Source organism: Saprospiraceae bacterium (genome assembly GCA_016719615.1).
In the GTDB taxonomy this organism is placed as follows: Bacteria; Bacteroidota; Bacteroidia; order Chitinophagales; family Saprospiraceae; genus Vicinibacter.
Genome location: JADJYQ010000001.1, coordinates 2,125,657 through 2,183,327, shown reverse-complemented (window position 1 = coordinate 2,183,327; position 57,671 = coordinate 2,125,657). Strand labels below are relative to the sequence as shown.

General features: G+C 37.2%; 35 protein-coding genes and 2 pseudogenes (2 of these 37 only partly in view). 23 read left to right on the top strand and 14 right to left on the bottom strand.

Annotation, left to right across the window (positions count from 1 at the left end; genetic code table 11):
* Nucleotides 1-177 carry part of the coding region annotated (locus IPM92_08960) for a restriction endonuclease subunit R (GenBank protein ID MBK9108484.1) on the top strand (this coding region is incomplete at its 5' end). 894 nt of the annotated region lie to the left of the window's left edge, so 177 of the 1,071 annotated nt are shown.
* Nucleotides 178-320: 143 nt separating this feature from the next.
* Here the strand turns inward: IPM92_08960 and IPM92_08955 are convergent.
* From IPM92_08955 to IPM92_08910, 10 genes are all read right to left on the bottom strand, one after another.
* Nucleotides 321-2,762, bottom strand: coding sequence for a hypothetical protein (locus tag IPM92_08955; GenBank protein ID MBK9108483.1), 2,442 nt, complete (start codon nt 2,760-2,762; stop codon nt 321-323).
* 22 nt (nt 2,763-2,784) lie between these two features.
* The gene (locus IPM92_08950; protein ID MBK9108482.1) at nt 2,785-3,240 is read right to left on the bottom strand and encodes a hypothetical protein; all 456 of its coding nucleotides are present in this window, start codon (nt 3,238-3,240) and stop codon (nt 2,785-2,787) included.
* A 261-nt stretch (nt 3,241-3,501) separates the two neighbouring features.
* Entirely contained in the window at nt 3,502-10,677 is a 7,176-nt protein-coding gene (locus IPM92_08945; protein ID MBK9108481.1) for a hypothetical protein, read from the bottom strand.
* An 11-nt stretch (nt 10,678-10,688) separates the two neighbouring features.
* Nucleotides 10,689-17,180 (bottom strand): hypothetical protein, encoded by a 6,492-nt coding sequence (locus IPM92_08940; protein MBK9108480.1) that lies wholly within the window; start codon nt 17,178-17,180, stop codon nt 10,689-10,691.
* Nucleotides 17,177-18,322: a hypothetical protein gene (locus tag IPM92_08935; GenBank protein MBK9108479.1), complete on the bottom strand. Its 1,146-nt coding sequence runs from the start codon at nt 18,320-18,322 to the stop codon at nt 17,177-17,179. Before IPM92_08935 ends, IPM92_08940 begins: the two co-directional genes overlap by 4 nt.
* Nucleotides 18,323-18,470: 148 nt before the next feature.
* Nucleotides 18,471-20,114 (bottom strand): collagen-like protein, encoded by a 1,644-nt coding sequence (locus IPM92_08930; protein MBK9108478.1) that lies wholly within the window; start codon nt 20,112-20,114, stop codon nt 18,471-18,473.
* A gap of 3 nt (nt 20,115-20,117) precedes the next feature.
* Nucleotides 20,118-20,606, bottom strand: a complete 489-nt coding sequence (locus IPM92_08925) for a T9SS type A sorting domain-containing protein (GenBank protein ID MBK9108477.1) — start codon at nt 20,604-20,606, stop codon at nt 20,118-20,120.
* A gap of 195 nt (nt 20,607-20,801) precedes the next feature.
* Entirely contained in the window at nt 20,802-23,735 is a 2,934-nt protein-coding gene (locus tag IPM92_08920; GenBank protein MBK9108476.1) for a hypothetical protein, read from the bottom strand.
* A 259-nt stretch (nt 23,736-23,994) separates the two neighbouring features.
* Nucleotides 23,995-24,624, bottom strand: coding sequence for a response regulator transcription factor (locus tag IPM92_08915; protein MBK9108475.1), 630 nt, complete (start codon nt 24,622-24,624; stop codon nt 23,995-23,997).
* 228 nt (nt 24,625-24,852) lie between these two features.
* Nucleotides 24,853-25,038 carry a hypothetical protein gene (locus tag IPM92_08910; protein ID MBK9108474.1) on the bottom strand — a complete coding sequence of 62 codons (186 nt, stop codon included), beginning with the start codon at nt 25,036-25,038 and terminating at the stop codon, nt 24,853-24,855.
* A 429-nt stretch (nt 25,039-25,467) separates the two neighbouring features.
* On the opposite strand from IPM92_08910, the gene IPM92_08905 reads away from it, so the two are divergent.
* Together IPM92_08905 and IPM92_08900 are read left to right on the top strand one after the other, a co-directional pair.
* A complete protein-coding gene (locus IPM92_08905; GenBank protein ID MBK9108473.1) occupies nt 25,468-28,746 on the top strand; it encodes a gliding motility-associated C-terminal domain-containing protein in 3,279 nt (1,092 codons plus the stop codon).
* A gap of 183 nt (nt 28,747-28,929) precedes the next feature.
* Nucleotides 28,930-29,931 (top strand): annotated as a pseudogene (locus IPM92_08900) (virulence protein RhuM/Fic/DOC family protein).
* 161 nt (nt 29,932-30,092) lie between these two features.
* On the opposite strand, the gene IPM92_08895 reads toward IPM92_08900, so the two are convergent.
* On the bottom strand, nt 30,093-31,304 hold the full coding sequence (locus IPM92_08895; GenBank protein ID MBK9108472.1) for a serine hydrolase: 1,212 nt from the start codon (nt 31,302-31,304) through the stop codon (nt 30,093-30,095).
* Between the two features lie 349 nt (nt 31,305-31,653).
* Between IPM92_08895 and IPM92_08890 the strand changes: the two genes are divergently transcribed.
* On the top strand, nt 31,654-33,885 hold the full coding sequence (locus IPM92_08890) for a hypothetical protein (protein MBK9108471.1): 2,232 nt from the start codon (nt 31,654-31,656) through the stop codon (nt 33,883-33,885).
* Nucleotides 33,886-33,985: 100 nt separating this feature from the next.
* On the opposite strand, the gene IPM92_08885 is transcribed toward IPM92_08890, so the two are convergent.
* On the bottom strand, nt 33,986-35,572 hold the full coding sequence (locus IPM92_08885; GenBank protein MBK9108470.1) for a T9SS type A sorting domain-containing protein: 1,587 nt from the start codon (nt 35,570-35,572) through the stop codon (nt 33,986-33,988).
* Between the two features lie 186 nt (nt 35,573-35,758).
* Here IPM92_08885 and IPM92_08880 point away from each other — a divergent pair, with 186 nt between their 5' ends.
* The 15 genes from IPM92_08880 to IPM92_08810 all read left to right on the top strand — a co-directional run bounded on the left by IPM92_08880 (nt 35,759) and on the right by IPM92_08810 (nt 50,590).
* A complete protein-coding gene (locus IPM92_08880; protein MBK9108469.1) occupies nt 35,759-36,838 on the top strand; it encodes a T9SS type A sorting domain-containing protein in 1,080 nt (359 codons plus the stop codon).
* A gap of 170 nt (nt 36,839-37,008) precedes the next feature.
* The gene (locus tag IPM92_08875; GenBank protein MBK9108468.1) at nt 37,009-37,629 is read left to right on the top strand and encodes a phosphatase PAP2 family protein; all 621 of its coding nucleotides are present in this window, start codon (nt 37,009-37,011) and stop codon (nt 37,627-37,629) included.
* A gap of 159 nt (nt 37,630-37,788) precedes the next feature.
* A complete protein-coding gene (locus IPM92_08870; GenBank protein ID MBK9108467.1) occupies nt 37,789-38,457 on the top strand; it encodes a hypothetical protein in 669 nt (222 codons plus the stop codon).
* 205 nt (nt 38,458-38,662) lie between these two features.
* The gene (locus tag IPM92_08865; protein MBK9108466.1) at nt 38,663-39,850 is read left to right on the top strand and encodes an aminotransferase class I/II-fold pyridoxal phosphate-dependent enzyme; all 1,188 of its coding nucleotides are present in this window, start codon (nt 38,663-38,665) and stop codon (nt 39,848-39,850) included.
* A 15-nt stretch (nt 39,851-39,865) separates the two neighbouring features.
* Complete coding sequence (locus IPM92_08860) at nt 39,866-40,993, top strand: hypothetical protein (GenBank protein ID MBK9108465.1); 1,128 nt, start codon at nt 39,866-39,868, stop codon at nt 40,991-40,993.
* A gap of 100 nt (nt 40,994-41,093) precedes the next feature.
* Nucleotides 41,094-41,729: a sterol desaturase family protein gene (locus tag IPM92_08855; protein ID MBK9108464.1), complete on the top strand. Its 636-nt coding sequence runs from the start codon at nt 41,094-41,096 to the stop codon at nt 41,727-41,729.
* A gap of 217 nt (nt 41,730-41,946) precedes the next feature.
* A complete protein-coding gene (locus tag IPM92_08850) occupies nt 41,947-44,010 on the top strand; it encodes a T9SS type A sorting domain-containing protein (GenBank protein ID MBK9108463.1) in 2,064 nt (687 codons plus the stop codon).
* A 285-nt stretch (nt 44,011-44,295) separates the two neighbouring features.
* Complete coding sequence (locus IPM92_08845; GenBank protein MBK9108462.1) at nt 44,296-45,348, top strand: NAD-dependent epimerase/dehydratase family protein; 1,053 nt, start codon at nt 44,296-44,298, stop codon at nt 45,346-45,348.
* Nucleotides 45,349-45,657, top strand: a complete 309-nt coding sequence (locus IPM92_08840; GenBank protein MBK9108461.1) for a hypothetical protein — start codon at nt 45,349-45,351, stop codon at nt 45,655-45,657.
* Complete coding sequence (locus tag IPM92_08835; GenBank protein ID MBK9108460.1) at nt 45,621-46,073, top strand: hypothetical protein; 453 nt, start codon at nt 45,621-45,623, stop codon at nt 46,071-46,073. The genes IPM92_08840 and IPM92_08835 overlap by 37 nt, the downstream gene beginning before the upstream one ends.
* Nucleotides 46,061-46,534 carry a hypothetical protein gene (locus IPM92_08830; protein MBK9108459.1) on the top strand — a complete coding sequence of 158 codons (474 nt, stop codon included), beginning with the start codon at nt 46,061-46,063 and terminating at the stop codon, nt 46,532-46,534. The genes IPM92_08835 and IPM92_08830 overlap by 13 nt, the downstream gene beginning before the upstream one ends.
* A gap of 413 nt (nt 46,535-46,947) precedes the next feature.
* Nucleotides 46,948-48,153, top strand: coding sequence for a TCR/Tet family MFS transporter (locus IPM92_08825; protein MBK9108458.1), 1,206 nt, complete (start codon nt 46,948-46,950; stop codon nt 48,151-48,153).
* Nucleotides 48,150-48,440 carry a hypothetical protein gene (locus tag IPM92_08820; protein ID MBK9108457.1) on the top strand — a complete coding sequence of 97 codons (291 nt, stop codon included), beginning with the start codon at nt 48,150-48,152 and terminating at the stop codon, nt 48,438-48,440. The genes IPM92_08825 and IPM92_08820 overlap by 4 nt, the downstream gene beginning before the upstream one ends.
* A gap of 120 nt (nt 48,441-48,560) precedes the next feature.
* Complete coding sequence (locus tag IPM92_08815) at nt 48,561-49,970, top strand: hypothetical protein (GenBank protein MBK9108456.1); 1,410 nt, start codon at nt 48,561-48,563, stop codon at nt 49,968-49,970.
* Nucleotides 49,946-50,590 carry a T9SS type A sorting domain-containing protein gene (locus IPM92_08810; GenBank protein ID MBK9108455.1) on the top strand — a complete coding sequence of 215 codons (645 nt, stop codon included), beginning with the start codon at nt 49,946-49,948 and terminating at the stop codon, nt 50,588-50,590. The genes IPM92_08815 and IPM92_08810 overlap by 25 nt, the downstream gene beginning before the upstream one ends.
* Nucleotides 50,591-50,848: 258 nt before the next feature.
* On the opposite strand, the gene IPM92_08805 is transcribed toward IPM92_08810, so the two are convergent.
* Entirely contained in the window at nt 50,849-52,921 is a 2,073-nt protein-coding gene (locus IPM92_08805) for an RNA polymerase sigma factor (protein MBK9108454.1), read from the bottom strand.
* 285 nt (nt 52,922-53,206) lie between these two features.
* Here IPM92_08805 and IPM92_08800 point away from each other — a divergent pair, with 285 nt between their 5' ends.
* Genes IPM92_08800 through IPM92_08790 form a run of 3 tightly spaced genes read left to right on the top strand, consistent with a single transcriptional unit; the run spans nt 53,207 to nt 55,503 of the window.
* Entirely contained in the window at nt 53,207-53,401 is a 195-nt protein-coding gene (locus IPM92_08800) for a ferrous iron transport protein A (protein MBK9108453.1), read from the top strand.
* A 31-nt stretch (nt 53,402-53,432) separates the two neighbouring features.
* Entirely contained in the window at nt 53,433-54,122 is a 690-nt protein-coding gene (locus IPM92_08795) for a 50S ribosome-binding GTPase (GenBank protein MBK9108452.1), read from the top strand.
* Between the two features lie 7 nt (nt 54,123-54,129).
* Nucleotides 54,130-55,503, top strand: a complete 1,374-nt coding sequence (locus IPM92_08790; GenBank protein ID MBK9108451.1) for a ferrous iron transporter B — start codon at nt 54,130-54,132, stop codon at nt 55,501-55,503.
* On the opposite strand, the gene IPM92_08785 is transcribed toward IPM92_08790, so the two are convergent.
* Nucleotides 55,500-55,991 (bottom strand): hypothetical protein, encoded by a 492-nt coding sequence (locus tag IPM92_08785; protein MBK9108450.1) that lies wholly within the window; start codon nt 55,989-55,991, stop codon nt 55,500-55,502. The two genes, IPM92_08790 and IPM92_08785, sit on opposite strands and share 4 nt — an antisense overlap.
* Before the next feature lie 410 nt (nt 55,992-56,401).
* Here IPM92_08785 and mnmE point away from each other — a divergent pair.
* Nucleotides 56,402-57,671, top strand: a pseudogene (mnmE, locus tag IPM92_08780) (tRNA uridine-5-carboxymethylaminomethyl(34) synthesis GTPase MnmE) (it continues 57 nt past the right edge of the window).

The window sequence follows — 57,671 nt, the reverse complement described above, 5'->3', positions numbered from 1 at the left end:
TTGAGCAAATACATTGAAACAGGCGTAGACGAACTCGACCAAGAGAAACTTCCAATCTTGCTGACAAACAAGTATCAATCATTGGAAGACGCAAAAGAAATTTTGGGAGACGTGGCAAACATCAGTCGACTGTTTATAGAATTTCAAGAACATCTTTATAAACAAAAAGTAGCGTAATGACAGGACAACAGAGACATTTAGCCAACGGACAGCTATCCAGTACATTTAAAATCCATAAAAGCCAACGTTGAAGTTAAGTTTTTAAAAGAACCTAACAAGCCGATTAATTGTTCAAAAATGAAGTGAGACAAATTGACAAATTACCAAGAATATTTAACTCCAGCCTGCAACCAATTTTCCTGATAAGTACCTATGTAATTTGGGTAAGATGAGAATCTGTTGTTGTTATATCTTATGTAAAAATCCATATTTCTGATTAAATTTCCTTGAAGGTTTGCTGAAATTGAAAATCGATTGATGGAATCTTGTTTTGTATAAGCGATTCCTGTGCCAATTCTTATCCTTTTAAATAGCGATTTGGAAATATTGATGTTGCAACCTGAAATATTATTACTTAAACCAGCAACTGAATTATTGGACCATTGGCCATTCACTTGAATTTGAAACCCTTTCGGGAGGTTGATTGATTGCTGTACGAATAAATAAAGAGTATTGATTTGTTGTTGAACACTGTCGGTGCTTGTAATATAATACATGGCTTGAATAGTTGAATGAGCAGACCATTTGCCTTTTATATTCCAGGGTTTGCTTAAGCCAATCTGTGAAAGCGTGGAATGAAAATAATAAAATGGATTCTTGATCCTGGATTGTGCAATTCGTACATTTATATCCGGTAGATTCTTAGAATTCCATCGCCATTCGAGGCCGATTTCATTCCTATCGGAACGATATGACTTGGATTCAGAAAAATTATCTTTTTCTTCCGTAAAGTAAACTGAAAGACTTGTCCTATCATCGAGCATTTCCTGCTTGATGCTGTATTTGTTTCTTTGAAGATCATTGGGAAGTCCGAACACCCCCGGATGCATAAAACCCGGACCTGCAAATCTTCTTTCATACTCAAGATGGGTATTGTCTCTAAACAAATTGAATCCAATATTCGCATGATAAGCTAAATCGAAACTACTGGAGCGATTAGGCTGAAATGAAAAAATATTATTCAACTCCTCTGAAATTGTGGTGCTAAGGCTGGTTGCCGGATATCGTGCAGTGTCGTAGTTATTCTGATTTGCATACAACCCGGCCAGTTCCCCACTCATCTGAAACCATTTGTTCTTACCGACATTTAGATTAAAATCGATGGACGATACCCAGGATTTTTCAGGATATAATTCCTGATCCGGAGCCGTTATAATAGAACTGTCTTTGTCCCAATAGTGAATTACATTCAAAGACAAATAGGAGCCATATATTTTTCCGAATCCCAATCGCGTTCCTAATACCTTTTGGGTAAATTGGGCTTGTAGACTATCCGTCAATAAAGAAACTGATGAGTGAATTTTTCCTCCACACACTGCAACAAAAAACAATCCTGGATTCCATTCCAGATTCCCTCCGGATACTTGTGTGCCATTTAATGTCAAAGGGGTATATGCAGGGTAGGATGTTCCAATGCTTAATTCTTTAATGTTGAACAAAAACTTATTCATTCCGGTATATGCGCCATATTTTTTTAAATAAGGCAATAATTCCTTTGGATCAGAGAAATCAGGAGGATCATATACCAGACTTTTCAGTTCTTCTAATCTTCCGGAAACCACCCATGTTTGATATAGTTTATTTAATTGGTCATACCTGTTTTTTATATCATCGTATCTTCTCTTTTTCTCAAGTAACTGCTTGTAAGTCTTTTGAAGGCTGCTTACTTTTTCTTCCAGTCCAGGAGCGATTTTCTGTTTGCCCAATGCTGTCAGTTGTTCCTTAGTCTGGATCATTTCTTCATTTATCTTAGCGATTGCAGAAGAACTTAACTCTTCATCCAGGCGTTCATATTCTGTTAGTTTTTGCAGATCTGATTCATTCATTTTTACTTTTTTCAATTGGGTCTCTGCAAGTTTTCTTAAGATTAGTTCTTTGATATTTCGCTCAAACCGGCTTCGGTCAAATCGCAATGAAAACATATCAACATCCTGCTTTATTTCAGTCTTTTCTGTAGAGTATCGAAACATTCCTGAAATGGGAAATGAATACACACTCAGACCTTGCTCTGCTTCAAGTCGCATATACTGTGAAGGTAATTGAGAATAGTAGGGAAGGGGTTCAGCATAATTATAATCTAAACTTGCTGAGCCATAGGCATGAATGTTTTTGTATTTGGATGGATCATTTTTTCGAATTAGAAGTGCATTAAATTTAATCGTGCGGCAAGGACTTGCAATTTCTTTGTTAGTGGATTTGCTCATCACTTTTGTACAGACAGAATAAGTCCCCTTTGGAAAATTACCGGTAGCAACTACAGTTTGTTGTGAACTGGCATCTTTCCAATCCGTTTTAATTGTTTTTACCTTATCATTGCTTAGGACGATAACACCTTGCTCTAAGAATATTGTCTCTGATCTAAATTCGACTAAAATATTATCTTTTTCATTTTTGATGATACCTAAAAGATAAACATGTTGTGCCTTGGAATTTTGAATGGTGAGGTTCCAAACTTCTGTGGGTTCTAAAGAAGATATATCTTGTATCTGTGAAATTACCGGAATCACATTTAGAAGTAATAATAGGAGTAGAATATTTTTCATTAAATGTAATTACAAAAATTACTTAAAACTTTCCTTCGGTAAGTTGCACTTTTTCTCCATCAGATGACTCTAGTGTTCCAGTAAAAGTTCCATGAGCTTTCTTTACACCTGCCACGGTCTCAGTTCCTGTTACTATAACAGACATATTACCTGCAGTTTTATTGAAGAAAGTTTTTCTATCAGAGCGACCGTAAGTCATCACCGGCTGAAGATCTTTCGATACAGGATAAGTTCCATTCCCTGCAAAGTAATCGAAGGTAAATCCAATGGTCTCACCTTGATTCGCATTCAATGCGCTTACGGCAAATTGTTCGGTTGATTCATCGACTTCGTTTAAAACAACCAGGCTTGCTTGCCATAATACTCCATCGATTTTTACAGAGAATGAGGAATTGTTGTTGTTATCGGGAGTTGCATCATCATTTCCACAGGAAAGGATAAACAAAGGGAGGAGAATGAATAAAAATTTGTTTTTCATATAATAAGTTATAAATTTCGTAAATTTTAAGTTGGAATATTTTACATTAATAGCAAAAATTAATTATTGAGTAATAAGTAGTATCAAGTTTAAAATAAATTTGTTGAAATGGATAATATTTTATTTATTTTGTAAGAGATCTTGGTTTTGCTCAGCTCTATTCATTTGTATTGAATGTATTTATAGACATTTTTATAAGTCAAGTATTTTGTAATTTTATAATATACTTAATTATGAATAATATTTTGTTATTCATCAATTCTACCTTCTAGATGGTCTTCTTCCAACTCCAGATCTTCTTGCTCTTTCGCTTTGAGGAACTCGCCTTGCTGCAGCAGCTTGATCTGTTCTTCTCCTTGCTTCTCCTGGAGTAACTCCCGGTATACTAGGTTGAGTTTGCGCAGGAGGTCGAGATGGGGCTTGTGAAGGTGGGGGAGATGGGGTACTTGGAGTTTGAGAGGCTTCAGCAGATCGTCTGGCATCAACACGAGCACGACCTCTCGCTCTTGCTTGTTCTCTTAAAATTGTTGGTCTAGCTTGAGTTGTAATATGAGTTGCTCCATCAGAAGCAATATCGTCAATGCCAGACGGGGGAGCAAATACAGTTATCATGTCTGTTGCAGCATCAATTTGTCTTTGATTTGCATTTGGAAACATTCTCCTTAAATTTGCTCTCACGATTTCTGGAATTAATCCGGATCTTACCATTCTCACTAATTCCTGTTCTTCATCATGGGTCATCGTAATAGATGAACCGGTAGAAAAAATCGACACTACTCCTAATGCAATTGCATTTAAGCCAGAAACTTCTCGGATATTATCTCTGGTATTTGTTGTATAATCTCCCGTTATCATTGAATGAGTCTCAACACTTGAAGTGATTAGCACTCCGTCAATAGCTGAAGTAACAGCATTGCCTACTGCTCCAGCAGCCCAAACGAAAAAGCCTATTGCGCCATCATTATGATCCTCTGCTCTAGAAATTCCTCTTGGATCATCCCTGTCACTTTCTTGCGCTGACTGAGATTGATCATTTCCTACAGGTGAAGGAGGTGAACTTTGGGCGCCTTTAGGATCAACTAAGCCTATTGGATTATCATCAAATGCAACATAATTACTCCAACTTGGATACTTCTCCTCCATTGGATCAACGCTCAACCATCTCCCAACCCTAGGATCATATTGTCTGAATTCAGTAGTATAGGAATTAGCTTCCCCTTTAAAATTATTATCTTGTTCCATCCCTTGGAATCCATATCGATAATTTGTTGTAGAACTATCTCTACCTGGCATAATCATTCCAAACGGATAATAGTCAGTTGCTTTGCGAATGTCTGTTTTAAATTCAACTCCATCAGAATATTTACGATCTGATACCAATACATTGATATCACCAATTTGATTTTTTAGTTCATATAATTTATGCCCGCGATACTGATTCCATTTTTTTGAATTAAAGCTAGCTAACAATGTGTCAAGTTGAATTACTCCAATGCGAGATCCTGCATATATAGGAAAATTATTGAGCTGGATTTGATTTTCTTTAATCGCATATTCAGCCAGAATATTCCCTGCGATATCCCTAATCGTATATTCCATATTTCTTTGTCCCGAAGCTGAAACATGGTTTTTCATAATGCGTCTTCCCCAAGTGTCATAGTATAGTTGACTGCTTCCTTCTGCATTAGTTACTTCTTTCAATTTGTCATTAGATAACCAACTCAAGTTCATGCCTCCCTCTGAAATATCATGCAACAACCTTCCTTTGACATCGTATCGATAGTTTTCGGAGGGCTGAGTTTGAAGATCCTTATTTTCTCCACTCAATAATTGTCCGCGGGGATCTGTAATATATTGTAATTGATTGTTGGTGTCGTCATTATAATTATAAGTAAGATGATCAAACTCATTACCTTTACCATCAAATCGATTCAAAGTTTTTATATTCCCATTTTTATCATAGGAGATGTTCATCGAATATCGATTTCCTATTCCCATATTCGATGCGGTCAAACGGTTTAGCTGATCATAATGATAAGAATGAATATGGGTCAATTGATCTAATCCAATGTTTTTCATAGCGATTCCAGTAATATTTCCGGTATAATTGTTTTGTACTCCAGTCGGTAGTATACTTTCTATAAGATCTCCTGTGCCACGGAAATCATTATTATAGTAATGAAGTTGATAAGCCAAAACGTCTTTTAAATAGTTTCCATCTTCTGATACTTCCAGGTCTGGATGATTCAATTTTTTCAGCCATCCGTTGATGGTATACGTCAGATCCAATTCCTGTATGTTTTCCATGCCAAGTTTTGCGTTTAACGCAGGACCATGTAAGTAGTATTCATAGCTGGCATCTACATCTTTATACAATTCTGGTTCATAAGGGCTAAATCCTGTTTTTACCTTGGTCAGGCGGTTATCTGCATCATAATAATACCATCGATAGAATTGGTCCAACTTGCCCGGTTGATAAGCTGTTTCGTGTACTTTACCTGTTAATACATCGTATCGATATTTTATTTTTTTGTATCTATGTAGTCTTGCAATTTCTTCTGACATTCCGGTCAAAGTTCTCATGCCGGAAAAGTCCTGAACTATTTCTTTCGTGTTACCGCTAATGTCATAATTAAAATAAACGGCATGCATTAAATCCGTACCCGAGTTGTAATATTTAACTGATGATACTCTGTTTCGTAAGTTATTTTGCCCAGAGGTAAATTGGTTTAAAACTTCTCTTGAGGTTTCAGCAAGATCGTATTTCGTTACGGTATATTCTTTTTTGAATGTTGATCTTGCCTCAAGCACGGAGTAATATCTCAGATATTTCATTATTCCATTATCTATGCTTTCATGGATGCGATCAAAAGATTGAATCGCACCTGATTCTTTAATACGCGACCTTGCATCATAACTTATATAGCTAGCTTCGTTAGATGATCTTTGCACCGCATCTTGTGATAAAATAATTCTACCCACCTCATCATAACACCATTTAGTAGTTCCTCCATCTGGCGTAGTTTTGCTAAGTTTGGCATTCAATGAATTATATTGATAACTTGTACTTAAGTTATTATGATGAACTGGAAAAATTCCCGAATCTGATCCAATTCTAACTCTTGATACGTCAGTCATCACATGAACAGCTTTTGGTGGAACTGTTCTTGTTAAATTGCCAGCCTGATCATAATAAAACAAAGTAAACTGATACATTTTTTGATTTTGCAGAATTACACATCGCTCATTTCCGCTGAGAATGCAGGATTTATTATACAAAGCCCTCAGACTATCATAAATCAATTTTGCACGAAATAATTTTGCAGCATAAATGGAAGCGTTGTAATCTGCTCTGGATTCTTCTTTGCATTTATCTTTGAAAGGAACTTCTGGAAATAACAAATCGATGCAGCAGGAATTCTCAGAATTCTGTGGTGGGTATAATCTCAATTTTTTAGGAAGTTTTTTTAACAATTCAGTTATCTCATTGAGATTGTACTTTAATTGATTCCACAAGGATTCTGTTTCAATACTTAATTCGATCTCTATCTTATGTGTATCCTTGACAAAAGCATTTAAATAAAATTTCCTTTCTCCGGGGCGACTACTTTGTCTCATGCAAGTAAAATATATGATGTCACTCCAGGAGGCAAGGTCTGTTTTTCGAAACAACATTCTTGTTTGAACGGCATTGAGCTGATCTAGTATTTCGGCTTCCAATTCATTTCCTCTAATAGTTGATTTCCAGTAATAATGTGGTGAAAGCATGTTTCTAAATGTCTTTACAATGCTATCCGGAATAACAGAAGGTGGTATTCCATTCAAATCAATACGGGGAAGACTCAAATTATTTCCAGGCTTTCCGAGATCAACAACCAAAGCATTCAACATGCTCTGAAGATCATAGGCAGAAGACGAAATATTACAATTTGCAATTACTTTCCAACGGGCATAAGCAGCTGCTTCCTGAACATTGAGAAAACGAATTCCCAAAGTATCAAACATTGGCAAACGCGAAGTAGTAATACAACTGGCGTGTAAAAACTTCGCTTTCATTCTTCGAAGTAAATTAATGATGGTCAATCCAGGTTCGGCTATACTTCCGGCTTCTGATGGACAATGATGACATATAGCTCCATGGTCTCTTCCCATACAAAGTGCAGGATATAAAATATGTGGTGAAGATGCATAAGCAGACTTTACATCGACAAAACGAATACTATCTATGTATTTTTGTTTTTCACTCTGATAAATGCCTTTATAAGCATTCCAGGCAAAGGTTTTTGCTTCATCATTTAAGCTTAATAATCTGGTTTTGTTATCATTAATGCAAGTTCTCAATTCTAATGGATCATTGTTAATACCGTCCCTATATATTCTGGAATTGCAAAACATGGAGTGTACTACAATTTCAAAAATATTCATATAGTCACCTGAACCAATTGCCGTGTGACGAGATAATTTATTTAAAAAATCAGTTTTAATGAGATCGGATGCTGTATTGAAAAAAGGATCCCGGTTGATATATTCTAAATCAATCAAGACGTCGGTTTTCATAAAGCCTTTTCTAACCGCTTCGTCAAAATTATGTTCAGCATTCATCTTGCGGTCATATTCAAGGCTTGTAATATGTTCATTATTCCATTTTAAAAAGGGATATTCCGGATGAAACCTTACAAAAATTTCAGACCAGGATTCCTTCCATATGGATTTCAGAAATTCTATGTTTGTAATATTTTGAGGAATCGTGTATCTCCTTCCGCCTTCTATTTTATAGGTTTCAGCCGACCGACCTTCTGCAAAATCAAAGCTTTCTCTGAGACCGGTAATATCAATCCATGAGACGGTTCCATCCATATTCCTATAGTAAAAATTTGGGATCATGGTGTAGTTTATTCCCAATGATCTTAGATTGAAAATTGATATTTTAAAGGAATCGATATTTCGGGGATCTGTCCAGGCAAATTGCCCATTAGGTGGCAAATAATCATTCATCAATTGATTGAAATTATTTGCATCAAAGAGCAACTCTGTTTCGGGACAATTTTTACTGCACAAGGGATTATTTCCTACACTTCGCAGGTAATATCCGCTTGCAATTTCAAAAACGCAGGGTATGCAACTAGGAGCTGTGATACAAGGAAATGGAGCAGGAATATTTGGAACATAACATGCAGTGTCCTTTTTTACAAAATCAAGAATATATTTTTCACTTTCTTCTTGATCTAATTCTAATGACTTGGTTAAATAATACTCACCTATTTTCAAATTCGTTATGGGAATATTTAGGTTTATACCTTCTCCCATGTTGCATCTCGAGGTATCTGTATCTTTTCTTGGTCCTATTGGTATCGATTTATTTAAAAAAACATCACCACATGAACTGACTAATTTCAGGACTAAGTTTTTAGGACAATCGTAACAAAGGTTTTGTCTGCAAATAATAGTACGTAGAGATGCTGGGTCCAAGTTATATTGTATCGTTAGGGTAGAATTATCGCGATCTACAAAAATACTCTGGCTGGCCATAGAGACTCCTTCATGGATGTCAATAACATTGCTTTGTTCCATAACATCAAATCGGGTTTCTTGATTGATATCAATGTCTGAATCGGGAATTGCTGTAAGATTGGTAGGGCAGTCACCTGTCAGCGCAGTTGCAATATTTTGGCCTTTAGCGTTTTGATAACTGACAAATAGCTGGCCATTGGTATCTTTCAAAATGACTTTGGTGTACTTCCGTGCTTCTCCAACTTCTGATCCAAACATTCGAAATAATTCTTCCTGTGATGGAGTGGTGTAATAATATTTGTTCTCTTTGCCTGAGCCTATTTGAAAGTCTCTTCCCATCAGTGTACTGCTTTTTACTCTGCCGGTATTATCGGGAGTGTATTCTACTTGGGAGAATGGGTATCCGTCTGCGATTGGAATGTCTTCTTTATGAAATCCTTCAAAATCATTCGACGGACTATAATATTTTCCTGCTCCTGAAGTTGTGCCCATGGGTTTAGCCCGGAATTCCGGATTGCAACTATTCAGAACATCTTTATCAAAATCTTCTGCTGAATATTGCTCACCTGATTCATTGACATTCAATTTCGGAATAAAATTCAAATCGGGTTCATGTTCATAATAATTTGATAAATCTGTAAAATCAGGTCCACTTCTCCCGGAAGGTAAATCGCGTCCGGCCGGATACAAATCAAAACCACTGGGCAAGAATCTTCTGTCGATTTCTGCTCCTGTATGGGCTCCTGATGTTGCTCCTGTATTTCTGCTGTTCCCAAAAGGAAAGGACCAGGTGGAAATTGTTCCAGAGCCTTTTGACTTAAGCGGTACCGGCAAAGTCTGTACAACTGGTCTTCCTTGAAAATCGTAATATTGTTCTGCTGCAATCAAATGATTACCATCGGTGCTGAGTTTTGTAATGGCTTGTCGCTCTCTTCCGCTACCATCAGAATATTTTAACAGATCTTTTCTTAATCCGTTTTCGGCATAATTTGCGATGTATTGCCAGGGCTTTGAATCTTTTTCAAAAATTTTATCGCCGTCAATCATTAATACATTACTTGCTCTCGACCAGGGCCCATAATATATATTTCCATTTTCATGAATTCCTCTTGCTCGATATCTGCAAACAAATTTTGATTTGGAAGCAATGGCCGGTATCTTATAATTTACTTGCTGAAGATTTATTCTCGTTGCATTTTTCTTAAAGTCTATTTCTTTAGTGGAATATCCATCTACAAATTTCCATTCAAGGTCATAACTTTCAGCCCAAAGAATTGGATTCCAGGACATTTCTATATATCTGCCTAAAAACTGAGCTGAAATTGGATGACTGAGTAAAATGGTACCTGACGCAGGAATCTTCGATTGTTCGATTCCCAGAATTTGTGATTCCAATAATACAACTGAAACCGAGTCGGGATCACTTAAGGGAATACTGGAAATGAAAGTATCTATTGTTATTTCAGCCCATATAACACTATCTAATACAAAATAATCCTTTGCCTTATAATTGCTTCCACTAATGCTATTATAGTTTACATCTAATTTGGATCGAACGCTATCTAAGCTTGAGGAGCCTAGTTTTTTAAAAAGAATTTTAAAACAAACTTCAGTTTGATGATCTTTTATTTCAAAGACAGATAACGAAGGGTTGGTCATGAATCCAATAACTAATGCAGATTCTTTCAATCGTTTTAATGGCGTTCCTGATAATGCTGCACCTGTTTTTGCAATAAAATCCGAATTATAAATCGTATCTTTTATAGCGCTGTGAGAATTCCTGATATCATTTAGGAGCCCGTATTCAAATCTGGAAACTCCATTTGTGCCGATTTGACTTATTTCCTGTGCAAAAGTTATTTTATAATTACAAAAGATTATTAGTAGGATCAGGAAATACCGCATGAACAAAATATTTCTTTTCATTTCCTGTGATTTTATCGGTTATTTAATCCTTTAGGAAGCTCAGATCTGGATTCCTGGATGGTATAAATGCCCACTTCTGTTTCTCTTTTAGATCTTTCCAATTTTCCTTCTGCATCATACTCGTAAAAGGATGCATAATTTAAGTCATCTAATTTGGCCTGAAGTCGAAAATAATCGGATGTATAAATATAATTTTCCATCACCGACGCATCAGGTTCAATTTTTATATCATCGAAATAAACTGCTGCTGTTGATGTCGCACTTAAGGAAATGTGGATATCAATAGCAGATGGTGAGAGTGTAAAATTCCCTTTGATTTGCTGCCATCCATCTATGATAGGTCCATCAGGTCTAAAATTTACTCCATTTATTATCATGGTTGCTGCATCTCTGTACGTAGACAAGATTGAAGAATTGGCATTAACCAATGTAGAAATGAAAAAATGAGTACCTGCAGTAGGAGCAAATGGAAGAATCAAATCTGCAGGATGGCTTATAAATTCGGTTCCTGAAGTTCTTGCATTTCGATCTGGCCTTCTTGAATTTGATTTGCATGAGTAATTATAATTTCTTTCAATACCGGGTAAAATTTTACAGGAATAATTACCTGTATGAGAAAATTCATCTGTTATGTAATCCCGAATGATGAGATCACCCCTGGCATGCCCGATATCTAATGTAAAGTGTGAAATAATCTCACAATTGGGCCCATACCGATCTGTATTAAATGTATAATCTTCAAATCCATCGAAGGCAATGTCGGTATATGATGCATTCAGTGCCTGTGCACACACCAATGATTTTCCAAAATGATACTGGCTTGAGGAAGGAATATTCAAGGCATTCCAAACTTCCTGTGTTGCTCCTCGGGAATTAAACACGATCACTGAATCCACCCTTTGCCAATTGCTTAGATTTCCGGATTTAGATAATCCATTTCTTGAGAATTCCCAATAGGGCAAATAATTTTCTAAAAAGCCTGATTGATCAATTCTTCCTGTATTTCTTTTTGTTAAATAGGAATAGGAAGTAATCGGTCTGAAGTTCCCAAATATTCCGCGCAGAAAAGGATTTTGTATTCCAGTTGTACCGCCGCAATCAACATTTACGCGGCCTGGTTTAGAATGGCATTCAATAAGCTCCCAACAATCCGTTGTTAAAACAATGTATTGATATCCGGAATTTGTTTTCATTCTTGCTTCTAAATAGCCGCTTGAGGCGCAATCTAATTTGGAAACTTCAGGGATTATAAATACCAGATTCTGAATTGAATCCTTGAACGGACTTTCGTCTTTCGTGGCAATTACGATTGAACAATTATGAAGGCTGTCGAAAATAGTGATCCGATGAGCACTGTGTATTGTCGAAGAATGACTTCTTCTCAGATCATCCGGATACCTCAAACCTTTTGATGCATTTATAGGTACACCATAGAGGTTTAATTTTTTAGCATCGCATTCGCAATCTCCAGTTTCCTGAGTCACTGCAAATGCCAATTCGGACTGCCAGTAATCACTATATTCTATTGCACTCGTTAATAGTATCTCATTAGGTAATAAATTCAGCCTGCCAGACGATAAAGGGTTTTCAGTACAAATAAAGGAACCAACAGAAGCTGAAATTTGATTTCTATTAGCGGATCTCAATAAATAAAAATCATAGAAACCAGGATCGCCAAATGAGCTTCCGTTTTCCCGAATAAATCTTACTGAATTTCCATCCACGCTATAGACCCATAATCGAATTCCTAATGAAGGATGATCTTTTTTTAATGTTATAAACTCATCTCCCTGGGATAATAAATTTTCGATATTAGGAAGAAAAATGATGGCTGAACTTACATGAATATTTTTTAGAACCAGTGAACTATTTTTTGATGAATGACCCATCTTAGGATAAGCCCAATGCGCCGGCAGGTCAACCGTATAATATTTTTTATTAAATTCATTATCACTGGAAGTGACAATAACTCTTCCGGTGGCCTGGTCATAAGCAAGATTTTGTGATTCCGTAACTGAACCCAATTTCATCTTACGAACGCGTTCAAGAATTCCAACCCGTGTTATTAGCTTTGTTATCGTATGCCCTCTAAATTCTGTATAGAATTGATTCACTACCGGCACAGGTACAATTAATGGAAAGGGAATTGGACCGGCCGGAGAGACATCAATATTTAATTGTACGCCACCGCCTTCATTGAATGTAATATAATTATCTGCATGAACGATGCACTCATAATCCACTCCGGCTAGTTTTTCTTCGACAATTCCTGTGGAACCATTGACGGTGGTTATTAAATTATTTAAACTTCCATTTTCATGGGTCTTATAAATATTTTCAGTAAATGAAATCAGGTTGCCATATTCATCATATTCCGATATCTTTTTTAACTGGCCATCCATATTATTCAACTCGACATAAAATCCCTGAGTGACTACTTCTGCAATTTCGGAGCGATTATACACCTGAAGCGGAATCATGAATTCTTTACCTACAGCAAACTTATCTGTTGCCTTGGCAATTACCGGGAAATCCTTCGAAGTAAAAAATTCATGTACCGTAAATCCTGTCCCATGTTGATTTACTCCGGGATGAGTTAGTGCCCTTTGTGTTACTTTGGAATAAATGACTTGTGCAGCGGGATAAAATATTTCGCCCAGTGGTTCTAACTGATAATTAGAGATATCAATTGCATTTTTTTTCACACGGCGATATTTCACCGGTAACACCAAGGCGTTTTCATCTTTACCAATTAAGGGTTCGTAACTTGAAACGCCCGTGGAATGATTGTTATCAGAATATGAATATTCCACACCATAAATGGCAGCTTTTTGTCCGTGAGCCGGAAACATTTGCATCTGATCCCAACGGTCATTGATTTCAATTTTTTTAACTCTAGCACCTCCGCCTAATTTTCTTCCGTTATGTAGGTTCAATCTTATAAAGGACTGATTTGCATCAATGGATTCTGCCCGACTTGAATTAGCCAAATAATTAAAAAGGCCTTGTGCAAAAACCTCATTAAACGTGTGCTCTAAATCAGTAAAAGCTTGACTCCCTGTTCGTTCAATTTCTACATGTGTAGGCTTGATCAACTTAGGTTCCTCCGCGCAAATAAATTCGTATGCCCCAAGTGTGAAAGGATGTAGACAAACACCAAGCCGGTCTCTGCTGGTAATACATTCATCAGCATAAGGATATTCTTCATTATTGTTAAAAACATCCTGACCTTGAGCTGCGATTATTTTTAATTTTATCCATGCCGCGCTTCTTCCTTCATATTGCCGAATTCCAAATTTGCTTAACGAGTCACTTCTCTGAAATTGAAGCGGCATAAAGCCTTGTATATATTGATATCTATCTGGATGTTCGCCTTCCGCATTGACAACTTTTATTTTTACATTATAATATAATTCTTCAATTCCTTCTAACAATGAAAATAATTGCTCATTTGAAGTAACGGTCGGAGGTAAATTAAAAAATAAATAAGGTGTAATATTATGATCCCTGCGCAATTGACCATTTATGGTTCCATTAATGGTGTTTGATACACCAATGATTTGATACATGCACATTGCTTTTTTATCCTGGACAAATGAATAGTCATCAGACTCATATTCAATATTCATTTTTCCGCCTAAAGGTGTTTTTATTTCACTTAGTAGCCAAGCTTTAGCATTGTGATCCTGTAGTTCTTTGTCTTGTGTGACATAAGGAAACCGGTCATTTGACATTGCTGAAGAAGATTCCTGATTGGGTTTGTAGTTTCCCCATCTGTCATTATCTGCGCCATGATAGCTGGGGTTAACAGCATAAGTGAATACGTATGGGCTTTCTTTGTGTTTCATGGATTCCTGGAATGAAAAGGAGATTTTTTTTAGGCATAGTTTGCCATTTTGAGTAACATCCAATTCCTGTTTTTCGGTACTTGGGTTTCCATTGCATAATGAGTAATCATATTCGAAATAAACTGTTTTAATTGGATTGACTAATTCTGTATTAGCATAACTTGCAAACAATCTTATACTGTCTAATTTATTCAGTTGTGAACCAGGCTTGTTGCCGCCATAAATATTTTCAACTCCAACAGCATCTCTCCTGGGACTACTATAAAATTGAGCAGTATAATTCCTGGTTTTAATTTGATGCAAATAATATATTTCTTTTCCTCCAAATAAAACCGAAGCGCTATTATCTTCTTCTGTATATAAGTTACCTTCTTGAAACTGTGCGCTATCTTTTTGATGTGGATTTTTCCATAAATAATTGTTATGCGTTTTAATATAATTAAACTCTGTATAAGTTCCTAAATCATCGGGGCTAGGTCCGTTTCTGGTGATGTCGGAATAATCCGGAGAAAAAATTCCTGTAATAAGCCATGCATAGGCGTGAGAGGGAGTTGTCGTTTTACTATAAAAATGTTTTTCTCCACTGCTATTATTGATTGACATTTCGTTATCTGAGATAATTACATTCCCATTTTCATCTTCGCTTGATTCTGCACTAATGTTAAAACTAATTTCTTCGATGAAATTATTATACGCGGGAAGTCCAAATTGATAACGCAAGCCTTCTTCGTTGATCACATTGATTTCTTCAATGAGATCATCTGATTGTTCGATAGAAGGAGAGATTGGTGAATCAAGTGAATAACCAGAATTATAATCCGGATGCGCATATTGATCTGCTAATATCACTTCACCGCTTTGTCTGATTTCAGATCGAGTGCGGTAAGTCATTAGTTTATTTCTGTTTTTTCTACCTTTAAATACTGTTTGATCCGTATTTTCTAGGCTTACACCGTTGCTTAATAAATTTGTAGCATCAGCGGTTGACAAATCATCTCCTCTATGGAGAGTAGCTCTAACGGGTTCGAATCCGCCCATTGTATTAAAAATATCAAGATCTTGCATGGCAGTTAATTCGCCGGTGCTCTTGAAATATACTGGTTCATACTGTGGATGATCAACAATTGTATCTACAAATTGAAAGGCATTTACAAGTTCGTTTCCATGTGACCATTTTTGAGTGACATCGCCACCATTTTCAAATATAATATTTCCGCCCCCATGGAAATAAGCGCCTATGCCAACTTCTGCTCCAAACTCTGAAGTAAAGCTTGTGTTTTTGTGTTTTGCACTATGTATGGTACCAATATCATTTCTCATGGGCCTGAAAGATCCAGAGAGGCCGTAAGCACTAACTGAATAAATATCATGAGTGAATGAAGTTATGGGTAATGCTGGCAATTCTCTATAATAGACACCTTCATTAGCTCTATTATAATCCAACAGGTCTTCATCTGTTGCATATTGAGAATACAAATAACCAAATGCTTTTTTACTAATATAATTATAAACATTTTGTTTATGTTCATTAATTTCTACTTCGCCACTAATGTGTACGTATTGAACTTCGCCGCCCAATGTAACTTTATAACGAGAAGAATAATTAGAATAAGGAATTTCAAAAGACGGATTATAACTTGGGCTTGCAAAGCTGTGTGAATAAGATGTTCTAAAACCGGGAAGTTTATTTCCGTTTTCATGATATTCTTCACTATTTTTCTTTTTCAATAATTCAGTTCTAGCTGAAATGCCATAACTTATGGATTTTAAACCTTCTCTACTTTCAAAATCCATACCTATATGTCCGCCCAAGGTGGTTTTCGCATGACCTTGTTGAAAATTTCCACTCATACTTAAACTGGGACTCATCTTCGCTCCTTTATTTGAACTGATGCCAATATCCATTCCAATAGATCCGCCAAAACTTTTATTGCCACATCTTGCATTAGCACCGATTCCTAAATTAACAGCATATCCTTCATAATTATCGTGTTCTATCTCCATCGACAATGATCCTCCAACATCCAGTGCTCCACCGGCTTCAATTCCTGCATATTCAATATCTAAACCAATTCCAATTCCCTTAGTCTCTTTTTCTTTTATATTTACTTCTTTTCTAAGGCTAACATCACGAAAATCGTCCGGTAATCCTCTTACGTTGCGATTTACGGAACCTGCATTAAGTGACCATCCCAATCCAACCCATGATGATTCATCATTCATCTGCACTTGGCTATTATAGTTTATGGCTATGGGATATCCTCCTACATCTAAAAGTGGAATAGAGTAATTAAAATCACCGGTACTTAGATTGACTAAATTTTCACCTGATGTTTGTGTAAATCCCTGCACTTCAGGTGTGGTAGGCCCACCCGCGTCAGATTTTTGATGAGCCGATTCATTCTTTTTATGTAATTTATTTACAATTCCGGTTGATCGATTTTTAAAAGGCTCCGCAGTCATTACTTTAGATTCGATATCTCTGGTATTTTCTGCATAGACTAAGTTAGGTTTATAATTATTCACAGGTTTAACTTTGATCTGCTGCCAAATTGCTGATGCCTGCAGCCCAAGGTTAGATATTAAAAGAAATATAAGAAAAATGGAAATTACTTTTTTCTGAGTTCTGATCATATTCATTTGAAACATGTTCATGGATTTAGTTTGTATTTAATACTTTGAATTAATCCGGAATCAAAGAGCAATTGCAATTCATAAGGATTCTCTATCGAAGCAATTTTGTTTGCAAGTTTTAAATCGAAGAAATTAAATCCTGGAGCTAAAGGTTTTACAGATTGATCTACTATTTCTCGACGTGCATTCAAAATAGTCACACGCATTGACTTTGATAATTGTTGATTATTGATATAAAAATTTACATTTTTATTTTCAGATTCAACGGTTTCTAGAAATGCTGCATTACTATATAAAAAGAAATATTTTAGACCTTTTAATCTAGGATTATTTATGGCTGTTGTTTCTTCTTCTTTCTCATCTGAATGAACTGGTGGATCATCTTCATGGCAAGGCTTCCATGTAAATTCCCATACTTCAGTCCTGGATATTTCCTTCTTTCCCTCAAGAACACTAACATACCAGGCATATCTTGCGCCATCTTTAAATCCTTGGAATGCAATTGATAATTGATGAATGGGTTCTTTGATAAATGATTCACAATAAAAGCATGGATTGGTTTTAATGGCAGTTAATGCTTTTTGTTGATTTAAAATTTCAACAATACTTATTTTATAGCTTAACTGAGATGGATCAACGTATCCTCTGTATGGGATCCAGGTAAAAATGGGATTTGGGTCACATAATTCATTTTTATCTGCAGGACTTAAGAGAATAGGAGGTGTAACAAGATTCACAGTAACTTGTGTACAATTAGTTGCTAGTAATTTGTTTGATTGAGTTTCATACATACTAATACAAATTGTATACTGACCATTTGGCAATTGGTTAGTTCTAATGATATGGTCTTCAAATTTTTTATTTTTGTAAATTTCATGCTCCGGTTGTAAAGGCGAATAATTATGGGTGTTAAATTGGGTCATTCCAACTTGTAGAATAAAATCTGCGGATCTCACTTCTCCTAATCGGCCAGCCTTTAATTCGGATATCATTCCGATGAGATAGACCTTATTGCCTAGATTAGTGTTATTTTGAATGATGCAATTCCATAAGTGAAGTGACTTAAGTGCCATCTCCTGTGGTCTCATTACAGTCAGACTATATTGAGATCTGACACCAGACAATGAACAGAGAATGATAAGGAATTTAATAATCCATTTCATTTATTGATATTATTTTATTTTATTTAGAAAGAATAAAACATTTTCCCTGTTAAGTATTCCTGTGGTTATTTTAAATTTGAACGGTGCTATTTATTTTAAAACTGACTATTTTCTTGCAGTGGTTTATATTCAATTATAACAAGATGCATTATTCTGTTTTAATAACCAAGATATTAAACTGAACTCCTATGGGCATCGGAGAATTATCTTCGGTTGAAATCTTCCAGGTTTGTGTAACTCCATCATACCAGGTGTAAAAGGAGATTGTTTTTCCTAAATAGGGTAATCCCTTATTGATAAATAACATATCAGTCGACTTATAATTGGGATAACTCAATGTAGTTGCGTTGCCGTTAATATTATTTGGATTTGTGGTATGCCTAAACGCAGTTTTTGTGGGCATTGTCTGATCAACTTTTAGATATCCATTCTTCAATTCAAGGGCATTACCTGGCGGATCCTGACCAGGAGCCACCACTTCCATAAGTGCAGCAGATCCCTTTGAGTAAGATCTGACATGTAAGGTTTGATCGGTTGAATTATTGTTTACTTGATTAATATACAATGCTTCACCTGTACCTAGACTAAATATTTCCATTACTGCTGTATCTTTATTTGTGGCACCTGAAAATACTGCCGACTTATGTGCGCTTGTGACGGAAAGTCCCAGGCTTTTGTTTCCTTGCGCACCAATGCTTAACACGATACCTTCATTGCTGGTTTGATCATTATGTATATATGCGGTCATGTTGGATGCATGGGTATGATTGCCTATGACTTCAAGAGATTGTTTGCTATTACTTGAAATCTTTACGACTGGTTTTTCGCCACCTGTCGGTGAAATATTATTTACTTCAATGGCTTTTTGATCGTTTTGGACATTTATTTGAAAAGCCGTATTTAATCCGCTGTAAAGAGAGAAGTAAGGAAGCATAAATACTTGAGCATCTTTTGGCAACCACTTACTTCCATCGTAGGTTAATACCTGACTATTTGTTGCAGACATCGCATTTATATGATCTCCTAATATTGAATGCTGCTGAATTTCAGAGGTCCCAACTGATTCTGGAACCAGTTGAAGATTTGAGTAGGTTCCTGTAACATCTCCACCAGCAATACTTGTGTTGATGATATCGTCTGAGGAATTTACATCACCCGTATTTGAAATAATACCTGAAGTAATAGAAATGCCGGGCCCTGATGCATAGCTTCCCGGTTCGCCCTTTTCTCCCATATCGCCTTTTTCACCTTTCATTCCGGTTTCACCTTTTTCGCCCATATCGCCTTTTTCACCTTTCATTCCGGTATCACCTTTATCGCCCATATCGCCTTTTTCACCTTTCATTCCAGTTTCACCTTTGTCGCCTTTTTCACCTTGCAAACCTTGGATTCCTTGTGGTCCGGTTGGTCCAATCGGACCTGCAAATGCACTGTTATTAATTTGGCCAACCCCAATTTCATTATAAGGCCCATTTGCAGTTTCTCCACATTGTACAGTTAGATATTTTGGGCCATCATTCCAATTAATGGTGTTGATGTCTCCAAACTCAACGATTCCTGTTCCGACCTGGACAGAAAGAAATCCATATGCATCCGTAACAGGCTGCTGCGTTTCAATGTAAAGTTGGCTACCCGTCGGACTATTGTTTGTGATGATAAATTTTAGATATACAGTAGTATTGGCTTGCACATTTCCAGTTGCATCCCTAACTATAGTTTGGTAATTAAACCCTTGAGCAAATCCACTAACGATATAAATGAATAGTGCAAATGCAGTAATCATATTTTTCATAATTTATATTTTAATTATTTTATTCGTGAATAGATGTTTGTTCTTTTCATTTAGTACCTGAATGATGTAACAGCCAGAATCTAATAAAGCGAGATCTAATTCAGTGGGATTTTCAATGGTGTAAATTTGTTTGCCAAGGACAGTAATCAATTGTACTTTAAAAGTACCGGGTATGTTTCTTTTAAAATAAACTTTATCGTAAGTGGGGTTAGGAAATATTTCGACTAAAGTTTGGTTTAATTCGGATTGGACTTTTGTAATCTGGTTTCCAGAATTCAATGGTGAATCAAATCTGAGCTTGTTGCAATTTCCATATACACTGCTGATGGTGCCTAATGAACTTTGGAAATGATAATTACCGCACTGACCAATAAAATAATCAGTTACCTTGAGTTGAATTTGATGGCATTGAGCTATTGCCGAATGGGTATTCAAAATCAAAACAAATAAGCAAATGAATTTTGTTGCAAATATTTCTTTGTACGAAGACATAATGAAGTTCTTATTGCAACAAAGATCTGCATCAAGAGCCTATGTTTATTAATATGGCCCGCCACATGAATATGCGAAAAAATGTAACATGATAATGTGATTTGCTTTTGAATTGCTCATTACGGCTGATCAGTTCGCACATAAAGGCAATTTTGTAAATAAAATATTAACTCTAAGTATTATAGATGGATAGTTCTATAAATTTAGACTAATTGATGTTCCATGATCACCTGTAGTAATGTTGAGTCTTGCATTTAGAGCTTCTGCGCGGGTTTTCATATTTCTCAAACCATTGCCATGCTTAATGATTTCCGGATCAAAACCAATTCCATCATCGACAATCTGTGCATGAATGGTTTGATCTTTAAAACTAATGCGAAATTTAACATTTTTTGCATTCGAATATTTCGCGATGTTATTAATAGCTTCTTTAAAAATAAGGTAAAAATGCCTTTTCTGTTCAGGATTGAGTTTGATATTTTTTGGAATCTCATCAACTTCAAATTTGAGTGAAATTTCTTTTGACTCAAGCGTTTGGATCGCAAATTCCTGAATTTTTATTATTACATCATTGAAATGATCGTATCTCGGGTTAATGCTCCAAACAATTTCCGACATATTTTGCATGATATCCCCAAGTTTTCTGGAAATGGAAGCATGCGTTTGGTTTCCGGATTTCAGGGCCTCCAATTCACTCAAGATTTTTATTTGAGATAAATTACTTCCCATGTCATCATGAAGATCTCTGGCAATGTTATATCGAAGTTGTTCCAATTTTAGCCTCTGGTTTTCACGGTATTTGAATAATGAATAAATCAAAACAGAAATTAAACTCATAATCAGAATGGTAAACCAACCGGATTTCCAAAATGGAGGTTTAATTATGAAATACAGTTTATAAATATTTGAACTGGGTTTACCAAAACTATCAAATGCACGCACCAATAAATGACTAGTTCCGGGTCCGATACTTTGAAATATCAATTTATTTTCAGACATGGATAGCCAGTTCTGTTGATTTTCCGTTTCAAATGATGGCACAAATTTATACTGATAAAGAATGTCATTTGAATTCGTAAAGTTTAAAATAGTAAAATCAATTTCAATCATATTCTGATAGTGCTTAAGAAGGAGCTTATCATTATGCTTTGGCATTTTTGAAAGAACTCTATCTTTAATTTTAATATCAGAAATGATTATTTCATATTCATATTTATTATTTATATTCTCAAAATTAATTGTGTTTAATGCCTTGTTTTGACCAACGTAGAGCAGATTTTCATTTGGGGATTTTACAATCACAGCACTTGGTTCTTTACCGATTTTTGAATTGTAATAAGAAAACGGTGTCATAACTTTATGAACTAAATCAAATCTTGAAACTCCAAAATCATGACTTAACCATACTGCTGAATCACTTTCTATGGCAATATTTTTGAATCCTAATACCGCTCTTCCGTTGCACTCAGTCAAATTATTTATATCAATGCAATGACTTTTAAGTTCAGCAATCGCAAATCCATATATTGAACTGATGAATATCCTATTTTGTTTTAACAATTCGATTGCTTCGATCTGTTTCATCTGTGAAATTGCTGTGTAATTGTCAGCATCATAGATTTCTAAATTGTGATTATTCAAATTATATCTTACTATGGCATCTGCTTCAGACCCTCCTTTGTTGGAAATTGTGATGATCTCATTATGATCTGTGAATGAAGGCGTCGAAATATATGTTGAAAGTTTATGATGAATTAAACTTGCATTGAACTCAGCGGCTGGATTAATACTATTATTTTTTTCATCGTAATAAAACAATCCTTTTGTTGATGTTAACCAAATTTGATTGGCTTTCTGTGCTGTTACACTTAAAAAGAGTGTACGCTTAGTCTCTTCATTAAAATAATTGGGCTTGTTCAATTGACCGTTTAATAAATTATAAAAAATTACACCATACTTCCCGGAACTAATCCATAATCTATTGAGATGGTCGATGAATATGGCTATTGGATCTGATCCAAACTCCATATACTTTGTTAAATCTGAAGGTAAAGGGAGTCGTTTGTTATTGACAAGGTCATACTTGACGATATCTGCGTAATCATACAGGATGAAAAGAATACTGTCTTTGATTTGTCCTTTTTGAAAACAAAAGTTTCGGATACTGTATTTATTGTAATCGGTTGCAAGATTTAAAGGTATCGTTTTGATGAGTTGTTTTTTGACATCATACTTATGAAGTCCTTTATATGTTCCTATCCATAACATTTGATCAGGAACGGCGAAAAAACTAAATCCGGCACCTGGTATTTTGAAGATGTCATCAATGGTTTCACTATAATGTGAATGGAACTCCTGAGTGGTTTTATTAAATGTATAAATGCCAGATGTAGTTGCCAGCCACAACAAATGCTTTTCATCCTGAAAAGGCGAAGCGCTAATTTTGAGCACTCCATTTTGAAATTTTTGATGGTCAGACCATGAAAAATTTTGCTGTGATCCCGTCCTTATATTAAATCCCGTCATACCATGTGTCCATCCGCCCATCCAAAGAATACTATCTTCAAGAAATGAACAAAAGAATCCATCATCATTATTAATATCCGGCTTGTTTCCCACCCTGTTGTGCAATATATATTTATGAGAGTTAGGAAAATATTCGTACACTCCATAAGTACTTACCAACCACATGATTTGATCACCGCTGATTTCCAATGACATTAAATCAAGATGTGGGATTTTTAAGGGAAAATACTCCAGTTGAAAAGAATTTCCTTTGCAGAAATAGAGTCCTTTACTAGTTATTATCCAAACGATGTCTTTATCTGGAAAATATTTGAATCTATGGTAATGCCGTTGGTTTTGATGATCTGGGAAAACAGGTTTATAAAATCTATTTTCTGTAGGGATGTAAATACTCAACTGATTATTCACATCCATCCAGATTCTGTTATATTTGTCCGATAGGATTTGAGAAATGTAATTGCCAGGTATACTTGTACTGTCTAATGGGTCGTGTTTAAATGTCTTGAAAGTATGTCCGTCAAATCTGACCAATCCGGATTCTGTGCCCAACCACATATATTTATCAGATGTTTGGGTGATGCCTAATACCTGTGAACTGTACAAACCATCTTTAGGCCCAAAGTGATCAAATAATATATTCTGATGGTCCTGTGCGTATATAGGATGAAAATGGAGAAAAACACTTATCCAAAATAGTACGGTGTATGTAGTTGTTGCTTGCAGCTTTTTAAGAATGTTTGAATGTAATATTACAATCTTAGAAACTAAAATATGAGAATTTATTAAGTATTTTATTATTTATGGAATGATATTGAGTAACTAGGAGTGTGACCAAATAAATTTCCTAAAAGTAAACAATTATTTATTTTTTTTCAATGAAAACTTTGTGTATCGCCTCGGTAATAGAATGTACATGTAATTTCTCGTATATTCTTTTTACATAGCTCCTTACAGTGTCAATACTCAGGTTTATTTCTTCAGCCACCATTTTATAGCTCAATCCTTTGGAAAGTAGATTCAAGACTTCAAGTTCACGATCAGAGAGTTTAAAACTTTCTATTGAATTTGGTTTTTGGATGAATGACATTTCTAAAACTTTTCTTGCAATGGAGGGGCTCATCGGTGCTCCACCTTCCATTACTTCCTGAATAGAAGTAATCAAATGTGTCAATGAATATTTTTTAAGAATATATCCGGTGGCACCGGCTTTTAGAGCCTCAAATATGCGGTTATCATCATCAAATACAGTATTCATGATAATTTCCACATTCGGAAATACCTTTTTGACTTCTTTGGTCCCTTCTATGCCGGATTTTCCAGGCATATCAATATCCATAAGTATGACATCTGGTTTAAATGCCATTGTGTTTTCGACGACGTCCAGGCAATTGCCAAATTCCCCGGCCATTTCAAAGTCGGATGTGCTTTTAATGGCAGAAACCAAAACTTCTCTCAATCCTACATTGTCTTCGTAGATAGCAACTTTTATCACCTGGTGAATTCTTAATGATTAAAATATGAACTCTTATACTTTAAGAGCAATGGCAAAATTATAACCAAAATCGTCAATTCTAGAAATTGTGGGCCACATAATGATGTGAATGTCTCAGAATGATCGATATTGAAATTACCGATAAGCGATTTTGTCAATACCAACATGATAAACAATTAAAGATACATTTTAAGAGTATCAATTCATCCCTCCAATTATTTGCTTTATCTATTTTCGGAGTTCTTCAATTTTCAGTGGATTTAAATTGTATTGTGTGAATAGCTTAGCGTTATGAAAGAGCATTTCAGCAATAATAGCTGTGGAAATATTTCTGTTGCGGTCTAAGCTTGAAATGCTGAGTTTATCAAAATATGTGAATTCAGTAAAAGCATGTTCCACGATTTCTGCGATCATCAGCTTTTAATGATGGAGAGATCAGGTAAAATATTTTGTTCTCAGCTGTATTTCAAATGAGTGTGGGTTGTGAGATTAATGAGAAGTTATAGGGCCTGAAATCCAAATTCTGATTTCAGCATTTGCTATTACAAATCCTTGCTCCAGCTACTTCCCAATTTCTAATAGCCATTTAGTTTATTTTGATTGAATGATGTCGAATATATATAATTTTATTTGATAAATGATGTTATTGGCTTTATCTCCAAAAATCTGAAGCCATTTCGCAAGGTATATGGTCGGGTTTATTCTCAATGACTTTGATTAGGATAAAATGGTACAAAAACTCTCTTTACCTTCGCATAGAAATAGAACTATCAAACTGTGAAACGAACCGCATGGCTAATAAGTCTTCTTCTAGGTAATGATTGCTTAGCCCAACAAATGCATTTGATTAACGTTCCTGCAGGCGGAAACTGCTGTTGTGGCCAGTTCACTGAATTGTTCAATCCCAATCTCGATTTTGAAGAACCTCCGGCTCCGGCACCCGGCAATTTGATCCTCTATTCAGCGGGCGAGTTTTTTGGAGGCTGGACCTGTACCCGCGCAACCATCGATCACAAAGATGCTTTTTTTGGAAATCTAAATCTTGGTAATCCCAATGGTCGTTCCAATTTTATTGATCTTCATGGCTCTCCTGGTTTTGGTGCGATCGAATACAATCTGACCGGATTGACACCGGGAAATTTATATCGCATCGAATTCTGGACAGCTCAAAACGGTAGCGGCTATACATCTACCGGTACTTTGAAAATTGCCGGTGGGGCCTGGCTCAATGTGAACTGGACGGTGTCTGTTGATGGTAGTGTCTTTTGGTTTAAAGTGAGTCATGAATTTATGGCTATGGCTTCAACCGCAAGAATGGAATTCAGCAGCGTGGGTGGAAGCGAGTGGGGTGGAACCCTGCTTGACGATATACATATTTTTGAATGTCCCGGCGATCAGGAAGCTCCGGTAGTTTTTAATCCGCCGGAAGATCTTGAGGTCGAATGCGATAAAAATATCCCAAAAGTTCCGGTATTGAATGTCAATGACAATTGCGATCTCAATCCGGATTTTACATTTAAAGAAACGGTCGAACTCATAGATCCATGTACAAAAATCATTACGAGATCCTGGGATATCAAAGATGATTGTGGTAATGTGACCCCGATTCAACAAAAAATTACGGTGGCTGATAAAACTCCTCCGGAAATAAAAAAATCACCGGTTGACGCACTGACTCATTGTTCTGGAGATTTTCAAAAAATATTTACAGATTGGATAAAAAACAATGGGGGTGCATCTGCAGTAGATGAATGTGGGAAAGTAAACTGGCGTTCTAATTATGACCATATTCCTCAAAAATCCTGCGATACCATTCTCGTTGAATTTATTGCACAAGATCATTGCGGCTTGGAAACCAGCGTGTATGCAAATTTTATGGTCTTAGACACAGCAGCTCCTAAATTGAATAAGTCAGTGGAAAACAAAAATATCATTTGTAATCCTTTTTGGAGAGATTCACTCCGTACCTGGCTGTTTTATCATGCATTCGCAGAAGCCAAAGATGATTGTGACACCGTTTTTTGGTCCCATAATTTTAAAGGTGATACAAGTACGTCTCCTTTAAATGTTACTTTTTATTTTAAAGATCGCTGCGGCAATGTAGACAGCACTACTTCGCAATTTATACATAGGGACGGCAGTGATACGACGATCGTAAATATAACTTCATGCAGCATTCAACAGAATACTTCGGATACCTTGAAGTATCAGGGCGCAGGCTGCGATAGTATCGTTATTCTAAATACAATCCAGGTTTTTTCTGATACGATATTACTTCAAATGAACACTTGTGATCCCAATCAAAAAATGCAGGACAGTTTATTTCTCAAGAATGCATCCGGTTGTGATTCTGTTGTTATTACAAGTTATACTTTACATCCTGTCAATGTGCATTACATCCGGGATTCTTCTTGTGCTTATACTGCTGCTTATAAAGATACTTTGCATGTTGCAGGTCAATTCTGTGACTCCCTGATCGTGACGGAATATATACCCTTGCGGAAAGATTCGACATTTTTGATGTCGTCAAGTTGTGACAGCACACAAACGGGCATTTTTACAATGGCTTTGAAAAATCAATTGGGCTGCGACAGCATTGTTGTTTCTCAAGTGAATTTTGCCAGCCGGAGCATCACACATCTCCAATCATTTGAGTGTGGATTGGCAATGTCTTATGCAGATACCATCATTATTCTAAATACTTCATGTGATAGTCTGGTAGTTACAGAACATATTCCTTTACGAGTAGATAGTCTGTTTTTGGATTCGCGTAGCTGCGATTCAACAAAGGTCGGATCGTTTATGAATCGGTTTACAAATTTGCAGGGTTGCGACAGTATCGTTTTTCAGACGGTAATTTTGGATCCAAGCTATCATGGGCTGGTGTTCAAATCAAGTTGTAATGCGTCTGATACCGGTGTCATAAAAAATTATTACAAAAACCAATATGGCTGCGATAGTATCATTGAAGTCAGGACAACACTTTTAAGATCGGATAGCTTGTTTGTTCAAAAATTCAGCTGCGACCTATCTCAAGTCGGAACATCGAGTCAGTTTTTAAAAAATCAGTATGGCTGCGACAGCATTGTTACTACGAAAACTGATTTCGTAAAGCCGGATACGAGTTATCAACAAAAACATACATGTCGGTTGAATCAGGCACGGATAGATACCCTGATCATTCAGGGCGTATTATGCGACAGTGTCCTTATTATTGAAACAAAGTTTGTGGCTTCCGATACAAGTTATTTGCAAGCCAAAACTTGTTTTTCCTGGAAATCGGGATTAGATAGTACTTTGCTCATCAATCAAAATGGCTGTGATTCGCTGATCTATATACAAACCTCTTATGAGCCCTTGCGATTGCAAATTACAATAGATTCTATAAGTTGTTTTAATGCGGCTGATGGAAAATTGCATATCAAAAATTCTGGTGATTTTGGAAAAAATTTCAATGTTATATTAAACAGTTCGAATCTTGGATTTTTGACGACGATTAATCCATTGAGTTCCGGAAACTACCAACTGTTTGTTCAGGATAGTGCGGGCTGCGTAACTGACACACTCCAGTTTAGTTTGATGAATCCCGAATTGCTAACGACAGACTTGGGTGCGGATCTTTTAGTAGCAGCTAATGAAAATATTCAATTAAAACTGAACTATAACCGTAAGCCGCAAATCATCCAATGGTTTCCACCAGGTTTGACAAATTGTACAAATTGTGATCAAATTAACTTTACGACCGATAAGGATTTATGGGTATATGCCTTGAGCCTTGACGAACGTTTTTGCCCATCACAGGATTCTGTATTTATAAGAGTTCGAAAGCAAAGTCATGTATATGCACCCAATGTGTTTTCGCCTAACGGTGATAATATAAACGATTATTTTTATCTGATGGGATCAGAGAATGTTGTCATTGAAAGTTTCCAAATATTTAATCGATGGGGTGAACTTCTTTTTAATAATGAAACAAGTATCATTAATCAACCGGATAGTGGCTGGGATGGGAGTTTCAAAGGCAGTAAGATGAATCCAGGTGTATTTATCTATTATGCCAGGGTTCGGCATCCGAATGAACAAGTCCAAGATTTCAGCGGAGACTTCAATTTGATACGATAAATTCGGATAAAGATTGTTGAAAATGTATTTTTCCAATAGGCTTGGCATAGGCTTTACCCTGAATTGAGGGCGAGACACCTATGACTTTCCCCATTGGTTTATTGTAGCTTAGTCTTTAGAGTAAAATGAATTTTATGATTTCTGTTTTATTCAATTAATATTGTAATTTGTGATTCCGTTACTATGAGTGAAATTATCATCTACCAGTCACCCGATAAAAAAATTCAGGTTGATGTTCAATTAGAGTTTGATACTGTATGGCTTAATCAACAACAAATAGCTGACGTTTTTAGCACAAAACGTCCTGCGATTACCAAGCACCTTAAAAACATCTTTTCATCTGGTGAACTCGATGAACTTGTGGTTAGTTCCATTTTGGAACAAACCACTCCGCATGGCGCGATTAAAGGGAAATTCCAGATTAAGAAAGTAAAATTTTATAATCTGGATGCCATTATTTCAGTAGGATACAGGGTCAATAGCAGTCAAGCTACTGCCTTTAGGGTATGGGCGACCAATACATTAAAGTCTTATTTGGTAAAGGGGTATGCTCTAAATGAAAAAAAGTTGTTGCACTTGCAGCAAAATATGCAAGATTTGGAAAAAGCGCTCTCCTTAATCCAAAATTCGGCACTATCGGAAACACTTCATTTGAATGAAGCTAAAGGGCTTTTGGATATACTCAGCTACTACACCAGAAGTTTTATACTGCTCAACCAATATGACAGCCATAAGCTGCAAGCTGGCAAACTCAATGTAAACATTACTTATGAAATACAATACGAAGAAGCCAAAGCAGCAATTAGTGAGTTAAAAAATCAACTGATTTTAACGAGTGAAGCCACAGAACTTTTCGGAAATGAAAAGGACAATGGATTTAAAAGTTCTTTACAAAGTATCGTCCAAACTTTCGATGGTCAGTATTTATACCCCAGCATCGAGGAGCAGGCTGCACACTTGCTTTATTTTGTGATCAAAAACCATTCTTTCAATGATGGGAACAAACGCATTGGTGCTTTTTTTGTTTGTTTGGTTTCTGGAAAAGAACAGACACCGCTTTAAACCTTCGGGGAGTTAAAAATTAATGACAACGGACTTACGGCTATTGCCTTGTTGGTGGCCCAAAGCAAGCCGGAGGAAAAAGAATTGATGATTCAACTGATTGTAAATTTAATTTCGGGTTAAAATGGAGTCGGCGAAATGGATCTCCATACCATTCTTCTGCACATACTCTTTTCTATAAATTATAACATAAAACAAGCCCTCCGCAAAAATTTCTTACAGAGGGCTTATTAGTATTTTGCTTCAAGTTTATTTAGAGAAGCAATAGTAATTTTGAGGACTACTTATTTCACACAAGAATTCAATGCATTGACATAAAAGTTCAAATTCGTATGCAAATCACTGAGGTTGCAATTGGTCATCACATACAACTGTAAGGTTCCAAAGTCTATGAGCATTTCTTTAGAGCCTGCAGCACCATTTTTTGCATAATAATTTCCTTTTGACCAACTTCCTGTCCAGTCAAAACCAAGACGTTCCTGACGCATGATTTGGTACATAGACTTGGATACAATTTTACCTTGAACTGCCGCGCTAATGACTTGCCCATATTCACTGGCACTGATGTAAAGGCCACCGGGTCCTGAGCCATAATTGCCGTCACTTTTATTGCTGCCTTTTTCACTCATATTAAGGCTTGTATAAAATTTATTTCCATTTTCAGGATTCATCGGACCGTTGTTGTTCCAGGCACTAAAGGATACTTTATCCCAATATTTTAATCCCGCCGGTTTGAATACAAGATTTCGAAAAGAATTTAAAAATGCGATCGCAAGATTGTCTTTCAGTTTATTTGTATCAGATTCTAAAGTTTTAAGTTGAGCAAGATAATTGGGATTTTCTAATTTACCGATCATGTATGGTATGATGTAATGCGGAAGAAAATAGTTTATGTTGTCATAATCCCGTACTTTATTATTGTATTCGGCAATATCAATGCCACCCTCAACGGTGCGTTTCACATGCGCATATTTGTTGCCATACTTAAAGAGTCCGGTTTCATGCGCGAGCAATTGTCTGAATGTGATCTTTTTAAAATCTGCATGTGGTTTCCAATTCGTTGGAAAATATGGATGAATTTTTTCATCAAGCGTTTTACCATTTTTTTCCAACATCTTCGCAACTACCAAAGCCGTCGCATATTTGGTCGTACTTGCTATACCTTGTCTTTGTTGTGCGCTGTGAGCTACTTGAGGTGCATCGACAGGCCTGCGTGCCCAACCTTTTCCTCCTGTTCCATTGTAATAAATCTGATTGTTGTTGTAGATTACATAAGACAGACCTGAGACTTGATTTTTGTAGTTGTCTTCAATCAATGTGGCAAACTTTTTCACATCAATGGTGTACGCGGCAATATCGCCAGGTCCGCGGGTACTTAGATCAACAGGCTGATCAATTGTTTCTAAGGTTTCAATATCTTTTTCGCAAGAGCTAAAAGAAATGAGCAATAATGCTGAGATGGTATAAAGAGCAGTGTTTAAAATTGAATTTTTCATTGTTTAAATTTTAATGGTTAATTAATAATTGACGATGCAAATTTGAGCTTAGGGCCATCGAGCAGATACAACATGAAAGTAGATAAATGAAAATTGGATCATTTTGACCCCCATGATACCCTAAAAGGCTTTGGTATAAGGATTTTAAGTTCTTTTGCTTTATTCAGTTGTTTGAAATCAGATGATCGCAAGCTACCTATACCAATATGCCCGCATTCGCCAAAACTGGGTATTTCTCAGAACAATACATGTATCAGGTCAACGACTTGTAGGATACCAACCTGAAAATAGATAAAAGATTAATATTATCTTCAGGCATCGAATTGGATTTTAAACCCATCTTAGTTATATGAAGAATCATTACCCGGGTCTATTGGCATTTTTATGCTTTTTATTTTTGAGTCCAGCGAATATATTATTCGCTCAATGCGCTCCAAATCTCTCTCAAACCTGTAATGCAACGAATTTGCTTTGCGCTTTGGATGAACTCAACGGTCTGGTTTGTTCCAATACCAGTCCCATACCCAGCAGCTGTTCGCCCATTTGTTCGCAAGGGGGTATCGCCGAAAATACGAGTTGGTGGGGTTTTATGGGAAATGGCGGAAATGTATCCATAACACTGGATGTAGGGGCATGCAACAATAACCAGGGACTTGAATTTGGAATCCTGCGGGGTTGCAATTGTTCAACCCCTGTTGGGTGTAAGTCTTTACCCTGTGTCTCACCGGGTAGCTCTTGGACGATCAATGCCAGTGTACAGAAATGTGTTTCTTATTATTTGTGGATCGATGGTTGCAATGCTGATGTTTGCGATTTTACGATTTCAACTACAGGAGGAGCTGTGGCCACATTGGAACCTCTTGGCTTTATTAATAATGTAACAAGTGGGGTCATTGAAGCTTGTTTAGGTGCATGTAATTACCATTTTTTTGTGGATGAAAAGAATGACGGTTGTTTTGTTCGTTATCTCTGGACATTAGATGGGGCATACATAAATTCCGAGCGCAACACCTACCTTGATTTGCCGAAAGAAGGAGATTTCGAACTTTGTGTAACTCAGGAATTATTAAACTCCAAGGATCAGACGGTTTGCGCGCAGGAAACGAAATGTGCGACCATTAGAGTTCAAAAATCTCCGGATAGATTTGGTCCGCCCCGCAATATCTGCTGGGAATCTGCCTTCCCGAAGGGATATAAATGGTTTAATCAAACTATTTATTCCACCGGTGAATACCGTCAAAAACTTTCTGATGCAACCTGCTGTTCATACGATTCTATTGTCCAATTTAATGTCTTGGATAAGCCACAACCCGAAGTGGTTTATTATATAAGCTGTGATAATAGCCCTTACACAGATATCCTTGGTCGAAAACACAGTCCCTGTTTGTTTTTTAAAGAGATTACCCTTCAGAAAACTTCTTCCCCCTATAAATGCGATAGTTCGATTTTTCTGACGGCTTTAAATGTGAATTATACTCCTTCGTGGTCAGTGAATTGTTTGGGAACTCAAGTTGAACTGTTACCCAATATCAAAATTTTATTTCCATGCAATGCCGGCGAAACCTATGAGTTTGATTACAGCTGGTACCTGAAAAATGATTCGACAAAACTGATCAGTAAAGACGAACGTTTGTTAGTTCCGGCGGCAAATGAAGATTATATCTTGAAAGTAGATGTCATTGCAAACATAGGTTCAGAATCTGCAATATGTACAAAGACTTTTTATGAATCGATAAACGAAGGAAACGTCACCCCGGAGTGTTTTCCTGTGGCTGGCTCCAAGGTTTATTGCTTTGATCCCGTAGGTGAATATTGGATCGATGGATTCATTCAGACCCCGGTCAATTTTTATAATTGGACGGTAGTTGGCGGACAAATTATATCCAATCCGGATAGTCAGTCTGTTAAAGTTTCCTGGAACTTAAACGCAGGTGATACAGGTAAAATTTGTGCTTCTTACAATGTAGAATGCGGCATGAGTTGCGAGAAATGCATCGATGTCCTTTTTGAAAGCAAAATAGCAGGAGAGGATTTTGCGCAAAGAAGTCTGACTGCATATCTGGATGCCAAAGCACATCCGAATGGAACGTGGAAACTCATTAGTGGGCCGAATCAGGTTCATCTGTTTGAACCCATGAATCCGCGCACAAAAGTATCCGCATTTAATTACGGTTATTATTGTTTTGAATGGTCTGTGACGGATAACAATTGTACTTTAAGAGATACCCTCTGTGTTGATTTTTATTTCGCGAAGAAGGCAAGCCCGGATTATCCGGTAAGTGGTTTCGAACGCAGAAACAGAACTGTAGTTCATAAAGTTGAAAGTTCACTTGAAATAAATACGCCAACGCTTATAAACTCAAATGGGAAAACTAAGGTATCCATTTATTCCAATGAGCCTAAAACCCTTCATTACCATTGGTTTGATTTATATGGCAGGAAAATAAATCATGATGTCATTTCTCTGAGTCCGGGATTACATTCTTATGAAATTGTTTCGCCTGTTGATGCTGGAATTTATTTTTTATCGGTAAAATCAGAAGACTTCCAGAATTTACTCAAGGTTTGCGTAATGGATTAATCATTGAATAATTAAGAATTGAAATCTATTATATTTCAGCAATTGTCAATAGATCAATTATTATTCATAGTCGTATTGTAATTTCTTGCCTTAAAAACGATCAATGCTTTCGGACAAAAAGTGGTAAAACTTTAATTGATTTCTGCTTCGATTGAATGTGGAGAAAATAGATTCCGGAATTTATGGATTCGGGAAGCTGATAATATAAATGATGCCGTGATGCTGAAAATGAATATTGGTTAGTAAAAGTATACAAGGCTTGTCCGAAATGATTGCATAACGCAATTGTAAGCGTTTGTTCTTTAGTCAAAGTAAATCCCAAATTAAAATGCTGCGTTGTGGGATTTGGATAAAGCTCTAATCGATCTATGTTCAAAGACTCCGCAAAAGTACCGACGGTCAGACCTGAGTGATATCTGGCTACTGCAAAATCCAGATTTGTACCATTCTCAGCTTCCCCTGCAATCACTATTTTGCCATCCGGCTGGATGGCAATTGCAAAGGATTCATCTTCACTTTTACCGTTACCGATAGGCGTGATCACCACGCCATCACCGCTAAATTCTTTGTCAAGGACACCAGATTCGGTAAATCTTGCAAGACCAAAGTCTGCATCAGTTGCGGGTTGAGCTGCCTGGCCCGCTACTAAAATTTTGCCATCTTCTTGCAATACCATGGCAGAGGCTTCATCAAATCGGGTACCTATGCCTTGGACAACAATTCCATCATTGCTGAAACTCTTATCCAAACTTCCATCCATTAAATATCTAACGAGTGCAAAATCATTTCCTGATTGATGATAAGTATAACCTGCTACTATTATTTTTTGATCTTTTTGTATTGCAACGGCATAAGCTCTGTCCCTATCTGGTCCAATATCGGTGATGATTTTTCCATCTCCGCTAAACGAAACATCAAGCATCCCATTTTCTAAACATCTTATAGTAGCTATTTGATCTAGAAAATCAGATCCGGTATAACCTGTCAGCACAATTTTTCCATCAGTTTGGACAGCGATTGCAGTCCCGAAATCAGGACTTGGACCAATATTATAATTGGCTTTGCCATCTGCATCAAAACCGAGGTCGGGACTTCCATCCATATTTATGACTGCGATGGCAAATTCTTCTCCCTGGGCACCAAGCGTTTGCCCCCCTAAATAAATTTTATTGTTAAATACCTGCATGCTGTAACAAAAGTCATCTAACTTATTAAAATCAATATTTAATTTGCCATCACCACTGAAGCTGGTTTGTAATCTTCCATCAGCGGTAATCATGACGAGGGCAAAGTCATAAGAATTTCCAATAGAGGCAGATCCAGAAATAAGTATATTTCCGTTGTTCAATACGATGACAGATCTTGCTTCATCATCGCCTCCGTTAAAATCAATGACCAATTTCCCATCGCCGCTAAAACTGTTATCAGGAGTTCCGTCAGAATTATATCTAACAATTGCAAAATCGCTTTGAGATCCATTTACAGTTGAACCAACGACAATAATCTTTCCATTCGCTTGTGTTGTTAGGCCAAAGGCTCTGTCATCACCAGAACCTATCATACTTGTGAGTTTGCCATCGCCGCTGAAACTTTGATCTAAACTACCTGACTGGGATTGTACACTATTTTGAACAATTAAAAGAAGAGATAAAATTGTAAATGAGTATATTTTAAAGTTATTTTTCATAATCTTCGCTTGATATTTAAAATGCAAATTAAGAATTATTGGATGTTTTTGAAAATTTTTAAAAAATGAGAAAAAATTTGTAATTTTCATGGTTAATGCATTTGAAACATCGCTAAAATGGACGTCATGAAATTTATTCGTATTTGCATTTTGGGAATAAGCTTTTGGTTCATAAATCAGTCGCTGATGGCACAATGCTTCAGTTGTTTGGCAGCTCCTCCCGGAACCATATGGTGTGACGATTTTGAAATCAACATTCCATTTGATCAAAAATATTTTGAATACAACAATAATGGCGGAGATTTTGTCCGATTAGATCAAGTGGGGCGAGATCAATCTTATGGAATGCGCGTAAAATGGCAGCAAGGTGAAGTCGGTGCAGGATCTTTGTCCAAATCTTTTGGTAAAACCCCCGATAGTTATATCGGCAAAAATGCAGCGCGTCCCGGTGAAACATTTCATGAAATCTATTGGCGCATGGATGTCAAATCCCAGGATGGTTGGGTAGGTGGCGGTCCGGCAAAATTGAGCAGAGCCATGTGTTTAGCTAACAGCAATTGGGCACAAGGTATGATGGCCCATCTATGGTCTGGTGGTCCGAATGATGATTATTTAGGAATGGATCCTGCAACAGGCATAGGAATCGATGGAAAATTAAAAGCTACTAAGTATAATGACTTCTCAAATTTGCGTTGGCTTGGGTTCAAATATGGAAATATTCCACTTTACAATTCTGAGAATTCCGGCAATTGGTATTGTATAGTTGGACATGTCAAATTAAATACGCCCGGGCTCAAAGATGGAATTTTTGAATTTTGGATCAATGATACACTCCAGGCATCCTCGACCAATTTGGACTGGCACAGCAGTTGGAATAGTGATCCAAACAATTTACATATCAATGCCATATTTTTCGAAAATTACTGGAACGCCGGATCACCAACAGAACAGGAAAGATATTTTGACAATCTCGTGATCAGTACCAAGCCTATACCTTGTGCCTGCAACGTGACATCAGCACAAAATCAAGCTAATAAGCAAAGGCTGAATCTTTTTCCAAATCCTGCTGTAGATGAAATTCAACTCAATTTACCGGATGCTGTTTTTCCACTTGAAATTTCCGTTTACGATCTTATGTCACAGTTAATTTTGAAAAAGAAAATTCAAGATCAGAATGAAGTCATACAACTTCAGGATTTTAAAAATGGATTGTACTTTTTACATATAACAGGCATGCCTTCTGTAAAATTTATGGTGCAGCATTAGTTGGCTGCATGAATTGCATGTCTACTGGCAAACTTTACAAATTCTTGGCGCTTGAATATTATCCTTACCATTCCTAAACCTGTCTGATTTATTTTTATTTGACATTCTAAGTATCATGTATGCTTTAAACTCCTTCGTTCAATATGGAATAAATTGCCTTATTTTACGCAATGTTCCGTTTAAAAAATGCCATCGGAAGTTCACCCTCCTTTTTTATACCCATTTTCCTCTTTTTTACAATTGGGATTTTGGTACATTTCTATCTGCCTTACGACGTCATTTCTTTAGAGGTCAATAAACGAAACACTTATGTGTTGGATGTTTTGTTTAAAAATATTACGCATCTCGGCGATGGCATTTTTGTTGTTTGCATAGGTTTAATGGCATTTTGGATCAATAGAGTTGTTGCTCAAAAAATACTGGTATCTTATGGATTCGTCTCCATTATTTGTACAACACTCAAACAATTAATATTTAAAGGAATGCCCAGACCAATTGAACATTTTAAAGATATCCAATCTGAGTTAAACATGATTGAAGGATTTCAGCCCAACCATTTAAATACTTTTCCATCGGGCCATACTGCTGCAGCATTTGGATTGTTTACAGTTCTGGCTTTTTATATTAAAAATCCTTGGTTACAAGGTGCCTTTGCGATCCTTACCATATTTATTGGCTTTTCAAGGGTATATCTTTTTGAACACTTTTTAAGAGACGTCCTGGCAGGTGCATTGATTGGCTGTTTATCTGCTATTTTAACGGAGTATATATTCAATAAGAAAAGGAGTTAAACAAATTGCATCCTTCTGTAAATTGATAAAAGCCACCAGCAAATGAATTGTGGTTCTAGTCAAGGATATAATCAGCTCAAATCATGAAAATTTTCAAAAAGTCCTATAGCATCCCTTTCTTTGTGGCTTATTTGTATAAAATCACTTAAAGTAGTCAGTTTGCAAGCTATTCTAAAAGAAATTCAAAGTAAGTGGAAGCAGGATGCTACAGAATGGAGATTTTGGTTTTTAGCCATATTTACATTCATATGCGCAATGCTATTTTTTCTTAATGTGGGCAATTATCTGGAGTTTATCGAGTCCAGAAAGGGTTGCAGTTTAGACGATGCCGTCTTAAATTTATTGACAGCAAGTAATGTTTCTGATTACATTTTCTTTATTATCTATGCCGGAGCAGTTACAGTTATCTTATATTGTATTCAAAGTCCGTGGACCATCTTATATACCGCACAGATATTTTTGCTGATGAACATTATCAGAGGCTTTTGCATGTACGTGACCCCGCTCGAGCCCCCACTGGACATCATACCATTGCATGACCCATTGTTGATCACTTATGTATATTTGGAGAATCCTAAATTGAAGGACCTGTTTTTTAGCGGGCACACTGCTACATTAACTGTTTATTGCCTCATATTCAGGAAGCAATTGCTGATGCAGAGAATATTTAAAGGATTGACCATAATGATGGGCTTCCTACTACTCATTCAACATTGTCATTATACCATTGATGTGATCGGAGCAATACCCATGGCTTACTTCTCATATTTGATCATGAGATCTTTTTGGAAGAAACTTAAACTTCCGCTAGATAAAACCTTGTTTTAGCGAAGGCATATCGCATTTTCTCTATGGTCGAAACCAATAATTGCGACTTATATTATTAATTTAAATATGTGTTTTATTATTGAATGGTAATTTTATACACATTATATATTAATATAATATATAAGTATATTAACTACAAAATTTTGTATTTGTTTGTCAATTGTACAGAACTGTTTATCTTTGCTGATTCAAATAAGACGATGAAATGAGTTCTCTTGAGCGTAAGGTAAGTACGATTTCCGGCCAGGTTAATTTCCTCAAGGATCACCACATATATCTGTTTTACAGAGAGTTGCATTCAGCTCAGGATACGGAAATGTGCTATAATGGGCGAAAGATCCTCATGTTTGGGTCTAATTCATATCTTGGATTAACCACACACCCTCGTGTTAAAGCTGCGGCAATACAAGCTATAGAAAAATACGGAACTGGTGTTTCAGGATCAAGATTATTAAATGGCAATTTGGGCATTCATCGCGAACTCGAAGAGCGTCTTTCTGCATATTTAGGAAAGGAAGATACTGCAGTTTTTAGTACGGGTTTTCAGGCTAATTTGGGTGCTTTGCCACCTTTATTAGATCGGACAAGTTATCTGATCATGGATAAGTTGAGCCATGCTTCTATTATCGAAAGCGCGACTTTATCTCATGCAAAGAAGTTGAAATTCGAGCACAATGATGTGGTCTCTTTGGAAAAAATTCTTTCCAAAATTGATCCCGAAGCATTTAAAATTGTCGTTACCGAAGGAATTTTTAGTATGGATGGGGATATTGCTCCACTCCCGGATATAACCAGGGTTGCCAGACAACATGGTGCCATGATTATGGTCGATGATGCACATGCCATTGGGGTTCTTGGAAAATTCGGAAGCGGGACTTCTTCGCATTTTGGAATCACAGACCAGGTAGATATCATCACTGGAACTTTCAGTAAGTCTTTAGCAGCTTTGGGTGGATTTGTATCCGGAGATAAAGGTCTCATTAATCTCATCAAACATACCTCACGAGCACTGCTTTTTAGTGCGGGTTTGCAACCAGCTTCCGTCGCTGCAGTGTTAGCAGCTTTGGATATTATGGAAGAACAACCGGAATTGATTGGACAATTGTGGGAGAATACCCATTATTCAATCAAAAAGCTTAAAGATATGGGCTTGGATGTAGGTAAAGCAGAAACCCCAATTATCCCTATTTACATTCGCGACGATCAGAAAACTTATACCATCGCTAAAAATTTGTTTGACGATGGCGTATTCATAAATCCTGTGGTTTCACCAGCCACAAGTGCAGATTCTGCTTTGATTCGTTTCTCAGTGATGGCAACACATACACATGCCCAGATCGATTATGCGCTCAATAAAATTTATGATCACGCAAGAGCATTGGGCGTTGTCTAAAGAAATCGGCATATAATGCTTGCAGTATACCCTGTCCGCACTCCATCAGACCGCAAGGAATTTATTCAATTTGTTTATCACTTATACAAAGATGATCCCAATTTCGTACCCGAGCTTTTTATTGCTCAGCGGGATCATATGGATGAAAAAAAGAATCCTTATTTCGAACACGCAAGTGCAGAATTATTTCTGGCAAAACGAGGTGATGAAATTGTAGGTCGGATTGCAGCGGTAAAAGATGATTTTTTAATCGAATATACCGCAGAAAAGGTCGGCGTTTTCGGCTTCTTTGACTGTATAAATGATGTAGAAGTTGCGAATGCTTTATTAAATGCAGCTTCTGCCTGGTTGAGATCACATCAACTAGAATTTATGGAGGGTCCCTATAATTTTTCAACCAACCATACCTGCGGCTTGCTGGTTGAAGGATTTCATGTTCCTCCTTCCATTATGATGACCTATAATAAACCGTATTATCTGAATTTGTTGGAAAACTATGGCTTGTCTAAGAAAACAGATGTCATTGCCTATCGTATAAATGCTGTTGATTTTCCGGAAAGACTCAAGAGAAGTATTCTTCTTTTGGAGGAAAAATTCAGGAGAAGCGGAATTATTATTCGCAAGCTCAATCTTAAACAATTTGATGAAGATGTTCGGAAAACATTAGGTGTATATAATAAAGCCTGGAGTAAGAATTTGGGATTCGCGCCTATGACCGATAAGGAATTTCTACATGCTGGCAAGGATATGAAAATGATCATGGATCCCAATTTGGTGCTATTGGCAGAAAAAGAAGGTGATTGCATCGGGTTTTCGTTGACATTGCCCGATATTAACCAGATTTTGATTAAAATCAAAAATGGAAATTTACTTCCGTTTGGCATTTTTAAATTGCTCTTCGGGCGTAAAAAAATCAACAGTGTGCGCATCATGGCTTTGGGAGTGCTCGAAGATTACAGAAGACTTGGAATCGATGCTTATTTCTATGCCAAAGCATTTGAATATGTGAGTCAACATAAATACTTAAAATCAGGCGAAGCGTCCTGGATATTAGAAGATAATCCTGAAATGAATAATGCAATTCTCAAAATGGGCGGTAAAGTGGAGAAAAAGTATCGATTTTTCAGAAGTATGCTAAAGTAATGTCGTAATTTTATTGAAAATTTGATTTACTTTAGAACCATGTGCTGCTAATGAAACTTTTTTAATTAAATATTTGTTTTCAACATATTAATCAATTGACATGGCAAAGAGCTTCGTATCCAATTCTTCCGAATCACCAAGAATGTTTAAAAGCGATATTCTTGAAGCCGTTTCAAAGGTTCATTTTTCAATTCCGCTGGTGGTTTACCTTCCACTTATCACATTTCTGGCCTACAGATCTTTTTCTTTAGGCAATAACTTGATAGATTATACACTCTATTTCCTATTGGGCTTATTTATTTGGACCTTGACAGAATACGTATTACACAAACATGTATTTCATTTTGTGCCCAAGTCAAAATTGGGCTTGCGATTGCATTTTATTTTTCATGGCGTTCATCACGATTATCCAATGGATAGACTTCGATTGGTAATGCCACCTGCAGCTAGTTTATTAATTGCAGCATTTTTCTATTTTCTGTTTTCTCAATTTTTTGAGCCTTTGCATTTATTTGCATTTTTTGGTGGATTTTTATTGGGTTATTTGTTTTATGATATGACCCATTATGCTATTCATCATTTCAATTGGAAACACCCCCTGTTTGTAAAAGTAAAGAAGCACCATATGCTGCATCATTATCACGATTCAACCAGAGGTTTTGGCGTGAGTTCAGCACTTTGGGACCTTATTTTGGGTTCAAATTTCAAGGAAGAGTCTGAAAATAGGGTCGCCTGAGTTTGCAAATTTTGGTTTAATAGATTTACTGGTTTTCATTTCATTGATCCATCATTTTTTTGCAAGTTTTAGTTTTGCAAATTCATCGCAGAAATTGCACATGAATGCGCTGGCAGCGTTTTATGAATTTGATGGCTCTTGTAATAGAGATTGAGCACTTTAAAATTCTAATCTTATAATTAGTTTTTGTTTCCATATTTATAAATGAATACCAACTATGATCTTTAAATCCATAAGATTGCCATTTGTTCCAAATGCTGTTTTTTTCATCTTTTTACTTCCCTTATTTGCTTATACGCAGGTAGTCAATATCAGAATTGATCCGAATCAGATTTACCAAACGATTGATGGTTTCGGGGCGTTTGAAAGTGATGCGGATATCAATGCAAGCTGGTGGAACGATTTGTATTTTGAAGATATGGAGTGCAGTATTTATCGCGTGGATCTCACGCCACAACTCAGAAGTCCTTATTCGGATTTGAGTTATTATTCTCCCTGGTTTATGGGGTCAGCAGTTAAAAATATATTTAACCTGGAAGATCCGGCAAATCCCAACGGACCTGAAGGGAATAGAGTCAGAACTTATACCGGTCCACAAGATTATTCAAGATCATTTGGTGGAAGAAATGCGCCTATTGCAGTTATGGGACCAAATATTGAGCAAAATTTACAATATTTCATTTATCGGGCGAACCAAGCTATTCAAACCGGGAAATCCAAAACTAAGGACTTAGGAGACTTCAAATTAATAGGAAGTATCTGGTCCCCTCTGCCGTGGGTTAAAATCGCATCGGGTAATGTCTACCGCGAAAACTGGTGGCCGGGGCCGGTTGCCAATACCGCTTGGCCATTTGTATGGGGCGGCAATTTTGCTGGTGGTAGATTAGATGTCTCAGAAACGCCTTTACAAGTTTTTGACGATAGATCTGTTGGCGGTGCAGGCGCAACTTCTGCTTTGACACAATTTGCTCGCAGCACGGCAGCTTATATTTTAGGATACCAGAGATATTACGATGTTCAGTTTTATGCTATAAGTATTCAAAACGAACTGAACTTCGAACAGTTTTATAACAGTGCCACCTATCCGCTTTCATCTCAATATATCGCTGCAATAAAAGCAGTGCGGAAAGAATTTGATAAACATCCGGAATTGCAATCCATTCAAATTATGGGCCCGGAAGATTTATTAGGTGGTGATGCATATGGCATGTGGGAATATGGGAGTTCTAATGGGCCTATCCATAAAAATCTTCAATACTTGCAGAATATTGAAGCGGATACTGCGGCCAAAAGAGCTTTGGCTTTTTATTGTATCCACGGATATGCCAACGATGGGGTAACGAGTTCCGGCGCACAAGCAAATTTATGGAATTGGTGGGTGAATGGTTGGACAGCGAGTCCCGCACCCGGCGTCCCTGCTAACGTAAAAGGATGGGATGGACCGCAAAAAAAATCCTGGATGACGGAAACTTCAGGTGAACATCCCGATTGGATTTTTCCGAAGTCCGGTTACCCGGGCGAAGGTGCTTTCGGTCTTTCCGTAAGAATTCATCAGGCTTTGACCACCGGAAAAGAGAGTGCCTGGATTTATTGGACTTTCAGCGATACTGATAATGCTGGGAATGTGAGTCTTTATGGTTTGACAAATGCCACACATGGTGCCAACGCTGCCAAATACGTTGCAGCCAAACATTATTTTAAATTTATTCGGCCCCGTTCTAAAAGAATAGCTGCGAATGTGAGTGGTAGCAACGCTGTATTGGCAAGTGCATATTTTAATGAGGAAAATAAAAAAATGACGATCGTCATGATCAATACATCTTCAACAACCCAAACAACTGCAATCACTTTGCCTGTAGGTCATTTAGGGGTGGAGACTTATACTTCGAAAGAAAATAATTTATGGCAAAAAGGGATGTTGCAGGCAGGAGCAGGAAGCCTGACTTTTTTGATGGATCCTTATTCAGTTCAAACCTGGGTGATCAATTATCCGCCTACTTCTTCGCATGAAAAAATTGAATCTATTGAATATGCAGAAGTTATCCCCAATCCTTTTACTCAATTTGCATTTCTGCATTTGGATTTAAAGGAACAAACAACATTAAAATTAAAAATCTACGACGCGGCTGGTCATTGTGTTTTTGAAGATGAAGCTTTGCGATATCTCAATAGTGGTAAACATCAAATTAAAATTGAATTGGAGTCACATTTAAAAGGAGTTTATTTTTTGAACATTGAAAGTGGATTTTCTTCGGAGTTCAAAAAAATCTTGATTTTATAAAAGCTTTTAAAAATTCCACTATCAATTTATTTAAGGTACATCACGTGATTCCGGCACTTACTCTATTCCTGAAAGTTTGAATGCTGGTAGACGGTTCTTTCTGCCGCCAGATATGGATTTCGAAGGTATAACGCGGAGAATAAGGTGATAAGAAATGGGATTATTCAGCTAAAACGCGATAATGCTCCAAGCTTTTAGCTTTATGCTTTAAGCTAATCATCTCCAAATTCATTCGTATCTCTATCTTTGTGCAAATTGGATGATAACCCATAAAATCGCAACTGCATGCCATTATTGCTGGTAACCGGCTCTTCCGGGCTTATCGGATCAGAAGTCGTTCGCTATTTTGATCAAAAGGGATGGACCATTTATGGCATCGATAATAACATGCGGGCAGATTTTTTTGGTCCAAAAGGAGACACCCGGTGGAATCAAAAACAACTGCAAACAGAATGTAAAAATTTCAATCATGTAGAATTGGATATTCGCGACCGCAAAGGAATCATGGAATGCATGTCTCGCTTAAAGCCAAACGCAATAGTACATACTGCAGCTCAACCTTCTCATGATCTTGCAGCATTCAGAGTATTTGATGATTTTGATGTAAATGCTTCTGGTACATTAAATTTATTGGAAGCTTGCAGGCAATTTTGTGCAAGTGCTCCCTTCGTGCACATGTCTACCAATAAAGTTTATGGAGACGCTCCCAATTTTTTAAAAATGACAGAAAGTGCGTCCAGGTATGATTTTGCAGATGCAGAATATTACCATGGTATTTCTGAAAATTTTACAATTGATCAGTCCAAACATTCTCTGTTTGGAGCTTCCAAACTTTCTGCAGATATTATGGTACAAGAGTATGGCAGATACTTCGGAATGCCAAGCTGTGTATTACGCGGTGGATGCCTTACTGGTCCCAATCATTCTGGGGTTGAATTACATGGTTTTTTAAGTTACCTGATCAAAGTAAATTTAGCTGGGGATGTTTATAAAATATTTGGATATAAGGGCAAACAAGTAAGGGACAATATCCATGCTTTTGATGTTGCTCGATTTATAGACGCTTTTATACAAAATCCTGGTATTTCCGAAGTTTATAATTTAGGAGGTGGTAGAGAAAATGCATGTTCCATATTGGAGGCCTTCAATGATGTTTCGTCCATAACGGGTAAGCCGATGCGGTATGAATATATAGAACAAAATCGAGAGGGTGATCACATTTGTTATATCTCTGATTTAAGGAAAATAAAAAATCATTATCCTGAATGGAGCATAAGCAAAAATTTAAATGAGATCTATCATGAAATTATTCATTCATGGAAAATGCGAATGTCCTGAATGAGTGATCAAAGAAATAGGAAATTACTTTTCATTTCATGGACAATTCCGCCTGCACATGGTGGAAGCGCTTATATTACACATCAGTTGTTAAAAAATTTCAATATAGAAGAATGTCTTGCAATAGGTGGAACTAGAAATCCTTTTCTTTTCTCCAAAGTATACGATGGAATTAAATACCATTACCTGTTTTCAGAACTCAACTGGAAAGGTCATGGCGATAGATTTTTACACCTCTTCGCATTTTATTTTTTCCGTTTGTATTATTTCGGATGTGGAGAATTGCCAGAAAGGAAAATGTTCAAGTAGTATTGGCTACATTTCCTGATGGATATTATTTGTTGGCCGGACTTCTCACGAGTATTTTATTGAAACTTCCCTTCTACACCTATTTTCACAATACTTATTGCGAAAACAGAACTGGAATCTCAGCTTTCGTGGCCAATTATATTCAGCTTAAATCGTTTAAAAAATCCAAGCGAATATTTACCATGAGCGAAGGGATGTTGACCTTTTATAAAGAGCAATATCCGGACTTCGGCGAAAAATTTCAAGTACTACCGCATACTTATAATGAACTACAGCCATCAATTCTTCCAACACAGAGATCCACTTACGTTCATCCGGTTCGATTGGTTTTATCGGGACGATCAATCAATCTAATCTCGACGCCAGCAGAAGAATATTTTCCGTTATTTCGAAAAACGCTTCGTTGTATCAATTAGATATTTATTCTTCTTCCAATAAGCAGTTGCTAAAGTTGAAATACGGATTGGAACTTGATGTGCCTGGTTTAAAGCACTGTGGAGTTGTGAGACAGGAAGAAGTGAATGGAATCTTGCAGAACTACGATATCTGCATTTTAACACATGGCTTTACCGGTGACTACAATGAAATAGAATACCAAACCATATTTCCTACACGAACCATTCCCTTATTGTTATCCGGAAAACCTATATTGGCGCATTCGCCACCGCATACTTTTCTGACAAAATTTCTAAAGGATCGCGATTGTGCAGAAGTTGTTGAAGTGCCAGATGAAACAGTAATCCTCCAATCCCTCAATCGTTTGGTACAGGATTCAAAAAGAATTGAAGTCTTAATGAACAATCAAAAAGAAGCAGCCGAATATTTTTATGGACCCAAGGTGGTAAAAAGCTTAAAACTGGCAATCCAAACTCCATAATCCTCCCGACATCATCATCACCTGTGTATGGAATAAGATTTTCATGTCGGGACGACATCATTATCATCTTTTATTGGATAAGATCTTCATGTCGGGACTCCATACACCATACTCTTTAATCCTTACTCTTTAATCCATACTCCATCCTCCATAATCTATCCTCCATACTCTTCAATCCATCCTCTATTCTCCATAATCTATACTCCATAAACCATCCTCCATACACTTCAATCCAACCTCTATACGCCATAATCCAACCTCCATAATCTATACTCCATACTCCATAATCTATCCTCCATACTCTATCCTCAGTCAATGCCTGACATACCATGACTTTTTAACATCTGATAAATCTAAAACTCTGCTAATTTTACCTTTCATTTGATTCCGTTGGAATTGCAGATACAAAACCCATGTCGAGAGCCCTTACCTTTATCTTTATTACGGTCTTAATTGACATCATAGGCCTGGGCATTATTATTCCCGTATTACCGCAATTGATCCAGGAATTGACGGGAGAAACACTGGGAGCCGCTAGTTCTATTTCTGGGTGGATGTCTTTCGTTTTTTCCTCAGCCTTGTTTTTTTGTGCTCCAATTTTGGGGGGCTTGAGTGATCGATATGGAAGAAGGCCGGTATTATTGTTTTCGCTTTTCGGCTTTGGCATTGATTATATTTTACAAGCCTATGCGCCCACTATTTTTTGGTTATTTGTAGGTAGATTTCTCGCAGGTGTTACGGGGTCCTCTTTTACAACGGCAACCTCCTATATAGCCGATGTGAGTTCGCCGGATAAAAAGGCTCAGAATTTCGGTTTAATTGGAGCAGCTTTTGGACTAGGATTTATTGTGGGTCCATCACTCGGTGCTTTGTTAGGGCAGTATGGTACAAGAATGCCATTTTTTGCTGCCGCATTTTTAGCATTTGCAAATTTGGTATTCGGATATTTTGCTTTACCTGAATCATTATCCAAGTCAAACAGGCGCGCATTCGACTGGAGACGTGCCAATCCCTTAGGTACTTTTAAAGTCTTGTTTAAATATCCGGTGTTTAAAATATTTTTATTGACGTTATTTCTGATTTACATTGCGCATTATGCACTGCAAAGCACCTGGTCGTTTTATTGTATTGGTAAATTCGGTTGGGACGCAAAAATGATCGGTATTTCTTTGGCTGTTGTAGGACTTATGGTTGCCATAGTACAAGGCGGATTAACCCGCATCATCATTCCAAGATTAGGAAGTAAAAAATCCATTTATACCGGTCTCACAATTTCGATGCTCGGTTATATTGCTTACGCTTTTGCATCAGAGGGCTGGATGATGTTTGCTATTACCATCCCTTTTGCATTCGGAGGATTAACCAGTCCGACCGTACAGGGACTCATTAGCAATCAGGTGCCCGTAAATGCACAAGGAGAACTACAAGCAGGAATAACAGGACTCATGAGCCTTTCTGCCATTATTGGTCCGCTGATTATGACAGGCCTTTTTAGCTATTTTACGAGGCTTAACGCGAAAATATATTTTCCAGGTGCTCCTTTTTTGGTTGCAGGATTGCTGGTATTTGCGGGAATTCTATTAATTTTAAAACCATTATCAAAATTAGAAAGTTCATGAACGCCACTCAAATCAAATTATCATTAAGCTGTTTGCTTGTTGCCTCCATATTTTGTAACCTGGTTGCACAACCGGAGCAAGATGCATTCATCCCTTGTCACCATGCACAGCAGCATTTATTATATCGCCACAAACCAAGTGAGTTGGATATTCAACTCATGGAGAATTCCAATAGGAGAAGCGACAGCATAGATATTATTAATTATACAATAGATATTGACATCACAAATTATTCCGGCAAATCTATCAAAGCAAATACGAAAGTTAGTTTTGTTCCTAAACAATAACTTATTGAATGGATTCAACTTGATCTAAAAACCCTTACAGTAGATTCTATCTATTTTGAAGGGCAGGCGATAGCATATAATCATGACGGAGAAATCATTACTGCTTTTTTTGGAAAATCATTGCAGGCAGGTGTCGAACATGCATTGACTGTTTTTTACCAGGGGATTCCTGTGAGAGATCCGGTTTGGGGCGGATTTTATTTTGCGGATGATTATATTTATAATTTGGGAATAGGATTATCAACGACACCTCCAAATTTTGGAAAAGTGTGGTTCCCTTGTTTCGACAATTTCGTAGAGCGAGCTACATTTGATTACCACGTCACCACAACAGCTGATAAAAAAGCATTTTGTGTGGGAGAATTGGTTTCGGAAGCAATGCCTTCACCTAACAGGATCAAAAGGCATTTTAAAATGGAAAGACCCATTACAACTTATTTATCTTCGATTGCAGCGGCTAATTATGCTGTATCAAGGGCTATTCATCCAGCTGCTTCTGGAGACATCCCGGTTGATCTGATTGCAAAACCAGGTGATCTGAATCAAATGATCATCCAATTCGAAAAAATCGGATTAGCCATCGATGCATTCGAGTATTGGTTCGGTCGATACAGATTTTCAAGAGTAGGTTACGTGGCTACAACTGTAGGCGCAATGGAGCATCCGACCAATGTAGCCTATCCTATCAGCACAGTACAAGGTGGTACTCTTTTACAAAACGAACGATTGTATGGTCATGAGTTGGGTCATCATTGGTGGGGCGATATTACAACCTTAGATGATGCTCGCGATATGTGGATTAAAGAGGGGACCGCAGAATACAGTAGTCATTTGTTTATGGAGTGGGCTTATGGTAAAAGTGATTTTCGCGACGCGATAAAATCAAATTTATCAAATATTTTGTTCAATGCACACAAAAACGACGGCGGAATGTTTTTGCCCTTGTCGCCCATGCCTTACGAACATACGTATGGAACGCATACTTATAGAAAAGGGGCTGCAATGATCCACAATTTAAGAGGCTATGTGGGCGATGATGAATTCAGAAGATTATCTACCATGGTATTTGATTCGATGGATGGAAAATCGATGAATGCTTATCAATTCAGAGATTTTTTAAACAGACATTCTTCAAGAGATTTGACAGCTTACTTTGATGATTACATTTTTAATCCTGGATATTGTACTTTTTATATCGATACCGTAGGTGTAAGCCGAGTCAATAATATGGATTACCTAGATCTTGGTATACAGCAAAAAGCATATCATGCCGCCCATTTGTACCGCGAAGTGCCTATGGAGGTCAGTGTGTATAATGATAAACTGGAAAGATTTGTTTTTACGGTCGAATTATCCGGACCTTACCAACAGGTCCACAAGGAATTACCAGTCGGATTCAAACCGGCCATGGTGATTCTCAATGAATTACAAAACCTTAATCATGCAAGTTTGCAAAGCCAGGGAATCATTAAAAAGACAGGGCTGCGACCATACCTTATACTTCAATGGTGGTCAATGTATCTAATGTAACAGATAGCAGTTTTGTAAATGTAGCTCACCATTTGGTGGGTCCGGATGCTGATCGCAAAGCTGCCAATATTGATCGGATTTCTTCGACGCATTTCTGGCAAGTAGCTGCGATACAACATGGAGCATTAACAATGGATGGCCGGGTTGAATACAATGGTTTAGATAGTAATAGTATTGATAAGGATATACTTTTTACTTCTGAGGACAGTTTGTTGTTGGTTTATAGAAAAGATAAATCCGAAGAATGGAAAGATTATCCGGATTATACCAAATTAATTGTAAACCCCTCAGATAGAAAGGGATTTGTGCGGATTAGCAAATTGATTCCCGGTGATTATGCATTGGCACATGGTTATAAGGCAACGGTAGGCACAAAAGATATTGAAAAGTATCATGTGCAATTGTATCCAAACCCCGTAAAGGATATTTTAAATATACCGACTCAGGAATTCAATACAAACTTTAAATTTGAGATCATCGATATCCGCGGTCAAAAAGTGAATTCAGGAACCGGAGAAAGTTCGATAGACCTGTCTCAATTGGCACCAGGGCATTACGAACTCCTCATCAAAAATCAACAATCACCAAATTGGAAACAAGCTCGTTTTGTGAAGCAATAAAAGAGCGGGAAAGAACGGAGAGCTAAAAGCTAAAAGCAGAAAGCAGAAAGTAAAGATTGTTGCGATGAGGGTTGATGAAATTTGTAAATTCTTTTTTGGAGTACTAACATTCGTTAGTTATTGCTGAGTTCGAATGACTTGACCGCGATTTTAGCTACAAAAAAATAGGCATTGGTTGAATTACATCGTTCATAACGAATGAAAGCTTTTGGCTTTTGGCTTTGAGCTTTAAGCTTTTCGCTTTATTATTTCCCAAAATCACATTCCCCCAAACCTTATGGAAAGTCCGGTATTCACACCCACGATGATGAATTTGTCATTGTTGGGACCGAAGCCGATTTGACCAAGCATTTTGCTAAGTTCCAATTCTCCAAAATAAGAGAGGGATGGAGTGATTTTATGTTGATATCTGACCCCTCCAATTAAACTTGCATAAGAATTCGTTCCGATATTTCCGCCTTCAAGTAATCCCTTATTTGATGCATTGCGTACCCGGGATATAATTTCACTTGAACTCGTTGGATTGAAGTTGATATTTTGAACATTGTTGGAAGATAAATCTGTAACAGTGTCCAGACTATATTTATTTTTAAGAGAAGCCGTCAGCGATAAGCCCATATGCAAGCTAAGATCCCATTTTTCTCCGGAAGCGATCGATCTGCTTAATGCAACAGGAAGACTCACCAGATGAGCCTCTAATTCCTTAAAATGAATTTTAAAATAGCCACCTTCAAAACTTCCCATCGTTTCTGAATAATTAGGTTGGTATTTGATGTGTTGGTATGCGATGCCGGATTTTAGGGTCCAATCACCCTGATGAAAATCAAATTTCAAACCCATCTGATGAGCTAATTTGGCTTGTACGTAATTTACATCTGGCTCGATAAAAGAAGGCGATTGAATGATATTGACCATAGTGCCTGCAAAAACTCCAATCGATTTGGAATAAAGAGTTGGAAGAGGAATGATTTGTTTTGAAATTTCTACAGCATTTAGATCAGGCTTGGTTGTATGCTGAATACCTTCTGCGATCAATGGCATTTCAATTTCTTCGGGTATTCTCAAAATGCAAGTTAGTGGTGATAGGATGTTTTGAGAATTGAGACGCATATCAGAGAAATTCAAATAATCATGAGCATGGCGTTCAAGATTTTCTGAATACTCTTTCTTAGATAAATTAGGATTACTCTTAAGCGTGCGATGATTTGGACCTCTGTCTGAATTTAATCTTAATACATGCTCTAAACGACTGTTTGCATTTTGAAATGCGATGGATTGTAACTTTTCCTTGTAATTTAGGAGTTCAGATTGAATTAAAACAGGTGTATTTTGTTTTTTGTCTTGCTCATTTAAAGGAATAAATCCTTGGACAGGATTCGTTTGAGATTGTTCTGTGAAATCCAGATTTATATTCTTAGCATCAACTTTTTCAATGGCAATTGCTTGAGGCTGGATTTGAATTTTGTCTTGAAGCAAATGAGTTATGCCAATATTGTCGAGTGTCCATAAAAACAATATGAACAAAGTAGATTCAATAAGCCGTGCCGTAATGAGTTTTCTTTTGCGTTCAGCCTGCCTTTTTAATTTCTGATCAAGAGCTTCCCAGGACATCTGCTCATTGTAAACCTGGGCATTATTGAGGACCTTTTTTAATTTTTCATCGAAGATTTCATCATCATAGGCTTCATGAAGTTGAGATTGCATGTGATCCCATTGAGGCTTAACATCTGGTTGATGGGAATCCAATAATGATTTTATATCCTGATCGAATCGGTTTTCAGATTTTCCATGGAGCATTTCTTTTAATTTGGTTCTAGCTTTGACCAGATTGGAGCGGGATGTACTTTCTGTAATTCCCAAATGCTCGGCAATTTCCCGGTGAGAATAGCCTTCAATAGCAAACATATTAAAAACAGCCCTATATATAGGGGGTAGTTGTTGCACTGCTTTCATGACCTCTTCGACAGTCATAGATTCCACAGGTCCATTCTTAGAATAAGTCATGGATCGAGCTTCGTCGAGATCATAAGTGGTTCGCCTGGATTCTCTTCTATAGTAATCGATGGCTGTATTGACCATAATTCTTCGAATCCAAGCCTGAAATAGGGATCCTGGTTCGTAAGATTGAATATTTATAAAAACTTTTAGAAAACCTTCGTGTAGGATGTCGAAAGCATCGTCATTGCTATTGGAATACCTTAAACAAACAGCCATCATGGTTTTATAGTGTTCTTCATAAATTCGTTGCTGAGCCCATGCCTGTCTTTCTGAGCAGGCCTGAACCAATTCTTGTTCAGATGGATTTAAAGGTATAGCTATGTTAATTTCCATGTGTTTGAACAACGCTACGAATATAACGGGATTCCCGTCGCATTCGCTGCTTTGGATGCTAATTTAACAATCAGAATTTGCCTTGGTTCCATTGAGTAGGAGAAAGTGGATTGAAGATTGGCTAATCTTCGCTGGTTTAGGCTTAGGATAGCGTATTTAAATTGCTGGATGACACATCCGACTAGTCTTGATGTGTTTACACTGTTTAAATACCTCCATCTGCTATGATGTTGCCTTGCATTTTTTTATTAGTGAGTCCGTCGAAAGCCACTTACTTTTGCCCCCGTGGAAGCATTTTTAGCTCGTAGTTTTATCATCAAAGGTATCAAGGACCCGGTATTGGCTGCCCGAATCATCAGTTTGGGACTATATCCGGGCAGAACCCTACATGTATGGAGAAAGTCACCCTGGGGCGGAGCTTTTTATGTTTCGGTCGACAGATGTCATTTTGCCTTGAGAGAGGATGAATTTCAGGAATGAGAACTCGAAGAATTGGATTTAAACACTCACCATGCTTAAGTTGGCATTAATTGGCAACCCGAATAGTGGTAAGTCGAGTGTTTTTAACGCTTTGACGGGACTCCATCAAAAAGTAGGTAATTACCCGGGAGTTACCGTTGAAGTACATTCGGGAGTCATTAAAGGCTTACATCATGAACCTATCGAAATCATAGATTTTCCGGGAGCATATAGTTTGCATTCGAATACATCCGATGAATTTTTGCTTACCCAGGCTTTGCTGGATGAAAAAGCTTCTTTTCAACCGGATGCTATATTGTACATCGCTGATATACAATTGCTGGATAAGCAGTTGTTGCTGCTCACCCAGATCATCGATTTGAAAATACCGGTGTTAGTGTGTTTAAGCAATTGCGATCAGGTCGATCAAAAGACCATTGACGTGCACAAGCGATTTATGGAGCAGAAACTGTTATGTAAAACAATTCCGGTGAGCACAAAAACCGCATTGAATCTTGAATTGCTCAAAACAGAAATCAAAAATTTAAGAGCATTCATTGAAAATGCAAGTGCCAAAGAAATATTTTTTAAACTCTCGCCTGAACTTCTTGAAGAATTTGAGCAATCGAAGGACCAACAAGCTCCATATCATTTTTATTTATGGAAACACTACGCACAAAGAATTGATGAATTTACATCCCAGCAGACATTTGACAAAAAAATCACTGAGCCTCCAAATTGAGGAAACAATGTCGAGGTATCACTTGATTGAATCCTGGATTGCAGAAAATAAATTAGGAGGCGCTGAACAACTCAATACGCGGACATTGCGATTGGATCGGTGGCTAACACATCCTATGCTTGGGGCTGTTTTTTTTACAATGGTCATGTTTTTGGTCTTTCAGGCCATTTTTTCCTGGGCATCTATCCCGATGGATTATATAGAATCCGCATTTGCTTCTTTACAAGGTGTATTGAGTGAAATGCTTCCTCATGGATGGTTGTCCGATTTAATTCTAAAAGGGATCATTCCGGGATTGAGTGGCGTACTTGTTTTTATACCGCAAATTGCCTTGTTGTTTTTATTAATCGGATGGATGGAAGAATTGGGATACATGGCCCGGGTTGTTTACATGTTTGATCACATTCTCCGGAAATTCGGATTAAATGGAAGATCACTGGTTGGATTGATCAGTGGCGGAGCATGTGCAATTCCGGCCATCTTGTCAACGCGAAATATCAATAATAAAAGAGATCGTTTGGTCACCATGTTTGTGATCCCGCTGATTCCATGTTCTGCCCGTATTCCGGTATACACCGCATTGATAGGTTTTGTGGTGCCCTATGAAGAAGTTTTTGGAATATTCAACAGTCAGGGCATTGCATTCATGGGATTGTACTGCCTGGGTATACTTTTGGCTTTGCTTACAGCTGCGATCATTCGATTTTTTGTAAAATCAGATGATTTGAGTTATTTGATTTTACAACTTCCGGACTATCGATGGCCTAGTTTGAAGAATGTTCTGCTGGTTGTTTATGATAAAGTGAGAACATTTGTCATGCAAGCCGGGAGCATCATTTTGATCATCAGTGTAGTTTTGTGGTTTTTGGCGAGCTTTTCCTGGAGTGGCGAATTGCAACAAGTTGAAACGGATTTGCGGGAAAAAGGCAGATTAGAACAATTAGATCCGATACAATTGGAAAATGAAATAGATGCTACGAAGTTGGAGCATTCTTTTGCCGGAAAAATTGGAAAATTTATAGAGCCTGTATTTGAACCGCTCGGATTTGATTGGAAAATTTCCATTGCATTGATCACTTCATTTGCAGCCCGTGAAGTTTTTGTAGGAACCATGTCAACTATTTACAGTTTGGGTACTTCTGAAAATGAAGTTTTATTGAGACAAAAAATGGCGCAGGAATTGCGACCGGATGGATCTGTATTTTATAATTCAAAAACAAGTTTGTCATTGATCCTCTTTTATGCATTTGCCATGCAATGCATGAGTACATTTGCCGTCATGTGGAAAGAAACAAAGAGCAGGAAGTGGCCTGTAATTCAATTTGTTTATATGGGAGCACTTGCTTATCTCAGCTCCTGGTTAGCCTATCATTTTTTTTAACGGCTCGTATCTGGTGAAGCACCCGGTAAAATTTGTGGATTTGCCGGCGGTGGTGTTTGTGTTGCGGGTTGAGCTTGATGCAAGCCTTCTACTTTATAAACCAAATATTCGGTATCCCCACGCAGTGAAATTTTAATGTATTTTTGTTTATAGTGTAAGGTGACTTTGCTACCTGATTTGGAGGCTTCTTCAACATCTTTTGCTACTTTAGAATTGGTCACAGAAAAATACCAAACATTATCAGATGGTAAACCTTTGGTAGCAGTGCCTCCAAAGAATCCAAAATTCAATTCACCTTCATAAGTTTTGAAAACATATCCCTTGTGACTGATTTTCGTTACGTATCCTGTGCGTGTGCCTTCGCTGTAATCGGCGAAAAACAGGTAAAGCAATAAAGCTAAACCCAAAGCCACTAAAATCATGAACGTAATTTTTATATAACGCCACCATTTTTTTCCGCTGGTGACCATTTGCTCTTTAATGCTCATTTATCGTTTGTTTAGCGGCAAAGTTATGCCTTCTCATGGTAATATTCAAATGGATATACATCCATAAGATTCAACAAAAAGGATGGCAAATAAGTTTCCGCATGGTGTGTGATGAAAGTGAGTGGCTGTTGGGGTACTTTTGAATGCATGAAGGGTTCCCGCTGATTTCGCAGATAAATTCTGTAGGATGAAGCCAATCTGCGCTTTCTGCGGGAACTAAATCTGCGGAAATCTGCGGGAACCCCAACGCAAGCATGAATTGAAAACCACATAACCCCATTACATATTCATCCACACCTTATCAAAATCCTAAATTAACGAATAGAAGAAAACCATTTAGCTTTGCATGTATTTTATAAAATGATCACAAGGAATCTACACCGATTGTCGCCTTAAGCACTGCACCCGGAATGAGTGCCATTGCGGTAATAAGAATGTCGGGTGAAAAATCTGTTGCGATTTTGAAAGCAATATTTTCAGTTAAAATATACAATCCAGCAATTCACCGCAATGTTTATTTGGCAAAATACGGGATGAAGCAGGTTTGGATTTAGATGAAGTTTTGGTAACTGTATTCAAAGCACCACATTCTTACACCGGTGAAGATGTGGTCGAAATCAGTGTCATGGTTCTGTATTTATCATCCATCGTTTATTAAATCTTGTGACTCGACATGGGGCAGAATTGGCAATGCCTGGCGAATTTACACAGCGCGCATTTCTCAATGGAAAAATGGATCTATCACAGGCGGAGGCAGTGGCCGACTTGATTGCTTCAGAAACGGAAGCTGCACATAGGCTGGCATTGAATCAATTGAAAGGAAGTATCCGGAATGAAATCGCGGAACTAAGAAGTCAATTGTTGCAGTTTCAAAGTCTCATTGAATTGGAACTTGATTTTAGTGAAGATGTGGAATTTGCTGACTGGCTGGTTTTAAAAATTATTGAACCAAATAAATAAACGCATCCAGGATTGCTGGATAGTTTTCAATTAGGAAATGCCATTCGCACTGGAATACTGACGGTGATTGCAGGAAAACCAAATGCCTGTAAATCAACTTTGCTGAATCTTTTACTCAATGACGAACGGGCGTTAGTATCTGACATACCCGGTACTACAAGGGATACGATCGAAGAACGGGCAAATATTCGCGGATTGTTATTTCATTTTATCGATACAGCCGGGCTTAGAGAGTCTGAGGACAAGATCGAGCAACTGGGGGTAGTCCGCGCAAAGGAGAAAATAAAACAGGCCGATATTTTGATCTACGTTTTTGATCCCGGCGAACTGGATGCTACAAGTTTAAAGTTAGAGATTGATGCTTTAAAAACATATGGTTCAAAAGTAATCGTTATTGCCAATAAAATGGATTTGTATCCCGAATATAAAATGCAATCATATACCGATATTCTTCCAGAACATTGTATCTTAATATCTTTAGCAGCTAAATCCGGACTCCATAAGGAAATTCTCATAAATGAATTGTTTCAACTAGGTACCGGCAATTGTCACCTGGAATCCATTCCCTTTGCCATCAATGCGCGGCACATGAAGTCGCTCGTACAAGCCCAGTATGCATTACAAGATGCCGAACGACTGTTAGTTACCAACGAGGCTACCGATCTGTTGGCACAGTCAATCCGTCGAATGAGTTATGAACTTTCGGAAATTAGTGGGGAA

Coding starts and splice junctions, on each gene's coding strand:
- IPM92_08945 (MBK9108481.1), bottom strand. CDS start 10,677: ATGAAAAGAAATATTTTGTTCATGCGGTATTTCCTGATCCTACTAATA.
- IPM92_08825 (MBK9108458.1), top strand. CDS start 46,948: ATGTCGAGAGCCCTTACCTTTATCTTTATTACGGTCTTAATTGACATC.
- IPM92_08820 (MBK9108457.1), top strand. CDS start 48,150: ATGAACGCCACTCAAATCAAATTATCATTAAGCTGTTTGCTTGTTGCC.
- IPM92_08895 (MBK9108472.1), bottom strand. CDS start 31,304: ATGAAAAATTCAATTTTAAACACTGCTCTTTATACCATCTCAGCATTA.
- IPM92_08885 (MBK9108470.1), bottom strand. CDS start 35,572: ATGAAAAATAACTTTAAAATATACTCATTTACAATTTTATCTCTTCTT.
- IPM92_08910 (MBK9108474.1), bottom strand. CDS start 25,038: ATGATCGCAGAAATCGTGGAACATGCTTTTACTGAATTCACATATTTT.
- IPM92_08860 (MBK9108465.1), top strand. CDS start 39,866: ATGCTTGCAGTATACCCTGTCCGCACTCCATCAGACCGCAAGGAATTT.
- IPM92_08785 (MBK9108450.1), bottom strand. CDS start 55,991: ATGAGCATTAAAGAGCAAATGGTCACCAGCGGAAAAAAATGGTGGCGT.
- IPM92_08935 (MBK9108479.1), bottom strand. CDS start 18,322: ATGAAATGGATTATTAAATTCCTTATCATTCTCTGTTCATTGTCTGGT.
- IPM92_08845 (MBK9108462.1), top strand. CDS start 44,296: ATGCCATTATTGCTGGTAACCGGCTCTTCCGGGCTTATCGGATCAGAA.
- IPM92_08955 (MBK9108483.1), bottom strand. CDS start 2,762: ATGAAAAATATTCTACTCCTATTATTACTTCTAAATGTGATTCCGGTA.
- IPM92_08925 (MBK9108477.1), bottom strand. CDS start 20,606: ATGTCTTCGTACAAAGAAATATTTGCAACAAAATTCATTTGCTTATTT.
- IPM92_08865 (MBK9108466.1), top strand. CDS start 38,663: ATGAGTTCTCTTGAGCGTAAGGTAAGTACGATTTCCGGCCAGGTTAAT.
- IPM92_08890 (MBK9108471.1), top strand. CDS start 31,654: ATGAAGAATCATTACCCGGGTCTATTGGCATTTTTATGCTTTTTATTT.
- IPM92_08880 (MBK9108469.1), top strand. CDS start 35,759: ATGGCACAATGCTTCAGTTGTTTGGCAGCTCCTCCCGGAACCATATGG.
- IPM92_08790 (MBK9108451.1), top strand. CDS start 54,130: ATGTCGAGGTATCACTTGATTGAATCCTGGATTGCAGAAAATAAATTA.
- IPM92_08795 (MBK9108452.1), top strand. CDS start 53,433: ATGCTTAAGTTGGCATTAATTGGCAACCCGAATAGTGGTAAGTCGAGT.
- IPM92_08930 (MBK9108478.1), bottom strand. CDS start 20,114: ATGAAAAATATGATTACTGCATTTGCACTATTCATTTATATCGTTAGT.
- IPM92_08855 (MBK9108464.1), top strand. CDS start 41,094: ATGGCAAAGAGCTTCGTATCCAATTCTTCCGAATCACCAAGAATGTTT.
- IPM92_08810 (MBK9108455.1), top strand. CDS start 49,946: ATGGTGGTCAATGTATCTAATGTAACAGATAGCAGTTTTGTAAATGTA.
- IPM92_08840 (MBK9108461.1), top strand. CDS start 45,349: ATGAGTGATCAAAGAAATAGGAAATTACTTTTCATTTCATGGACAATT.
- IPM92_08805 (MBK9108454.1), bottom strand. CDS start 52,921: ATGGAAATTAACATAGCTATACCTTTAAATCCATCTGAACAAGAATTG.
- IPM92_08850 (MBK9108463.1), top strand. CDS start 41,947: ATGATCTTTAAATCCATAAGATTGCCATTTGTTCCAAATGCTGTTTTT.
- IPM92_08950 (MBK9108482.1), bottom strand. CDS start 3,240: ATGAAAAACAAATTTTTATTCATTCTCCTCCCTTTGTTTATCCTTTCC.
- IPM92_08835 (MBK9108460.1), top strand. CDS start 45,621: ATGTGGAGAATTGCCAGAAAGGAAAATGTTCAAGTAGTATTGGCTACA.
- IPM92_08940 (MBK9108480.1), bottom strand. CDS start 17,180: ATGAACATGTTTCAAATGAATATGATCAGAACTCAGAAAAAAGTAATT.
- IPM92_08875 (MBK9108468.1), top strand. CDS start 37,009: ATGTTCCGTTTAAAAAATGCCATCGGAAGTTCACCCTCCTTTTTTATA.